68 protein-coding genes and 3 tRNA genes (1 of these 71 running past the window's edge) are annotated in these 53,690 nt (G+C 52.6%); 23 read left to right on the top strand and 48 right to left on the bottom strand.

Going from position 1 to position 53,690, the window contains the following annotated elements; genetic code table 11:
* The 25 genes from secY to ABCO64_RS08730 all read right to left on the bottom strand — a co-directional run.
* Positions 1-23, bottom strand: the beginning of a protein-coding gene (gene secY, locus ABCO64_RS08850; protein WP_253460172.1) for a preprotein translocase subunit SecY. It extends 1,411 nt beyond the left edge of the window; only the first 23 of its 1,434 coding nucleotides appear in the window; the start codon lies at positions 21-23; the stop codon falls past the left edge of the window.
* A gap of 17 nt (positions 24-40) precedes the next feature.
* Positions 41-463 carry an uL15m family ribosomal protein gene (locus ABCO64_RS08845; protein WP_253460170.1) on the bottom strand — a complete coding sequence of 141 codons (423 nt, stop codon included), beginning with the start codon at positions 461-463 and terminating at the stop codon, positions 41-43.
* 7 nt (positions 464-470) lie between these two features.
* On the bottom strand, positions 471-932 hold the full coding sequence (locus ABCO64_RS08840) for a 50S ribosomal protein L30 (protein WP_253460168.1): 462 nt from the start codon (positions 930-932) through the stop codon (positions 471-473).
* Positions 932-1,552 carry a 30S ribosomal protein S5 gene (locus ABCO64_RS08835; protein ID WP_253460166.1) on the bottom strand — a complete coding sequence of 207 codons (621 nt, stop codon included), beginning with the start codon at positions 1,550-1,552 and terminating at the stop codon, positions 932-934. The genes ABCO64_RS08840 and ABCO64_RS08835 overlap by 1 nt, the downstream gene beginning before the upstream one ends.
* Position 1,553: 1 nt before the next feature.
* On the bottom strand, positions 1,554-2,081 hold the full coding sequence (locus ABCO64_RS08830; protein ID WP_253460164.1) for a 50S ribosomal protein L18: 528 nt from the start codon (positions 2,079-2,081) through the stop codon (positions 1,554-1,556).
* Between the two features lies 1 nt (position 2,082).
* Entirely contained in the window at positions 2,083-2,535 is a 453-nt protein-coding gene (locus ABCO64_RS08825) for a 50S ribosomal protein L19e (RefSeq protein WP_253460162.1), read from the bottom strand.
* Entirely contained in the window at positions 2,528-3,034 is a 507-nt protein-coding gene (locus tag ABCO64_RS08820) for a 50S ribosomal protein L32e (protein ID WP_253460160.1), read from the bottom strand. Before ABCO64_RS08820 ends, ABCO64_RS08825 begins: the two co-directional genes overlap by 8 nt.
* A 5-nt stretch (positions 3,035-3,039) precedes the next feature.
* Positions 3,040-3,564, bottom strand: a complete 525-nt coding sequence (gene rpl6p, locus ABCO64_RS08815) for a 50S ribosomal protein L6 (protein ID WP_253460157.1) — start codon at positions 3,562-3,564, stop codon at positions 3,040-3,042.
* A 12-nt stretch (positions 3,565-3,576) separates the two neighbouring features.
* On the bottom strand, positions 3,577-3,969 hold the full coding sequence (locus ABCO64_RS08810; protein WP_253460154.1) for a 30S ribosomal protein S8: 393 nt from the start codon (positions 3,967-3,969) through the stop codon (positions 3,577-3,579).
* A gap of 11 nt (positions 3,970-3,980) precedes the next feature.
* Positions 3,981-4,145, bottom strand: a complete 165-nt coding sequence (locus ABCO64_RS08805) for a 30S ribosomal protein S14 (protein WP_253460151.1) — start codon at positions 4,143-4,145, stop codon at positions 3,981-3,983.
* Positions 4,145-4,657, bottom strand: coding sequence for a 50S ribosomal protein L5 (locus ABCO64_RS08800; RefSeq protein WP_253460148.1), 513 nt, complete (start codon positions 4,655-4,657; stop codon positions 4,145-4,147). The genes ABCO64_RS08805 and ABCO64_RS08800 overlap by 1 nt, the downstream gene beginning before the upstream one ends.
* Positions 4,654-5,382 (bottom strand): 30S ribosomal protein S4e, encoded by a 729-nt coding sequence (locus ABCO64_RS08795; protein ID WP_256472526.1) that lies wholly within the window; start codon positions 5,380-5,382, stop codon positions 4,654-4,656. The genes ABCO64_RS08800 and ABCO64_RS08795 overlap by 4 nt, the downstream gene beginning before the upstream one ends.
* Positions 5,382-5,747 (bottom strand): 50S ribosomal protein L24, encoded by a 366-nt coding sequence (gene rplX / locus ABCO64_RS08790; RefSeq protein ID WP_253460145.1) that lies wholly within the window; start codon positions 5,745-5,747, stop codon positions 5,382-5,384. Before rplX ends, ABCO64_RS08795 begins: the two co-directional genes overlap by 1 nt.
* Positions 5,748-5,755: 8 nt before the next feature.
* On the bottom strand, positions 5,756-6,154 hold the full coding sequence (locus ABCO64_RS08785) for a 50S ribosomal protein L14 (protein WP_253460142.1): 399 nt from the start codon (positions 6,152-6,154) through the stop codon (positions 5,756-5,758).
* On the bottom strand, positions 6,151-6,477 hold the full coding sequence (locus tag ABCO64_RS08780) for a 30S ribosomal protein S17 (RefSeq protein WP_253460139.1): 327 nt from the start codon (positions 6,475-6,477) through the stop codon (positions 6,151-6,153). Before ABCO64_RS08780 ends, ABCO64_RS08785 begins: the two co-directional genes overlap by 4 nt.
* Before the next feature lie 10 nt (positions 6,478-6,487).
* Positions 6,488-6,763, bottom strand: a complete 276-nt coding sequence (locus ABCO64_RS08775) for a ribonuclease P protein component 1 (RefSeq protein WP_253460136.1) — start codon at positions 6,761-6,763, stop codon at positions 6,488-6,490.
* Between the two features lie 2 nt (positions 6,764-6,765).
* Positions 6,766-6,963: a 50S ribosomal protein L29 gene (gene rpmC, locus ABCO64_RS08770; protein WP_253460133.1), complete on the bottom strand. Its 198-nt coding sequence runs from the start codon at positions 6,961-6,963 to the stop codon at positions 6,766-6,768.
* Between the two features lies 1 nt (position 6,964).
* Positions 6,965-7,684, bottom strand: a complete 720-nt coding sequence (locus ABCO64_RS08765) for a 30S ribosomal protein S3 (RefSeq protein WP_253460131.1) — start codon at positions 7,682-7,684, stop codon at positions 6,965-6,967.
* A complete protein-coding gene (locus ABCO64_RS08760) occupies positions 7,684-8,151 on the bottom strand; it encodes a 50S ribosomal protein L22 (protein WP_253460128.1) in 468 nt (155 codons plus the stop codon). Before ABCO64_RS08760 ends, ABCO64_RS08765 begins: the two co-directional genes overlap by 1 nt.
* 6 nt (positions 8,152-8,157) lie before the next feature.
* A complete protein-coding gene (locus ABCO64_RS08755) occupies positions 8,158-8,571 on the bottom strand; it encodes a 30S ribosomal protein S19 (protein ID WP_253460126.1) in 414 nt (137 codons plus the stop codon).
* 7 nt (positions 8,572-8,578) lie between these two features.
* Positions 8,579-9,292, bottom strand: a complete 714-nt coding sequence (locus ABCO64_RS08750) for a 50S ribosomal protein L2 (protein WP_253460123.1) — start codon at positions 9,290-9,292, stop codon at positions 8,579-8,581.
* A gap of 11 nt (positions 9,293-9,303) precedes the next feature.
* Positions 9,304-9,552, bottom strand: a complete 249-nt coding sequence (locus ABCO64_RS08745) for a 50S ribosomal protein L23 (RefSeq protein ID WP_253460119.1) — start codon at positions 9,550-9,552, stop codon at positions 9,304-9,306.
* 4 nt (positions 9,553-9,556) lie between these two features.
* A complete protein-coding gene (rpl4p, locus tag ABCO64_RS08740; RefSeq protein ID WP_253460116.1) occupies positions 9,557-10,306 on the bottom strand; it encodes a 50S ribosomal protein L4 in 750 nt (249 codons plus the stop codon).
* 7 nt (positions 10,307-10,313) lie between these two features.
* The gene (locus ABCO64_RS08735; RefSeq protein ID WP_253460113.1) at positions 10,314-11,327 is read right to left on the bottom strand and encodes a 50S ribosomal protein L3; all 1,014 of its coding nucleotides are present in this window, start codon (positions 11,325-11,327) and stop codon (positions 10,314-10,316) included.
* A gap of 523 nt (positions 11,328-11,850) precedes the next feature.
* On the bottom strand, positions 11,851-12,255 hold the full coding sequence (locus ABCO64_RS08730) for a Tfx family DNA-binding protein (RefSeq protein WP_253460109.1): 405 nt from the start codon (positions 12,253-12,255) through the stop codon (positions 11,851-11,853).
* 144 nt (positions 12,256-12,399) lie between these two features.
* On the opposite strand from ABCO64_RS08730, the gene ABCO64_RS08725 reads away from it, so the two are divergent.
* Positions 12,400-13,242: a F420-dependent methylenetetrahydromethanopterin dehydrogenase gene (locus ABCO64_RS08725; RefSeq protein WP_253460106.1), complete on the top strand. Its 843-nt coding sequence runs from the start codon at positions 12,400-12,402 to the stop codon at positions 13,240-13,242.
* A gap of 151 nt (positions 13,243-13,393) precedes the next feature.
* Here ABCO64_RS08725 and ABCO64_RS08720 read toward each other — a convergent pair whose 3' ends face one another.
* Complete coding sequence (locus ABCO64_RS08720; RefSeq protein ID WP_253460103.1) at positions 13,394-14,338, bottom strand: galactose-1-phosphate uridylyltransferase; 945 nt, start codon at positions 14,336-14,338, stop codon at positions 13,394-13,396.
* 101 nt (positions 14,339-14,439) lie between these two features.
* Positions 14,440-15,426, bottom strand: coding sequence for a 5,10-methylenetetrahydromethanopterin reductase (locus tag ABCO64_RS08715; protein WP_253460100.1), 987 nt, complete (start codon positions 15,424-15,426; stop codon positions 14,440-14,442).
* 231 nt (positions 15,427-15,657) lie between these two features.
* On the opposite strand from ABCO64_RS08715, the gene ABCO64_RS08710 reads away from it, so the two are divergent.
* Entirely contained in the window at positions 15,658-17,715 is a 2,058-nt protein-coding gene (locus ABCO64_RS08710; RefSeq protein WP_253460097.1) for a hypothetical protein, read from the top strand.
* Here the strand turns inward: ABCO64_RS08710 and ABCO64_RS08705 are convergent.
* Together ABCO64_RS08705 and ABCO64_RS08700 are read right to left on the bottom strand one after the other, a co-directional pair.
* Positions 17,712-18,671, bottom strand: coding sequence for a DUF128 domain-containing protein (locus ABCO64_RS08705; RefSeq protein WP_253460094.1), 960 nt, complete (start codon positions 18,669-18,671; stop codon positions 17,712-17,714). The genes ABCO64_RS08710 and ABCO64_RS08705 overlap by 4 nt on opposite strands.
* Positions 18,658-19,098, bottom strand: a complete 441-nt coding sequence (locus tag ABCO64_RS08700) for a dCTP deaminase (RefSeq protein ID WP_253460090.1) — start codon at positions 19,096-19,098, stop codon at positions 18,658-18,660. The genes ABCO64_RS08705 and ABCO64_RS08700 overlap by 14 nt, the downstream gene beginning before the upstream one ends.
* Positions 19,099-19,194: 96 nt before the next feature.
* Between ABCO64_RS08700 and ABCO64_RS08695 the strand changes: the two genes are divergently transcribed.
* A tRNA-Arg gene (locus tag ABCO64_RS08695) sits at positions 19,195-19,266 on the top strand.
* A 34-nt stretch (positions 19,267-19,300) separates the two neighbouring features.
* On the opposite strand, the gene ABCO64_RS08690 is transcribed toward ABCO64_RS08695, so the two are convergent.
* From ABCO64_RS08690 to ABCO64_RS08680, 3 genes are all read right to left on the bottom strand, one after another.
* A complete protein-coding gene (locus tag ABCO64_RS08690; protein ID WP_253460087.1) occupies positions 19,301-22,171 on the bottom strand; it encodes a VWA domain-containing protein in 2,871 nt (956 codons plus the stop codon).
* 82 nt (positions 22,172-22,253) lie between these two features.
* Entirely contained in the window at positions 22,254-23,645 is a 1,392-nt protein-coding gene (locus ABCO64_RS08685; protein WP_253460084.1) for a carboxypeptidase-like regulatory domain-containing protein, read from the bottom strand.
* 28 nt (positions 23,646-23,673) lie between these two features.
* Entirely contained in the window at positions 23,674-25,212 is a 1,539-nt protein-coding gene (locus ABCO64_RS08680) for an AMP phosphorylase (protein ID WP_343089323.1), read from the bottom strand.
* Between the two features lie 260 nt (positions 25,213-25,472).
* Between ABCO64_RS08680 and ABCO64_RS08675 the strand changes: the two genes are divergently transcribed.
* Together ABCO64_RS08675 and ABCO64_RS08670 are read left to right on the top strand one after the other, a co-directional pair.
* Complete coding sequence (locus tag ABCO64_RS08675) at positions 25,473-25,688, top strand: type II toxin-antitoxin system HicB family antitoxin (protein ID WP_253460078.1); 216 nt, start codon at positions 25,473-25,475, stop codon at positions 25,686-25,688.
* Positions 25,672-25,866: a type II toxin-antitoxin system HicA family toxin gene (locus ABCO64_RS08670; RefSeq protein WP_256472527.1), complete on the top strand. Its 195-nt coding sequence runs from the start codon at positions 25,672-25,674 to the stop codon at positions 25,864-25,866. The genes ABCO64_RS08675 and ABCO64_RS08670 overlap by 17 nt, the downstream gene beginning before the upstream one ends.
* 120 nt (positions 25,867-25,986) lie before the next feature.
* Here the strand turns inward: ABCO64_RS08670 and ABCO64_RS08665 are convergent, their stop codons facing one another.
* Together ABCO64_RS08665 and ABCO64_RS08660 are read right to left on the bottom strand one after the other, a co-directional pair.
* Complete coding sequence (locus tag ABCO64_RS08665) at positions 25,987-26,172, bottom strand: hypothetical protein (RefSeq protein ID WP_253460075.1); 186 nt, start codon at positions 26,170-26,172, stop codon at positions 25,987-25,989.
* Between the two features lie 131 nt (positions 26,173-26,303).
* Positions 26,304-28,751: an MEMAR_RS02690 family S-layer glycoprotein gene (locus ABCO64_RS08660; RefSeq protein WP_343089322.1), complete on the bottom strand. Its 2,448-nt coding sequence runs from the start codon at positions 28,749-28,751 to the stop codon at positions 26,304-26,306.
* A 199-nt stretch (positions 28,752-28,950) separates the two neighbouring features.
* Here ABCO64_RS08660 and ABCO64_RS08655 point away from each other — a divergent pair, with 199 nt between their 5' ends.
* The 4 genes from ABCO64_RS08655 to ABCO64_RS08640 all read left to right on the top strand — a co-directional run bounded on the left by ABCO64_RS08655 (position 28,951) and on the right by ABCO64_RS08640 (position 30,975).
* Entirely contained in the window at positions 28,951-29,223 is a 273-nt protein-coding gene (locus tag ABCO64_RS08655; RefSeq protein WP_253460069.1) for a hypothetical protein, read from the top strand.
* A 57-nt stretch (positions 29,224-29,280) separates the two neighbouring features.
* A complete protein-coding gene (locus tag ABCO64_RS08650; RefSeq protein WP_253460066.1) occupies positions 29,281-30,069 on the top strand; it encodes a thymidylate synthase in 789 nt (262 codons plus the stop codon).
* A gap of 257 nt (positions 30,070-30,326) precedes the next feature.
* Positions 30,327-30,399: transfer RNA gene (locus ABCO64_RS08645), tRNA-Gln, on the top strand.
* Between the two features lie 336 nt (positions 30,400-30,735).
* Positions 30,736-30,975 (top strand): hypothetical protein, encoded by a 240-nt coding sequence (locus tag ABCO64_RS08640; protein WP_253460063.1) that lies wholly within the window; start codon positions 30,736-30,738, stop codon positions 30,973-30,975.
* Positions 30,976-31,040: 65 nt separating this feature from the next.
* Here ABCO64_RS08640 and ABCO64_RS10975 read toward each other — a convergent pair whose 3' ends face one another.
* From ABCO64_RS10975 to ABCO64_RS08630, 3 genes are all read right to left on the bottom strand, one after another.
* A complete protein-coding gene (locus tag ABCO64_RS10975) occupies positions 31,041-31,304 on the bottom strand; it encodes a type II toxin-antitoxin system RelE family toxin (protein ID WP_367227086.1) in 264 nt (87 codons plus the stop codon).
* A gap of 6 nt (positions 31,305-31,310) precedes the next feature.
* A complete protein-coding gene (locus tag ABCO64_RS08635) occupies positions 31,311-31,550 on the bottom strand; it encodes a hypothetical protein (RefSeq protein WP_253460060.1) in 240 nt (79 codons plus the stop codon).
* A 105-nt stretch (positions 31,551-31,655) separates the two neighbouring features.
* A complete protein-coding gene (locus ABCO64_RS08630) occupies positions 31,656-32,381 on the bottom strand; it encodes a DUF1614 domain-containing protein (RefSeq protein ID WP_253460057.1) in 726 nt (241 codons plus the stop codon).
* Positions 32,382-33,185: 804 nt separating this feature from the next.
* On the opposite strand from ABCO64_RS08630, the gene ABCO64_RS08625 reads away from it, so the two are divergent.
* Positions 33,186-33,353, top strand: a complete 168-nt coding sequence (locus ABCO64_RS08625; RefSeq protein WP_253460054.1) for a hypothetical protein — start codon at positions 33,186-33,188, stop codon at positions 33,351-33,353.
* A 14-nt stretch (positions 33,354-33,367) separates the two neighbouring features.
* On the opposite strand, the gene ABCO64_RS08620 is transcribed toward ABCO64_RS08625, so the two are convergent.
* Both ABCO64_RS08620 and ABCO64_RS08615 read right to left on the bottom strand, forming a co-directional pair.
* Positions 33,368-34,033: a fibrillarin-like rRNA/tRNA 2'-O-methyltransferase gene (locus tag ABCO64_RS08620; RefSeq protein WP_253460051.1), complete on the bottom strand. Its 666-nt coding sequence runs from the start codon at positions 34,031-34,033 to the stop codon at positions 33,368-33,370.
* Positions 34,020-34,889 (bottom strand): NOP5/NOP56 family protein, encoded by an 870-nt coding sequence (locus tag ABCO64_RS08615; protein ID WP_253460048.1) that lies wholly within the window; start codon positions 34,887-34,889, stop codon positions 34,020-34,022. The genes ABCO64_RS08620 and ABCO64_RS08615 overlap by 14 nt, the downstream gene beginning before the upstream one ends.
* A gap of 57 nt (positions 34,890-34,946) precedes the next feature.
* Between ABCO64_RS08615 and ABCO64_RS08610 the strand changes: the two genes are divergently transcribed.
* Positions 34,947-35,873: a calcium/sodium antiporter gene (locus tag ABCO64_RS08610; protein WP_253460044.1), complete on the top strand. Its 927-nt coding sequence runs from the start codon at positions 34,947-34,949 to the stop codon at positions 35,871-35,873.
* A 48-nt stretch (positions 35,874-35,921) separates the two neighbouring features.
* Here the strand turns inward: ABCO64_RS08610 and ABCO64_RS08605 are convergent, their stop codons facing one another.
* Positions 35,922-37,172, bottom strand: coding sequence for a tripartite tricarboxylate transporter permease (locus ABCO64_RS08605; protein WP_343089321.1), 1,251 nt, complete (start codon positions 37,170-37,172; stop codon positions 35,922-35,924).
* Between the two features lie 35 nt (positions 37,173-37,207).
* On the opposite strand from ABCO64_RS08605, the gene ABCO64_RS08600 reads away from it, so the two are divergent.
* The 3 genes from ABCO64_RS08600 (at position 37,208) to ABCO64_RS08590 (ending at position 38,917) form a co-directional block, all read left to right on the top strand.
* Positions 37,208-37,894 (top strand): uroporphyrinogen-III synthase, encoded by a 687-nt coding sequence (locus ABCO64_RS08600; RefSeq protein WP_253460041.1) that lies wholly within the window; start codon positions 37,208-37,210, stop codon positions 37,892-37,894.
* Positions 37,891-38,802, top strand: coding sequence for an RNA-guided pseudouridylation complex pseudouridine synthase subunit Cbf5 (locus ABCO64_RS08595; protein ID WP_253460039.1), 912 nt, complete (start codon positions 37,891-37,893; stop codon positions 38,800-38,802). Before ABCO64_RS08600 ends, ABCO64_RS08595 begins: the two co-directional genes overlap by 4 nt.
* A 31-nt stretch (positions 38,803-38,833) precedes the next feature.
* Positions 38,834-38,917 (top strand) — tRNA-Ser (locus ABCO64_RS08590).
* Between the two features lie 375 nt (positions 38,918-39,292).
* Here the strand turns inward: ABCO64_RS08590 and ABCO64_RS08585 are convergent.
* A complete protein-coding gene (locus ABCO64_RS08585; protein WP_253460036.1) occupies positions 39,293-39,703 on the bottom strand; it encodes an ArsR/SmtB family transcription factor in 411 nt (136 codons plus the stop codon).
* 253 nt (positions 39,704-39,956) lie between these two features.
* Between ABCO64_RS08585 and ABCO64_RS08580 the strand changes: the two genes are divergently transcribed.
* The 9 genes from ABCO64_RS08580 (at position 39,957) to ABCO64_RS08540 (ending at position 45,278) form a co-directional block, all read left to right on the top strand.
* Complete coding sequence (locus ABCO64_RS08580; RefSeq protein ID WP_253460033.1) at positions 39,957-41,027, top strand: permease; 1,071 nt, start codon at positions 39,957-39,959, stop codon at positions 41,025-41,027.
* Positions 41,028-41,087: 60 nt separating this feature from the next.
* Positions 41,088-41,324, top strand: coding sequence for a thioredoxin family protein (locus tag ABCO64_RS08575; RefSeq protein ID WP_253460030.1), 237 nt, complete (start codon positions 41,088-41,090; stop codon positions 41,322-41,324).
* 40 nt (positions 41,325-41,364) lie between these two features.
* Positions 41,365-41,772 carry an arsenate reductase ArsC gene (locus ABCO64_RS08570; RefSeq protein ID WP_253460027.1) on the top strand — a complete coding sequence of 136 codons (408 nt, stop codon included), beginning with the start codon at positions 41,365-41,367 and terminating at the stop codon, positions 41,770-41,772.
* A gap of 243 nt (positions 41,773-42,015) precedes the next feature.
* Entirely contained in the window at positions 42,016-42,999 is a 984-nt protein-coding gene (gene cofG / locus ABCO64_RS08565) for a 7,8-didemethyl-8-hydroxy-5-deazariboflavin synthase CofG (RefSeq protein ID WP_253460025.1), read from the top strand.
* Entirely contained in the window at positions 42,996-43,712 is a 717-nt protein-coding gene (gene purC / locus ABCO64_RS08560) for a phosphoribosylaminoimidazolesuccinocarboxamide synthase (RefSeq protein WP_253460023.1), read from the top strand. Before cofG ends, purC begins: the two co-directional genes overlap by 4 nt.
* Positions 43,709-43,951: a phosphoribosylformylglycinamidine synthase subunit PurS gene (gene purS, locus ABCO64_RS08555; protein WP_253460021.1), complete on the top strand. Its 243-nt coding sequence runs from the start codon at positions 43,709-43,711 to the stop codon at positions 43,949-43,951. Before purC ends, purS begins: the two co-directional genes overlap by 4 nt.
* A complete protein-coding gene (gene purQ, locus ABCO64_RS08550) occupies positions 43,951-44,646 on the top strand; it encodes a phosphoribosylformylglycinamidine synthase I (protein WP_253460019.1) in 696 nt (231 codons plus the stop codon). Before purS ends, purQ begins: the two co-directional genes overlap by 1 nt.
* Before the next feature lie 17 nt (positions 44,647-44,663).
* Positions 44,664-44,939, top strand: coding sequence for a ferredoxin-thioredoxin reductase catalytic domain-containing protein (locus ABCO64_RS08545; RefSeq protein ID WP_253460017.1), 276 nt, complete (start codon positions 44,664-44,666; stop codon positions 44,937-44,939).
* A gap of 60 nt (positions 44,940-44,999) precedes the next feature.
* Positions 45,000-45,278, top strand: a complete 279-nt coding sequence (locus ABCO64_RS08540) for a ferredoxin-thioredoxin reductase catalytic domain-containing protein (RefSeq protein WP_253460015.1) — start codon at positions 45,000-45,002, stop codon at positions 45,276-45,278.
* A 1-nt stretch (position 45,279) separates the two neighbouring features.
* On the opposite strand, the gene ABCO64_RS08535 is transcribed toward ABCO64_RS08540, so the two are convergent.
* Genes ABCO64_RS08535 through ppsA form a run of 7 tightly spaced genes read right to left on the bottom strand, consistent with a single transcriptional unit; the run spans position 45,280 to position 53,574 of the window.
* A complete protein-coding gene (locus ABCO64_RS08535; RefSeq protein ID WP_253460012.1) occupies positions 45,280-46,938 on the bottom strand; it encodes an ABC1 kinase family protein in 1,659 nt (552 codons plus the stop codon).
* A gap of 37 nt (positions 46,939-46,975) precedes the next feature.
* The gene (locus ABCO64_RS08530) at positions 46,976-48,139 is read right to left on the bottom strand and encodes an MFS transporter (RefSeq protein WP_253460010.1); all 1,164 of its coding nucleotides are present in this window, start codon (positions 48,137-48,139) and stop codon (positions 46,976-46,978) included.
* A 2-nt stretch (positions 48,140-48,141) separates the two neighbouring features.
* Complete coding sequence (locus ABCO64_RS08525) at positions 48,142-48,738, bottom strand: METTL5 family protein (protein WP_253460008.1); 597 nt, start codon at positions 48,736-48,738, stop codon at positions 48,142-48,144.
* On the bottom strand, positions 48,735-49,700 hold the full coding sequence (gene dph2, locus ABCO64_RS08520; RefSeq protein WP_292615447.1) for a diphthamide biosynthesis enzyme Dph2: 966 nt from the start codon (positions 49,698-49,700) through the stop codon (positions 48,735-48,737). The genes ABCO64_RS08525 and dph2 overlap by 4 nt, the downstream gene beginning before the upstream one ends.
* Entirely contained in the window at positions 49,663-50,214 is a 552-nt protein-coding gene (hpt, locus tag ABCO64_RS08515) for a hypoxanthine/guanine phosphoribosyltransferase (protein ID WP_253460004.1), read from the bottom strand. The genes dph2 and hpt overlap by 38 nt, the downstream gene beginning before the upstream one ends.
* Positions 50,214-51,305, bottom strand: coding sequence for a tyrosine decarboxylase MfnA (gene mfnA, locus ABCO64_RS08510; RefSeq protein ID WP_253460002.1), 1,092 nt, complete (start codon positions 51,303-51,305; stop codon positions 50,214-50,216). The genes hpt and mfnA overlap by 1 nt, the downstream gene beginning before the upstream one ends.
* Positions 51,283-53,574, bottom strand: coding sequence for a phosphoenolpyruvate synthase (gene ppsA / locus ABCO64_RS08505; protein ID WP_253460000.1), 2,292 nt, complete (start codon positions 53,572-53,574; stop codon positions 51,283-51,285). Before ppsA ends, mfnA begins: the two co-directional genes overlap by 23 nt.
* Positions 53,575-53,690 lie beyond the last annotated feature (116 nt).

The raw sequence follows: 53,690 nt of genomic DNA, 5'->3' as shown, positions 1-53,690 counted from the left end.
ATTCGATCCAGCAGCTCTCCCATAGGTCACCAAAAAATTATCAGAGGGCCAGTGCCTGGCCACCAAGCTCTTCGATCTTTACTTTTGCCCGATCAGAGAAGAAACGTGCTGTAATCTGCATCTTGTGATGCACCTTCCCTCCTCCGAGGACTTTCCCGATACCGAGATCGCGTGCGTCAAGGACGATTGTTCCATCCTCATCGCGGGCAATCCCCTGCACAACCAGCATGGGAATCATCTGGTCGATCTCACCGATATCAAGAACCGTCACATCAACGGAGGTGGGTGAGACAAACCCGTACTTTCCTTCACGCTTGCCAAGAAGGTGGAACCTGGTGAAGTTGTGGTCACGCCATCCGGCTGCACCACGGCCTCCGCGATTACCGGCTCCCCGGCGGTTCTTGTGTGTACCGCCGCCGCAGGTTCTCGATCCACGGTATTTTGATCTCTTATTTACTGGCATCGGATACTCACCTCATCTTATACAGGAGAGCGTTAATCTCCCGCCCATAATAACCAAGCGCTCCACCCTGGTTAAAGGTCCGTTTGATGGTCTTATATCCCTTTCTTGGCGGATGCATCCTGAGCACCGGTTTGAGCTCGGGGATATCCTTCAGCTTCACTTTGCCTTCGGCGAGAGCCCCTGCAAGTTCGCTGACGCTTCCATAGTCTGAAGCGCTCTTCAGGTACTCGTCTGTGAGAGGTTTGTTGCCAAGGAGGCGGCCGCGTGTCCTGAGAATCGTCTCAAGCGTTTCGGCATCAACCTCACCATAGGCGACGAAATCCTTCACTTTCCGGATCATCCCGAGGTACTCGGGCGTCTCCGGGACGAGGACACAGTGGTTGATGTGGTGAAGACGGAGCATCTTCAGTGTTTCCTTGATCTCACGGCGGGTATTGACGACGCCGCGCACCTGCACGACTGCGTACATCAGTGTCGCCCTCCTCCGATACGAACCATGTTCGTCGCCTTCAGTGCCTCATAGGTGGCTTTGGCATAATTGATGGTAGTCCTGGTATGGCCTTTGGTCATTACCCAGACATCCTTCATACCTGCCAGATCAAGCACTTTCTTTCCAATCTCACCGGTCACAAGACCGATACCCTGTGGTGCGGGTTTCATGGTGACACGGACACTGCCGGCTTTTCCTTCCACCTGCATTGGTAATGAGTGCGGGTTTCCGCATCCACATTCCCAGCTTCCACAGCCTCTCCGTACCTTGATAATATTCAGTTTGGCCTGGGCGATCGCTTTTCTGATTGCTGTTCCAACCTGAACATCCTTCCCCTGGCCGTAGCCGATATACCCGTCACGGTTTCCGACAACAACAACAGCACGGAATTTAATCCTCCTGCCGGAGTCGGTCATCCTCTGCATCATATCGATGGCGAGCACCTCATCGCTGAGATCGGGGAGGAACGCATCTACAATCCCCGCCTCTTTGATGGGGCGGCCGCTTGCGAGCACCTCTTCCAGGGTGGCGAATTCACCTGCTGCAACCGCTTTTCCAAGGCCGGTGACAGGGATCCACTCTTCATGTTCTATTGCCATGTCACTCAAGCTCCTTCATAATGGCATCTGCCACTTCATCCACATTCGCAACGAGTCCGCCTGCCCTCTCCGGAGCATACGCGGCGATATGTTCGCCTTTGACCCGTTCATCATCCGGGAGAATCTCCTCACCGTATGGAATATCAAACCCGGCTTCGACTGCTCCCTTCAGGGCTGCAAAAACACGTGCACCCTTTGATGCCCGGTTCAGACCAATATCGAGAATCCCGCCTTCATGTCCGGCCTTCTGGGCACGAACCGCACAGAGCATGCCTGTGAGGTATGCTGCAGGAGTATTTCCGGTGTATCCGGTGTACCCGAAGTTCCTGAGCTCGCTGCTTGTTGCAGAAACAAGTGTCCGATCACCGGTCATCTCAGCGACAACGAGCTGGACGATGATCTGGCGGGATGTCTTCCTGACGACAAAACGTGGCCTTCTCGAAATGATCAGGCGCATCCGCTGATAGTAGTCAGTTCTTCCTTCTTTTCGTCTCCTGAACGGGACGAAGTATCGCGCACCTGTCGCCATATCAGTTCACCTTCCCTGTCTGCTGCTCGATATTCTGTTTCAGGTGCGATACATTCCTGAACTGACCACCTGCTGCACGCCGGTACATCTTCCGGTATACCGAGCGTTCAATGGCACCGGAGTCGCGCATCTCGCGAAGGACAGTGCGCTGTGCCCGGATCTTTTTGATCCATACCCTTTTGGAGGGTGTGCGGGCGCCTTGTGCACCTTTTCTCCGCCCATGCCCTTTGCAGTGGCCGTATGCACGCTTTGCTATCCTGAGACGGGCACGGCCGCGGCTGACACCTTTCTTCTGGTGTGCCGTGATCACGCCATCTTCAATTAATCCACGAATATCGTCACGGGAGATGGCATTGGCTATCTCGGTGATCTGTTCGGGATCGAACCAGACACGGTTTTCTCCACATTTGAGGATTGCTGCTGCAATACGCCTCTGGCTTCCGAGATTACTCATCGTCTTTCACCTCGTCGTCATCGGCCTCATCAGAAGAGGAATCATCATCCTCTTCATCAAGATCCTCATCTTCCCGGGTTTCTTCATCCAGATCCTCTTCAGGAGAGTCAGCAGGTTCGTCTTCCGGGATAACCTTTGGATTCAGAACCTTGAAGCCACCGATGACTGCTTTTTCCTGGATTTCCAGGCGTTTTTTCATCCCGACAGTACCACCGATTCTGATTGCGGTAGTTGCCGGATCAAGGGATTCAAGAGCCGCAACAGTCATGACGAGCGTCTCTTTCATTCCGCAGGGGTGGTATCCCCTGACGGCGGCAGGTCCGGCAAACCCGGGCGTTGGGTGCGCACCCTTTGCTTTCTTGTGTCTGCGCTGCTTGCTCTGGCCGCCACGGGGTCTCCGCCAGACATCGTCCAGTTTGGCTTTGGCAGTATAGCACTGGCGCTTGAAACTGCCTCTCTTTGCCCGACGGTCCGCAATAAGTTTCTTTATACCAGCCATCAGGATCACACCCTCTCAACTCTGTAAATGCCGTCCTGGAAGACACGCGGATCACGCTTTCTGATCTTTGTCGCCTTCTCGATATTGGCTGCGGCATTACCTACCTTCTCCTTGTCAATCCCTTTCAGGGAGAGTTCGTCAGATCCGACCTTTACCTCGACACCGTCTGGAATTTTTGCATTCCTGACCATCTTCTCGCCAAGGAAATTGCCGATCTCAAGTAATCCCGGGTGGAGCTTGAGCTGGATCGGGAAGTGGCTGTAGACGACCTTCATCGAGAGTTCGTATCCCTCGGTCACACCTGTGCACATGTTGCGCACGTGTGAGGCAAAGGTTCCGGCCATCGCATAGACGGCTTTCCGGGTGGATAATGTGCTGATCTGGAGAGAGTCATCCTGGATTTCGATTATGATGTTTGGATAAAGCATCATACGCTCAAGTTCTCCAAGCGGGCCTTTCACCTTCAGCAGATCATCAGTCATTGAGACCTGCACCGTTTCTGGTATAGGTATTGTTACAGTGTATACCATCTCTGATGCTCCTCAATAGACATACCCGATCAGCAGTCCGCCGATGCCGGCTGTTCGTGCCTGTTCATGCGACATGACACCCTGTGAGGTGGTAAGCATAAGAATGCCAAACCCCTTTGCAGGGAGGTACCGTGTCTCCCACGATTCCATGTCTTCCATCTTTACCGCGAACCGTGGCGATATTGATCCACATTTATTAATCCGGCCTGTCAGCTGGATTGTGAACTGACCGCCCCGGCCGTCATCGATATATTCAAAGCCGGCGATATACCCGTTTTCCTGCATGATGCCAAGCATCGCTCCGAAGAGACGGGATGCGGGTTCTACCGTCACCTCAAGCCTGCCTGCATCGCCTGCATTCTTGATGGCACTCATCGCATCGGCAATAATATTCTGTCGTGTCATTCTCCGGCCACCTAGTTCATCTTTTTAAAGCCCATCGTGGGAGCCCATGTACGGAAGCACTGGCGGCAGAACAGGATATTGTATCTGCGCACAAGGCCCTGCTTGCGCCCGCACATCTGGCACTTGTTGCTGCCGTATGCGACCTTCTTCTTCTGGTCGCTTCCTTTCTCCGCCATTATTCAACCACCTCGACATTGAAGTGCTCTTCCACAAACGAAACAGCCTCATCCTTTTTGACGTGCTGTTTTGATGGGAGTTTCTTCTGCTGCGCCGCTCTTCGTGCGATCCTGATACCTTTCTTCTCGATGACGACATTGACATCCATACCATAGATACCAATCTGTGGATCATACGACTGGCCCGGGAAATCGGTGTGTTCCTCGATGCCAAAAGCGAAGTTGCCATTCTCATCGAACCGGTGTGAATCGATTTTCCGTTCGACGATGTCAAGGGCAGTCCTGAGGAACTGCTCTGCCTTATCACCGCGGAGCGTGAGTTTGCACCCGAGAGCCTGGCCTTTCCGCAGGCCAAATGCCGGGACGGTTCTTTTGGCGATGGTTCTGACCGAGGTTGCACCGCCGCAGATCTCCTGCATCAGCGTCTCTCCCTTGATCAGCTTCTCTCCGGCTTCACCAACACTCATGTGGACAACCACTTTGTCGACGTAGAGTTCCTGCATGCCGGTCATACCGTAATCCCCCAGATTTCAAGAGCCGGCTCTTCTTTTCCAACCATGAAGATGTAGGGTTCAATCGTCTCAAAGATCTCTTTGGTTGCGAGATCCTCAAGGCTGACACGGTTTGGAACACTCCCCTGCACAGGAATAACCTCAATGATCCTGGCAACCCTGCCTGAATGCTGTCCGCCGACGACCATTGCGGTGTTACCGACAGCATAGGGGAAATGATCCCTGATACCAAACCGCTCGTCGCCATCGACACCGAGTGTCAGGACAATCGAATCTTTTGGCCGGTATGTGTTATCGCCGATAACGTTTGCTCCAAAGAGGAGGTTTAACTGGACAATGCCTCGTGGAAGCGTGGTCTTGTTCCTGATCTTTGCCAGCCGGAGCTTTGCCCCGTCGCCATCGATCTCTCTCGCTGTAAACCTGCCTGTTTTGTCAAGAAGCATGATATAGTGCTTATCAAGCCGCGGGAAGGAGATGATATCAAAGACTCCAAGGCCGATATGCGGATCAGTGCAGACTTTTCCGTTCACCACAACCTGCCGGTCCCGGAGGATCTGCTTGATCTCCTTCATATTCCTGGCAAGTCCCTGGTGGTCACGCATCCAGACTGCAATTGGAAGAGCACCTGCGTTATGCGGACCTGGCCGTGTGGCAGTGACAAACTTGCTGGCCTTGCGTCCGATACTCCAGGACTTTGGGGCGACTATACGTTTTACATGTGCCATTATTCCTTCACCCCGATACGCTCCACGCGCTTTGGATCTTTCAGGTTCAGTTTTGTGATCATCACCTTGGAGGGATCAAGTGGTCGGGCAACCTCTGTTCCATCCGCTTTCTTGACGGTGGCGCCGTGAACATGGATGGCAAGGCGCTTCAGATCAACACCATCAACAGCACCGGTATGGCCGGTGTGCTCACCCCTCAGGACTTTGACGGTATCTCCTGTGACAACCCTGACGCGCCTGGATCCGTACTTTTCACGGAGCTCAGGCGAGAGCATTGCATGGAGAAACGAGCCCTTTTGATGAATCGGTGCATTATACCGAATTTTTCGCTGCTTTCTTGGCTGACTGCTTGCTATTCGCACCATAGGACACCTCAGATGATGATCGTCGCCATGGACGCGATCTTGGGGTACCGTGCAGCAACTTCACGCGCAACCGGACCTTTAATCTCTGTCCCGCGGGGATCGCCGTTTTCATTGACGAGAACCATTGCGTTCTCCTCAAACGATACACGAAGACCGCCTGGCCTCCTGAATTCTTTCTTCTGCCGTACAACAACTGCTTTGACGAGTTTTTTGCGCATATCGGGAGTGCCTTTCTTGACAGATACCGTTGCCATATCGCCCAGACCAAGCTTTGGCTGACGCCTCCTGACACCGTGATACCGGTCAACCGAGACAATCTCGACGACACGCGCACCAGTGTTATCCGCACAGATCATTCTTGATCCGGTCTGAAGTGCGCGGGGAATCTTTGAACCCAGGGCCTTCATGCGGATTTCACCTCAACAACGACAAAATGTGTCGTTTTGTTCAGGGGTCTGCACTCCGCGACCTTCACCTCGTCACCGACCTTCACCTGAAGGCAGGGAGAGATATGGGCGTGGAGCTTTGAGGAGCGCTTCTCGTACCGGTCATACTTCTTGATGAAGTGCAGGTATTCACGCTGAACTACCACAGTCCCCCTCATTTTCTCGCTCACGACCTTGCCGGTAATCACCTGGCCGCGCACCGGCAAAGTGCCATGAAACGGGCAATCATCTTCGTTGCATTCCTGTTTGGGAGGTGCAACATTTAACCCAATATTTCGTGCCATTATGTAACCCTCATTTTTTGATGCGCATGGTGATCCGCTTCTCGGGCCGCCCGATGATCGTCGACCCGGATAGCTCCACCTGCACCCTGTCCGGGAGGGTAACCCGGAATATACTATGTTTCTTCGGAACATGCTTTAATCCAACGGGTGTCTGGATCGTGATCATGTTCCTGGTCTCATCGGTGATGAGACCGGTTATTCCCTCCTGGGCAGGGTTTGTGGCATGCACTACCAGAACGTTCAGCCCGATCAGTTCGTGACGGAGAACGTTTTCTGGCGTGATCATCACTATTTTCTCTTATTCTGCTCGGTTTTGATCCGGGCGATCGTTCGTCGGAGTTCGCGGATCTGCCCCGGATTGTCCGGGGCGCCACCTGCACTGACTTTTCCATACTGCTGGATAAGTTCGGTTCGGAGCTTGCTCTCCTGTTCCATCAGTTCGACATCCGAGAACTGTGCAACTTCACGGGCGCGAAAGATTGCCATGTCAGATATCCTCCCTCTCATAATCATCTTCAGGAGATGATTCAGCCTGGAGTTCACGGTCGATATCGTCTCCGATATCCTCTTCGATCTCCTCGACCACAATCTCCTGAGGTTCGAGCGGTTTCTCCGGAGCAACGATATCAAACTGGTCAGGAAGCCGTGCGCCTGGCGGGATGATCTTCACCTGCACACCAATTGTGCCAAGCTTCTTGATTGCAACTGCATATCCGGTCTCAACAAGACTGATCGCCGGTTCGCCGGAGTGCTTGATATAGCCCTCAACGAACTTCTGGACACGGGATCGTGATCCGGTCAGTTTACCGGCAATGATCACTTCACACCCAAGTGCACCAGACTCCATGACGCGCCTGATGACGCTTGATCCGGCTTTCCTGAAGTACCAGCCCCGTTCAAGGGCGTTTGCAAGCCTTTCTGCAAGGATCTGGGCGTTCAGGTTCGGATTCTCGACCTGCTGGACTTCAACCTGCGGTGATTCGATACCATAGATGTTTGCAAGATCGGTCGTTATCTGTCGGACCAGTTTCCCACCTTTTCCGATGACAATTCCGGGTTTCTCAGCATATATGGCCACCTGGGTGCCAATCGGGGTTCTGAAGATGTCCATGCCCCCGTATCCGGCTCTCTTCAATTCCTTTGTTAGGAACGCTTCGACACGGACTTTCCGGACACCCTCTGAAACGAACTTCTTCTCAGATGACATTATTCCTCAACCTCCCGGACGATGACCTCGATGGTAACGGTTTCACGGGCTTTTGGTGTTGCGCGTCCCATTGCGCGGGGGAAGATGCCTTTCATGCTTCTCCCCCTGTTGGCTGCGGCATGGACGATCTCAAGGTTGTCTGTTGCAAGCCCGGCATACTCCGCATTCTTCTTCACGGAGTTGAGGAGGCGGACATACTCTTTTGAGGCTTTCACCGGGAATCGTCCCTGGCAGACCGGCCCTTTCAGGGTCTTCTGATGAGCAACCTTCCTCCGGAACCTGCCAAAGGGTATTGCTTTCTTCTTCAGAATGACGTCGTTTAAGTAGTCGATTGCGAAATCAACATCCTTGTGCCTGATGAAACTGGCAATCTCGATTGCATGTTTTGGCGAGCAGTTCAGCTCGTTTGCCTTGGCTTTCGCGATGTTCTCGCCTTCGATCTTCATGATATAATCTGTTCGTGCCATTTGAGATCACTTCAGGGGAACATACTTACTCGACCGTGTTGCACCGATACCGGCACTGCCATGCGAGATTCGCCGCCTGGTCTGGGCAAATTCTCCAAGATAATGGAAGACGCCCTCGACTGGGATTTCGACACGCTGGAACTCTTTTCCATTGTGGATCTCGATTGTTTTTCCAACCATCTCGGGAAGGATGACCATGGCACGGCTGTGCGTCCGGATCTTTTCATCGCCAGCGCGAACCTTCTCAAGGAGATTCTCTTCATCCCTGGTCATTCCACGCTGTATCTTCCTGCGGGCGCGGCTCGGCATGATCGGGATAAGATCCGAGATCGACATTGCCTGAAGCTCGGGGATGGTATACCCGTGATAGGTGAATTCCTCACGGCGCCTGGGTATTCGTTTGGTCTGTTTCTTTGCCATATCTGATTCACCTCTTTGCTCCGGTTCTCCTCGGGGCAATATGCCCGACCTTCCGCCCTGGTGGCGTTCCACGCGATACCGTCTTTGGCCTGCCTGTATGCTGGTGGTTTCCACCTCCAAACGGATGGTCAATGACGTTCATTGCAACACCACGGACACGCGGCCACTTTGTTGCCTGCGATTTTATCTTATGGAAGGCCTTTCCGGCTTTGACAAGAGGCTTCTCTCCGCGGCCTCCACCGGCGACGATACCGATTGTGGCGCGGCAGTGGCTGTTGAACCATTTGATGACGCCGCTTGGCATTCTGACGCCGACCCTGTCTTCGGATTTTCCGATGACAAGTGCCTGCACCCCGCTTGAACGGACAAATTTCCCGCCGTCGTCTGGTCTTGCCTCGATGTTGCAGACCGCAGCACCGGTCGGGATGTCCTTCAGAAGGAGGGTGTTTCCATTTCGTACTGCTGCACCCAGCCCCCATTCCAGCACATCGCCGATGCCCATACCTTCGGTGACGAGGTGGTGGGCTTTCTCGCCGTTCTCATGCCTGACAAGGGCGATCGGTGCGTGGCGTGCGGGATCATGAGTGATATCGATGATCGTTGCACTCACCCTCAGATTGCCTTTGCCAGGGTGGCGGAGGTCTGATTTGTATTTATGTGATGGAGCGCGGTATGACGGACCGCCTTTTCCACGCGCCTGACTACTGATTCGATGTCCCATCTCAACTTCACCTACACGATTCCAAGGCGGCTCAGGATCTCTTCTGCGGCTTTATCGTCCTCGAAGCTGATAGTCGCCTTTTTATCCCCTTTGTTCGTCATCTGTGTGCGTACACTGGTGACGTCTTTTCCAAAGGTGTTCTCGACGTCTCGCCGGATCATCTCCTTACTGGCTTCTTTTCTGACAATGAAGACGAGTTTGTTCTCGCGTTCAAGTGTCGCCATTGATTTTTCCGTAACTGATGGATGATGAAGAACCATGATCTCAGTTCACCTCCGAGAGCCGCTTTATTGCAGATTCTGTCCAGAGCGTAAGACGGCCTGCGTGCGTGCCCGGTGCAAGGAGTTCTGCACTCAGTTCACGAACACTAACCGCGTCCACGCCGGGCAGGTTTGATGCTGCACGGAGAGGAGTGTCTGATGTAACGATCAGGATGCTCTTCCTCTGCTTGTGGCCTCTTCCCCTGAGGGTTGCCCTGCCGGGTTTTCTGTTCCTGCTCAGCTTTGACCTGGTTACATCGTTCATGACACCAAGCGCTTCAAGAACAGAGATGACATCAGACGTGCGTCCAAGTGTCTCAAAGGTGTCTTCAACAATGCTGACTACATCCTGCTCAAAGAGGTGGCCCCTTCCCCTGACGATTTCGGGGTTTGCAGTTGCTGCAATGGCTGAGCGGATCGCAAGAACTTTCTCTTTCTTGTTAATCTTCTCAACAAGTTTTTTTGCTGCCATCGGTGGGTGGCATGCACGTCCACCGCGTGCGTTTGGAACACGGGCTGCACGGGATCCGTTTTTGATACGCGGAATCTTGGCTGCGCCCCTGCCTGATCCCCAGCCGGTAGCAGATGTCCGCATTCCTGCAAGCGGATCTGTGCCATGGGGCTGGTAGCGCCTGCTCTGTTGTGCCAGCACCGCCCGCTTGATGACATCGGGGCGGTATGGTGTCAGAAAAGCGTCCGGAAGCTCGATCTCCCTCAGGGAAGAGCCTTCAAGTGATTTTACCTCTGCTTTCATCTCTCATTCACCCCTGTTTGCTCTCCAGGCTGACATATTCGACAGCCGGAACCCTGACTTTGTGTTCTCCCTGCCGGATCGCCGGGCGGAACCTGATAATACGCTTTGAGGGCCCGGGGATGGATCCTTTGATCAGCACATAGTTGTTCCGGACAAGACCATAGTGGAGGAATCCGCCTTCGGGATTTATCTCGTCTGTCTCTGAACCGATCTTGATGATGCGCTTGTTGTATTCGGTTCTCTGCTGGTATCCCATCTGGCCGACATTTGGAACCTGCCAGCGGACATGGTGAGGTGTCCATGGACCAAGTGTCCCGATATGGCGTTTCTTCCCACCCCGGGAATGTTTCCGCTTCCGGATACTGATACCCCAGCGTTTTACCGCGCCCTGGGTTCCTTTCCCGGTGGTGATAGCGGTGATATCCGCATACGCTCCCTCAGCAAGGACAGACGCAAAGTCAACGTCTTGTCCAAGGAGAGATTGTGCATACTCAAGCCGCTCGGCGACTGTGCCGCCGGCAACACGGATTTCCATGAGATCGGGGATTTTCTTTGGAATCCCCGAGATGATCTCAGGCGTGGTGTGCATCAGAAGCATGATCTCTTCGACACTGTCTGCTGCTACAGCATCAGAGATTACCTGTGCTGCCCGGGTGCGGTCATGGTTCTTTGGTACCGTAATCCGCTCGGAGAGACCGTCTTCGAGCTTCTCTGCCCAGATTTCGGTCATCGGGTGTTTTCCATAGGTGTCCTTCCGGTACGCGCGGATAGCAGCGACCTTCATGGCCGGGACCTCGACAACCGTCACGGGGATCATGATATCCTTCCCCTCACTTGGGCTGCTCTTGTGATCGTCGATCATGATGACATGGGTCATGCCAACCTTATATCCCGCAAATCCCTGCAGTACCGGTGTGCCATTGTATTTTGGCCAGGATTTGTACTTAGGAACTTCACTCCTGGCTCGTTTCCTGGGGCTGAATGCAAGTGAACCATAACGTGGCCTGTGAATTCTCGGCATGTATTCTTCAATCCTTCAAATCTTGATATTTGATGTCTTTTCTCTGAAAAGACCGTTCTACACCGCAGCTGCCATACCTTGACGGCATACAGGCGGGAGTCGTTGGCCGGAGGATAAGAGGATCTCTGGATCAGACCAGCTCGATTTTTCCAGAACGGAGGCCCTGTTGTATTATTCAAGAGCACGTCCTTTCAAGAACTGTCATTTTTTATCCCACAAACGGGATTCCCAGTCTCTCTTAAGAGTTCCTGACCCTAAGCGCGCTTCCCGGATACCGGAAAATGGGCTCGACAGTGCGTTGGCCCGGCGCGTCAATCAGACCTGCTAATGGTCGTCAGCCTGCGAATAATTCGCACGCATGTACCGGTTACTATCCTGAAAACAGCAGAGCCGGTTGATCTCTTCGCGCAGAATGAATCGGCATAAACCTGGTTCATTCTGTGACAGCCTGATCTGGCTTCCTAATATATTGACAGGAAGAGCTTATAAAAGTGATTGGGTTTTGGGAGTGGTGTTGCCAGGGCTATTCAAAAAAGAGGTCGCCTTTCTCATTGATATAGACCTGGATTGAATCCTGGATATACCGGGCATGGATCTTCTCTGGGTTTGCTGCTTTTACCCGATTAATAAGAGTCACCGTATCATACCGCACCTTGATGCCAAAGCGCTCGGCTTCCTCATATATGGTATTGACTGCATCAAGCAGGTCTTCTTCAGCCGTAATCGTGCAGAGTTCTTTTGCATCCAGGGTGTTCACAAACTCAAGCGTCTCCCGTGCCCGCCTGATATTTTCTGTTGCAGATTTTTCTATCGTGCAGACATTTGCTTTTGAGGTCCTGATGAGATCGGCTATCTGCTGCTGGGTCATCCCCTGTCTTCGATACCTGAGGACTTCCTTCTGCCTCTCGGTAAGGAGATCTTCTTTCATAAAGTATTATATTTCACTTCAAAGTTTAAACATTTTACCTAACAGGAACTTTTTTTTGGCAGGTATGAAAAGCAGTTTCAAAATGTTTATATGCCCTTTTATCAAAAAAGAAGTGTTCTCAAATATTTGAGAGGTGTTAGTTCTATGGTAGTAAAAGTAGGCATAGCAAAACTCGGCAATATCGCCTCAGGTGTCATGGCTGAGCTGCTCCTTGACGAGCGTGCAGACCGTGAAGACATGGAAAGCTTCATGGCAACCTCCGGAACAAAGATGCAGACCGATGATATCGACCGTGTCGTCTCCAACATGAAGGCATGGGGACCTGACTTCTGTGTTGTTGTCTCACCAAACGGCATACTCCCCGGACCAACAAGCGCACGTGAGGAACTTGCAAAGGCAGGCATCCCGGTTGTTGTGATCACTGATGACATAACCTCAAAGAAGGAGAAGTTCGAGGGCCTGAAAGCCAGCAACTTCGGCTACATCATCATGAAGGCTGACGCCATGATCGGTGCCCGCCGTGAGTTCCTTGACCCCGTCGAGATGGCAGACTTCAACGGTAACCTTGTGAAGGTTCTTTCCCTCACCGGTGCATTCACCAAACTCCAGCTGGCACTTGACGAGGTCATCGACCAGGTGAAGGCAGGCAAGAAGGGTGCAGACCTCGTTCTTCCAAAGCTTGTTGTCACCAGCGACAGGGCAGTCGACGGCGAGTTTGTCAACCCCTATGCACTTTCAAAAGCACGTGCAGCACACGAGATTGCACAGGCTGTCGCAGACGTCAATGTCAAGGGCTGCTTCATGACCAAAGAGTGGGAGAAGTACATCCCGATCGTTTCATCTGCACACGAGATGATGCGGGTTGCTGCTATCCTCTGTGAAGAGGCACGTGAGCTTGAGAAGGCCGGAGACTCGGTCATCCGGAAGCCCCACAAGAAAGACGGCGTCCGCGTCTCAAAGACGAAGCTGATCACCAAGCCTGAGTAAACCAGACTTTCTTTCTTTTTTTTCAGTTGTTTACTTCAACGAGCCTGCTGCTTTCAGCAGCGTTCTGTGCATACCTCCTTCTGACGAGGAGGGGGGGAATCCGGACTGCCTGCCCGGAATTTTTGCAACCTGATTTCTTTTGCGGTTGCTTTCAGGGATTAAGATATCCGGGAATATCTTCTGGGAGTGTCATGACAATTGGTTCTCCCGATATACGCTCCATAAAAGCCGAGTCACTGATTGCATCCGGGTTTGGATTGATTCGTGCAATTATCGAAGAGAATGCATGCATCCCTCTCTCACCAGACGATCCGGTCTTCTGGAAGAAGATACCCATATTCAGGGCATAGAATCCAAGCCCCCGGTACAGGCTGATGATTCTTTCGAGATCAGTTGCAAACCTGTCTGTTATCGAGAGAAACTCTGCGATTGTCCTGACCGGGAGGATGCCCCGGATCTCACATTCGCCAATTGGCACAGGTGAGGCAAACCAGACTGGTTCTTCTCCAAGCAACTCCCCAAAGAGATGCCTGCTTCCATGGAGTTCTTCTTCACAGAAGAGTTCCCAGTAATCCCCGTCTGCTGTGTGTGCAGATGCCTCAAGATAGCGCATGCAGAGTGCGGTGGGCATTGGATCAGCAATACCCTGGAGATGCGGGTGGAGCAGGCTTGCGCCGGAAGAGGGTAGGAAGTTCCAGTTGATGGATGGGTAGCCCGGATAGTCTACAAGAGATGTGGCTGAACCAGCAAGAGCATCTGAGAGCTGGCGGGCAGAAAATGATGGCGCCATATGCGCTTCGGTGATGATAGTGACGGTATGCAGGTCGGCATACGGGTAACGGTTTGGGAGCGTGACGCTCTCTCCCCGGGTTATCCACTCTCCATCTGAAAAGGGTTCTGTTGCCTCAAAGATCTGTGATCTGCAGAAAGGGCAGCCAGCTGCCTCATACTGGTATGCGAGTGAGTCAATGTGTGCGTTTATCCCCCTGACACCCCTATACGGGCTTATGCGGCAGCAGAGACCGGTTGCATACTCCCTCCGGTACTGGATGGGCGAGGGTGCGGAGTGGATCTCAATACAGGAGAAGAGGGACACACTACACCATTATCAGATAACGCTTTAAAGATTTTTGAAAAAAAAATGTGAGAGATGTATGAATTTTCCTGACGATCAGGAAGATTATACAAATGACCTGCTTATACAACGTACTTGCCGAGGAGACGGATCGATTTGACCATGTCAGGTCCAAGTGGAGATCCGAAGATGACCTGTGTGACACCGGATGCAACCAGGTCGTCACATTTCTGTTTGACGTCATCCGGAGTTCCTGCAATGGTGAATGCATCAATTTCTGCATCGCCAACGAGGCCTCCAACGGTCTTAAAGTCGAATTTTGAAAGTGCAGCTTTGATCTTTTCAACATTGCCCATGTCAAGGTTGTGGCGCTCAAGGATTGCCGGTGGCGATCCTGCTGCAATGAAGGCAGCAACGATCTTGGCTGCATTGCGCGCTTTCTTTACGTCATCATCAACTGAGATGGCGGTGTAGGCACCAATGTCGAATTTCTTCTTGCCGACCTTTTCGCATGCTGCGTTGATGATCGGGATTGCTGCTTCGAAGTCTTTTGGGTTTGATGCGTTGATAAGCGCGCCATCACCCATTTCTCCTGCAAGTTCGAGGACTTTTGGCCCCTGGGCACCGATGTAGATCGGGATTCCCTTCTTGCCGGGGAGCTGGACACCGGTGAGTTTTGCACCGTCATAGTCGAAGAACTCAAGACCCTGTTTATTAACCTCCTCTCCGGCACAGAGTGCGCGGATCTGAATGACAGCCTCTTTGAGTTTGCTGACGGGTTTTGAGGGGTCAATTGCGAGTTTTGGGAGTGTGGACAGGTCACCCGGACCGATACCAAGGATTGCACGTCCATCTGAAATCTCGTTTAATGTACAGGAGAACGAGGCCATTGCCGCTGGTGTGTCGGTAAAGGCGTTCATGATGCCAGGTCCCATCTTTATCTCGTCAGTTGCCTGCGCAATGGCAGCAAGAATCGGGTAACAGTGACGATTGTTGTAGTGGTTGGTGATCCAGGCATAGTCGATGTCTTTCGTCTCTGCAAGTTTGCAGTAGTTTACTACCTGCTTGACAGAGAGGTTTCCAGGCACGAATTCAATTCCATAGCTCAAGGTAATTTCACCTCAGTGTGTATTTTCACACACATGCTTATAATCATTATCATTTACTTTTGGGGCAGTGGTTCCAGGTAGAAAATAAGTTCCTGGAAATGAGGAAGAAACTGAAAATCTGGCTAAAGGATCAGGAAGGAAGAACTGAAAGGCTTTATGTTCTGGGGATAATACTATTTGTACCATGCAGAATAGTATCCGGGTTTTTTCTGCAGAGGTGGATTGTCCCGTATGAAAGCGCTCATCATCGGACTTGGCGGAGCAGGATCGCGGATCGCCGACACCCTCCATGAACATGACACACGAAGCGGAACGCATAGTGTCTGGACATTAGCAATAGATACTGATATATCAAGTATCAGGGAGCTCCGGCATATTCCCCATTCCGAGCGGATCGTCCTTCCTTCTTTTCATGAAGATGACATGGCAGCTGATGGCGAGATCCTGGATATTGCCGAGATGATCCAGCATATTCAGCAGAGCACAACCATCGAGATTGATGCTGTAATTATCTGTACCGGGCTTGGAGGACGGCATGCTGACGCGGTTCCGCTCATTGTCCAAAAGATACGTGATTCATTCTATGAGCCGGTGATTACTATCCTCACCCTTCCCCTCAGAAATGAAGGGAAACGGATCTCGGCACGGGCAGCTGATCAGATAGATGTGATCGAGCCGGTTGTCGACGGCTGTATTCTCTTTGATAACGAGACCTGGTACCGGAAGATTGCGACCGAGATGCTCAGGCTTGAGCGGATTCAGAATGACGGTTTTGATGATGAGACAGATGATCCGGAACAGGATGATGAGGCAGTTCTGGAACAAAATCCGGATACGGCTTCATTGAACCCCCGCGAAGCAAACCGGCTTTTAAATGAGAGGCTTGCCCGGCGCTTCGGGCTTCTTCTCAGGGCTGGTGAGTTTGTTGAGGGGGGAAAACCGGTTGCTGAAGTCGTTCTTGATGCGGGTGAGGTGATCAATACCATCGCCGGAATGGGGATGGTTGCCATCGGGTATTCGACAGAGATCATCTCAAGGCCAAAGTTTTGTTTTCTCAATAAATTCCGGAGAAATCATTCATCTTTTGAAGAAGGGCACATGCGTGCATCACGGGTTGTTGAACTTGCCAAACGGGCGATATACCAGGAGATCTCGGTTCCATGCGATCTGACGAGCGCTGAGAAGGCACTTGTCCTGATTGCAGGGCCAACAGATGAGCTCTCGATGAAGGGATTCCAGAACGTGCGGAAATGGATCGACAGAAATATCACCGGCCTTGAGATGCGGGCTGGCGATTATCCCGTGATAAACACGAAATATGTCGGCGTGATCATCGTGCTGGCAGGGATCAAAAATATTCCCCGTATCAACGAGCTCAGAGAGATCCGGCAAGCCCATCTCGAAGAGATGGAGGAAGAGATGATCCGCCATGAGGAGAGCAGGCGGGAGAAGGAGGAGATACTCCAGAAGAGGGAAGAGCTGGAGCGGAAAGCAAGAGAACGGGCTGAGCGGGCTGCGCTCCTGCAGCAGGAGAATGTCTGGGAAGCAGAAGATCAGGACGATCGGGTTGAGTTTGTGCAGGATACTGGTGTAGCCCCGACCCCGGTGGCAGATGAAGGTTCGCCGGTCTATCATCCCGTGGAAGACGATGGTGTTTTTGCGGGTGGTGAGGTTTCACTTCCCGAAAGAGAGGATAGTGCTCCCGCCAGAAAGATAACACTTCCCGGCAGGCAGGCAACAGAAGTTGCAGATATATCACGCCAGACAGCTGTGGGTGGCGGGATCCGGCCACGTGACGGGACAATGGATCCACAGGCGATCCGTATTGGGCAGACACCTGTTGAGAAGGGCAGGATGCCCCCTGACACAACTGATGGGCCGTTCTCACTCCCCGAGAACATCAGGGCAAGGGATGATACGTTTGAGGCAAAGGCAATAGCCCTGAAGTCACACTTCTCCCGCCCCGATGATCGGGCTTTTGATGGGGAAGCCATCACTATCCATAGAAGAGCATCCCGTCCGCGTGACGATGTCCTGATGGGAAAGGGTGTTGCACCAGATTCTGCGAAACGACCCAGTGATTCTGCATACGCAGGAGGAGGGGGTGCACACCTGCGTATTGGCGGCCACCCCACCCCAAAGGACAGTGTGGGAGGGGATCGGACACCTCACAGCCATCCACGCCCCCGGGATGGGATAAAAGGCAGATCCAAGTTTGTTGTTATCGGTGAGCGATCCGGATCAGAGAACGAGCCGGAAGAGGGCGATGGCGGGATCACCTGGATCTAGCCAGACAGAATACGTGCTATCGGCAGTGTTCCTGCGCCTATCTCGGTTTTGATCCTGATACCTGATTCATATGCCCGGCCGACCAGGTTCATGCCGCTGTAGATGATGATAGACGACTGGTAGGGTTCATGGGGAATGCCAAGTATCCCTGATCCGACTGCAGCTGGCAGGTGGAAGCCGTTCTTCCGCATGGAAGCCATGATCTCCTCAGCTGACTGAACCGCGCCTTGGGGGATGTTCCTGATATTGGCAAGGCAGACACCGTTTTTCGTCTGCATGTACTCGCCTATTGAGGGCATGCCGGCAGATATGAACAGCTGAAGAGGATCAAGGGTTGTGCCCCGGTAGCCGATCAGGTGGAGAAAGCGGGCTGGGGTCCCGCCTGTATGATTGAGACACCCGCCGTATGCCATCCTGACAGGTATGCCATGATGCTGGAAGATTCCATCCATTGTGATGCTGCAGACCGTGATGATGCCGGTATGGTCTTTTGGGATACGGGGGTCATTTTCGGATTCGGCATAGGTGTTGAAGAAGCCGAGTTTTGATGAGATGACCTCGTCAAAAGACTGGCGAACCCTGTCCAGGTCGTCGTTTCTGACAAAGGAGAGGTTATACGCGACATCGCCTGTACAGGTGTCGGGGTTGAATGTGCTCCTGAAGGCCAAACGCTCAAGTTTGGCGATGACAAAACCTATCCGGTCTCCAACAAGTGCGCTTTCACTCTCTGCCATGCCGAGTTTTGTGAGCACCCGTCCGCGGTTTCCAATCTTTTTGGTAAAACCAACCTCATCCAGGTGATGGAGATAATACTGGACAGCACGGTCAGAGAGGATAAAGCCCTGTTCTGCCATCCGCTCTGAGAGGTGTTTTGCCCCCATCGGTTCACGCGATTCGCCCAGTATACGAAGAATTTCCAGGCATTTCCGCTCGGTTCCGGGATCACTCTCTCGCATGGACAACCCCGCTGCTATCCTGGTACCTGCCAGTGTAGACTTCGTCTCCTCCATCGACTGCATGGAAGATCATCTGGACGATCCGATCTCCTTCTGCAACAAGAATGTCATCTGTACCCATGTTGGTGCAGCAGAGGGTGAGCTGTCCGCGGAACCCGGGATCCACATATCCTGCGCCAAGGAGAATGCCGCGCCGCCCAAAGGATGATCTGGTGCGTAGTGTGGCGGCGATGTCTGAGGGGAGCTCCACCCATTCAAGGGTTGGGACAAGATTACACTGCCCCCGGATGAGCAGAGCCTCGTCAGCAACTCTCAGATCATAACTGGCGGGCTGGAGGCAGGATTGTCCGAATGGGCGGATCACGAGATCGCCGTTTCTGCTGTCATCGGCAAGCCTGCTTTTGATCACTGCCGCAGATAAGATCATGATCAGTAATGGGTGGATGAGAAGAAAAAGAATGCCGGAAGAGACCGTGCGGCACAGTGCTATATAATATACAGTCACATCTGTATACACAAGCGTGGATCTATGGGGTAGAGGATATCCTCTTGGGCTTCGAACCCAAGGACCCGGGTTCGATTCCCGGTGGATCCGCTTTCACTCTTTTTCATATTGATTATGCCCTTTTTTATTCAATTTTAATGAATGACTCAGCTGATGCCCGGCCGACCGGAACGTGCATCCATGCGGTATCGTCAGGTGTGCCGGGTGCTGATGCCCGGATGCGGATGAGGCAGACGCCGTGGCGATCAGCCACATTGATATCGCGGGTCATCTTCTGCCCAACTACCGGACCCGGTGTCGTGAGGGTTGTTGCCGTCTGCCAGTCATATGGGCCGGCATAGTTGAATCTCTGAAATACGATCGGATCAACGATTGTATACTGGATATGCTGGGTGGCATCATCGTCACCACCATAGGTGATCTCCCAGGTTATCGGAAGAATATCGGTTACCGACTGGCTTGCTGTTGATCTGAGGTTGTTGATCCTAAGCGGGAGATCCTGCAGTTTAATCTCCTCTATCCCGGGAAGTGCATTGATATAGACCGTCTGGAGCTGCTGGCCATCTTCAGGCGCATCTTCAAATGAGACCGCTGACCGTGGATCGAATAGCTCAATTGTTCCCTCCTGTAAGACCCTGAGCTGATACCGTGCCTCCCAAACCTGACCAAGATAAATTGTTCCGATATCAAAGAAGAGGCTGTGTGCAGGGGCATTCGCTGCCGGAGGAGTGATTCCCCTCCAGTCATCGGTCTGATCAAGCTCTGTTCTGGTGACAGTTCCATTGTAGTACCGGTTTGTAATCACAGTCTGCGGGACATATTCAAAGACATCGCCTCCCGGGTGGTCTGCCTGGTTGACCTTCACGTTTTCATGGGAGAGATCGATTGTCGTGTTGACCCCTGCTTCATAGGAGAGCTCCTCTGTTATCTGCAGGTAGGCTTCCATCAGATCCATGTAGTTCTGGGCGTTAAATGCCCTGCCACCGGTTGCTTCAGAGAAGTTCGCAGACAACTGGTAGGTATTTGATGATTCGTCTGCTGCGAGCATAACCGTATAGATCCGGACATCATGCTCGTTTGCATAGGCGAGGAGGTTATCAAAGTGATATTCATCTCCAAGATGGTTGCCTTTGGGATTCCAGCTGTTCATATCTCCAAGCAGGATGACTGCTTTCACCACGCCCGGGCGGCTGGTGAACTCCAGATGATGAATTGCCTGGTAGCAGCCTGCCCGCATGAGTCTGCCGCTCCCACCTGATGATAAGCGCTCAATTGCCTGGTTTATCAGGGTCTTCTCATAGGTGAGTTCCTGTTCGAGGGTGATGGTGTTGGCAGATGAAAAGATCGCAACACGGTTCCCGGCAAGGTCCATGATCATGTCAGCAAACTCATGTGTGACCGATTGTGCTGCATCCAACCGATTAGGCTCGATGTCACCCGCACTCATGCTGCCTGAAGAGTCGATTACCTGGACAACATCCACCCTGCTCCCGGACTGGAGAAACCAGCCATCTCCGGATATCTGCATCGTCACGTTAATGGTTTCATTAACCCTGACCGTCTCGGGTTCGATCATGGTGCTGATACTGAGGAAAGGATAGTTCTTCCAGATTATGGTGACCTCGTCCTCCTTGTCCATCCATTCTGCATGGATGGTCGCTTCTCCGGCAGCTCTTGGGTTGAAGGAGTCACATGTCCAGTCCTGTGTGAAGTCACCTGGATAGAAGCTGGCGGTTGCAAAGCCGTATTCGTTTGTTACTGCATTGACAACATGCAGTTTTGGATCATGGAGATAGCCTTCTGTTGCACCCGGGAGTACTGTAAAAGTCACCTCTTCACCAGCAACCGGATGGCCGCGTTTATCGATGACTTTTGCCCTGATATCTGCCCTGGTATCAGGTTTTGCGTCACGGCTTGCAATCATCAGCGGGTTTGCGGTGAGAAGCATAGCAACAGGTTCACTGCTATGGAATGTCAGGGGGAGGGTCTTTTGGAGAGCCGGGTTGTCTGCCGGAGAGCAGGTGATCTCATATGTCCCTGTTGTCAGTACGGGGCCATAGGTCAGTACAATCTCACCAAGGGAGCTTGTCGTGAAGGTGTCTTCCTGTGTCTCTGCAGGTCCTGTGATACGGTAGTTGATCGCCTGCGCACCAGCAGGATTCCCATATTCATCTGTGAAGTAGTAGCGGATGGTAAACATGGCCTCCCCGTCTGCAGGGGCTGTTCCGGTGACCGGAGTGACGACATAGCTCAGATCATGCGGCACGGCATCTGCAATCGCATTGATGGTGATCCACCTGGTTGCGATACCGTCCGGCGAGGGGTCGATACTGATGATGTGATCGCCCGGGTAGGTATCGAGCTGGAGGGAGGCGGTGATGGCGCCCCTGTCATCCACAGGGACAGTAATTGTGGTCTTGTTGCCCTCAGGTGTCAGGAAGCCTGCGTTTCCTCCGGCAGAGGTGACCGTGAGAGCTATACTCTCCGGAGAGATGCCAAGGGCTGCTTCCCGCCGGTTATCAACAGGGTTTCCATAGGCATCCCTCATCCCGACTGAGATCTCAGCACGAGACCCGACAGTCGCCTCGTGCTGGTACACGGGATCGGTTATGTTTGCAGGTTCGGCATGATCGATCTTCTGGAGTATTGCGGACTCTTTGGAATCATATCCGGCAGAGACCCTGATGACGGCATCGCCGCTCTGGGTTGCCGGGGTAAACCTCACAGTTGCCTTTCCTTCACCAGTTGTTGATGTCGAGGCGCTACTGAGTGATCCCATTGTGGGATCATCAAGAGAGAAGGTGACCGGGATTGCCGGGAGTGGGGTCGTGCCGTTGCTGATGGTCGCGGTTATGGTTGCATATGCTGATGACCCGGCGGTGAGCCACTCCGTATCTGACTGAAGATGGATGGTGTCAGGAATGGCAGCGGCCGGGCTCACAAGGAAGAGGAGTGCCAGCAGTGCAATGAGAAGGTGGATTGGCGTCGGCGCCATTGAGTATACTCAAACCTTATTATTTATATAGCTTTGGAAAGTCTGAAAACGATAAATTGAGAGATTTTAGATTTTTTACAACCTACCATTGCTTATATCGCTTTGAAGACCCTGATTTCGGCGTCCTGGTTTTGATCCTGCCTTTCATGAAGTAGAGACCAAAGGCAAGCAGGATGACTGCCCCGGCAGCACCCCCTATTACCAGGAAATTGATTGATCGTTTCAGCGTGATGGTCACAGAATCCTGTTTGCCGCCCACCGGAACGGTGTGGGAGATCGTTGCCTGGTGATACCCGTCCTTGTCTGCGGCAATCGAATAGTCCCTGCCCGGGTTCAAGGAGATGAAGAGAAGCCCGCTCTCGTCAGTTGTCCCCTTATTCTCTTCATTGACAGTTATTGTTGCTCCCGGTATGACTGCATGTGATGAATCCTGAACATGCACCCGGATTGGAACTGCAGAATATGCAAGGTTTGCGATGAAATCCATTGAATCTTCAGAAACAGTGATCTCTTCGCTATAATCTTCAAATCCGGCTTTTCTGATCTCAAGATGATAGGTGCCGGTTGTGAGTTTGCCAAGTGATGCACGGCCGTAACTGTCAGTCTTTCTGAGCAGGGTACCGTCCATAAAGACATCTGCGCCTTCAACAACCCGTTTATCGGTGTCAAAGACTGATACAAATGATGTATGATACGCTTTTTGGAGAGGTATGGTCAGAACCTGCTGATCACCGGTGATGTACTGGCGCATCGAATAGGCCTCGTATTCCGGCTTTTTTACGGTGATCAGATATTCATATCCTTTCCTGAGGTTGTAGGAGAGAACGCCGTCGTCACGGGTTGTGCCCCTTGATCGCCCATCAACAAGAACCTCTGCGCCGCTCACCGGATCCTGTGTCTCATCGTCTATGACACGGAACGCAAACCGGTCACCCCGCTCCATGACAACCGAGATCTCACGGTTTGACCCTGAGAGTTGAACAGAGGTTTCTGTATCCCGGTAATCAAGCGAGGTGATGTATACCTCGTAGGTACTCCCATCGGGAAGGGAGAATACGGCTTTTCCGTCGGAGCCCGTATCTTCTGTCTTTTCAGATGACGGGCCGACAACCCGGACGATGGCATCCTTCAGAGGTGCAATATTCTCGTCATAGACGAGCACCGTCAGGATAACCGAGCTCTGTTCGAGCATGACTGTCCGGGTTGTCTCGGATCTCTGGACGGTTACGGAACGGCTCTCATAGCCGCTTTTGGCAACCCGAAGGCGGAAACTGGATGTGCCGGAGTGCGTATAGGAGATCCAGCCCTCAGAACTGGTGGAGCCGATATAGCTATCACCCACATAGACGGCGGCATCATGAACCGGGTCACCACGGGCATCCTCCACATAGATGTTGAGAGTGACAACAGCCTGTGCTGCTGCCACCATCGACAGAAACAGGATAAGAGCAACAACTATCCGAAGTGAATGCATATACAGGTTACTTTTCTTTTCTTGCCTATTAGTTCATCGGTTGCCGCCAGTGTTGTGAAGGTATCCGATCGATCAGCATGCCTTCCACGGCAACAGGCATGAGACGCCTGCCTTCTTCCAGCGCCTTCTGGAGGCGCCAGCTCCGGTCTGCATGGATGGTAAAGATGGGATCACCCCGCTTCACGTGCTGGCCCTGTTTTTTGTGGAAGAGGATACCTGCACCGTGGTCGTGGGGGGCGCCTGCTGCGCGCGCGATGGTGATCAGCGCCCGGTTGTCCATCTCGATAACGTAGCCGGTATCCGGGGCATTGACAGTGAATGCATGATCGCCCGGCGGGAGATCATCTGCGGTGACGCCGGGGTCGCCGCCCTGCACCTCGATTATCTTCTGCATCATCGCGTCTGCTTTGCCGTTCCTGAGGAGATCGAGTGCGGCGTCAGTGCCGGTTCCTGCCTGCACCTTGCCCGCCATCTCAAGTGCGATGCCAGCGATTGCCGCACTCTTCTGGATGAGCGAGTCCGGGGTATCCAATCCTTTCAGGATCGAGAGTGCTTCTGCAACTTCCAGATTGACACCGATAGATCTGCCGATTGGTGTTTCGCCATAGGTGAGGGCGCATTCAACCTTCATGCCAAGCCGGTCTCCAAGTTCCATGAAGTCGCGGGCAAGTTTTCTGCCTTCGTCAATGGAAGCGACCTTGGCGTCACGGCCGACCGGGATATCGATGACGACAAGGTCTGCGCCGACAGCGAATTTCTTTGCCATCACGGAGGCGAGCATCTGGCCGTGCGGATCGATCTTGAGGGGGTACTCGTAGAGGATAATCTTGTCGTCTGCGGGAGCGATGTTGGTTGCGCCGCCCCAGACGATTGCGCCGCCTGCTTTCTCAGTCATTGCCTGGAGTTCGCTTGCGGTGAAGGTGACAGGAGCGATTGCTTCCATGAGGTCTGCTGTTCCTCCTGCACCGGTGATCGCTCGTGAGCTGGTTTTTGGGCATTTCAGACCTGCTGCCATGATCATCGGAACGACAAGAAGGGTGATCTTGTTGCCGGGGACGCCGCCGATTGAGTGCTTGTCGACTATCGGGCGGGACGCAAACGAGAGCTGGTCCCCGGTTGCAACAGTTGCACGGGTGAGATACTCGATCTCGTCCATGTCAAGGCCGTTGATGTAGGTGCCGACGATGTAGGCGCTGACTTCACCGGGGGAGAGGGTGTCATCAACGATCTCGCGGACGATTGACCGCGTCTCTTCCATGGTGAGTCTGCCGCCGTCCATCTTCTTCTTGATGAAGTCGATTGATGCCGGTCTGCCGACAGCCCGGATCTCGATCTGTTCACTGCCTTCGAGTTCCAGGCGCCGGTTTGTCACCTGGTAGACGCCTGCTGTTCCCTGCGGCAGCATGGTTGCGGTTGTCGTGACAAATGCCTGGGCAGCAGTTTTCTTCTCTTCATTGACCAGTTCAACACGATCGCCGTCCAGGACGCCGATGGTGCGGGCATCTTCCCGGTTGAGGAGGACGCCCCGGTATTCGATATCAAGCACTTTTCCTGTGAGTCTGACCATCTCTATAGATACCCCCGGTGTTTCCGGTGTTTGGTTCCGGTATATGGTTCCGGTGTGAGTTTCCGGTATATGATACAGGATCTGGTTGCCGGGAGGGATAAGGGTTGCCGGGAAAGTCACTGGTTTTTTACTTGGTTGGTTGAGGAGGAGAGACGTGGGAATTATTGGAAGAGGGAGAGGCGGAGTAATACTCAGGCTTTGCCATAATGGCTTTAATAGTGCTGGATGCAATGATTCAACACGGAGAGTTGGACGTTCGTATGCCAGAGACACATCTTCGCTATACCGTACTCATGGAAAAGAATGAAGACGGAGGATATACAGTTTCAGTACCCCTCCTTCCGGGATGCATTAGTGAGGGATCAACCTGGGAAGAGGCATTACGTCATATCGAAGAGGCAATAGCAGGCTACATTGAAGTTGCCGGGAAGCTTGGCAGACCAATTCCTGTTGAAGTAACTGTTCCTATATCTTAAAATAGATGGGTATGAACTCGTTGGCATCCGGGGAAGCCATCATTATCTCCATCATGAAAAACGTGGAATTCTGATCACAGTCCCGGTTCACTCCGGAAAGATTCTTGCACCAAAGACACTTCAGACAATATTGTCTCAGGCCGGTATTTCCAGGGAACAGTTTCAGCAACTACTCTGAAAAAGGATACATCGTGATAGTTGTTCGTTATTTGAGTTTGTCAGTTATGAGATGTCTGGGTTTTTCCGGCAGAGCTTGGAAAGCATCCAACGCTGCTTCACCTGAGCCAACCCGGGTACTTCAACAGAATAGTTCCACGAGATCTTCTGTATGCTGTATTTGTCTGATATCTTCAACAAGACGCCGTTTCTTTTCGTTCTCAACCATCTCTTCAATACATTCTGAAAACGTCATCTCACGTTTGAGTATACAGAAGAGATATTCCACGACATCTCCTTTGAGAGGCATCAGTTTTGGAGCTTTCATGAGAATACCGCAGTTTATTGAGAAAACTGGTTCATTTAATCGGGACTTTTGCTTCTGAAAGGATAGCAGACGCTTTTGCGTCCCTGATTTGCTGTTTTGTAAAGAAAAAGAAAAGTTAGGTTTGGGTTGGTTTAGTCCCTGCGAAGAACGAGGAACGCTACCGCACCAAGACCAGCAATCGCAACAAGTGCTCCAAATCCTGGGGCTTCAGGTGTTGGCACCGGGGTTGGCTCAACCGGGGTTGGCTCCGGTGTCGGTGTTGGGTCTACCGGCTCCGGTGTCGGTGTTGCCGGAACGCCCTCAAGGACGTTGAAGTTTGCGGTTGTGGTTGTGTCTGCTTCAATGGATTCAACGATGACGATGTACTCATCAGGCTTGAATGCGGTTGCATCGACTTCGAATGACCAGGTGTTGTAGCCTGCGTCACCCTCGACGACCTTGATGGTACCAGCGTCTCCGTAGAATTCACCGGTTACAGCCTTGTCGGCTGGCTCGAACGCAGATGACTTAATGTCAACAAGCAGTTCGTGGTCAACACCGAGGTTGGTTGTTCCGGTGATGGTGAACGTGCTGCCGACATACTTGTCGCTGATTGCGTCAACTCTGATCCAGGGTTCCTGAACCAGGAAGGTCAGCCTGTTGTAGGTGTCATCGACATTCTGGTTGTTCAGGAGGTCAATGAGTGCCTGGGCAGCGTGTGGTCCCTGGAGACGGTCTGTTCCAAGTACCTTGAAGACATTTGTTCCAGTCAGTTCTTCTGTACCTCTGATACGGACATGCTCACCATCAACCCAATCTTCAACTGTTGGAGCAGCAGCCTGAGTTCGGACAACATCCAGTTTGTTATTGCCCATTGGGTGCTGGACAACCACGAAGTACTGGCCTGCAGCGAGATCCTTTGTAGAGTCACTCTTCAGTTCATACTCAAAGGATGCATCATCTTCAACAGTTTCTCTTTCGCTCTTTATCATGTTTGGACCGATGATCCAGACAGCAACCTCACTTGGGTTGCCCTGGGCAGTTCCGCGGATAAAGAGTGAGTCACCCTTTGCAACAGTTGACTGTGATACACTGGATGAGAGGAAGCCCTGACGGACAACGACAGATACGGTATCGTACTTCACATTGGAGAGTCCTGCCCGGGTTTCCTTTTCAGTCAGTGCATAGAAGGTGTATGTTCCAGCATCGACATTGAACCGCTGAGTGTCAAATTTCCACTCCCAGGTATCATCAGCTTCAACATCTACTTCCTTAAAAGTACCTGGATCAGATTTATCAACCGACTCAGTCACCTCGTACGGATAGGCACCATCCCTGTTTAGGTTGGGTCCGGTTACAAAGAGCCAGACTTTATTAGTATCTGTGTTTGTTCCAGAGAACGTAATCTCTTCACCAAGGTAGAAGGTTCGGTCACCGTCTGCTGTGATGGTGATGTCACCCTCTTCAACCCTTACTTTGACGGTGTCATACTTACCAGGGTCTTCAGCATCGACAACACGGATAGTGTAAGTCTTGGCGTCTGTTGATCCGGTTGTGTTGAATTCAGCAGTGCGTGTTCCAGCAGCGCTTGTTTCAAGGATTGCACCAGTGCCAGATACATTCTTGAAGTTAGTCAGTTTTGGATCAGTATAGTCATCCATCTGAGTTAAGGCCGCTTGACTGGAGTTCACTTTAGGCTGATCTGGACGGAACATTGGGTTCTTTGCAGTCTGATCAGCTGGATTCTCGATGTAAACATAGTAGTCTTTCAGTGACTCGCCAGTGATTGTCACGGCAAAATTGTTGTTTCGGATAACAGAGTCACGATTTGACGTTATGGATACTACCTTGGTAGTGAGTGTGAACGTCATTGTGTTTGAGTTGGGTGCGTAGTTGTCAAAGCTCGTTGGCACATCATCCCATTTCACAACAGCAGTGTATGTACCTGCACTCTCAGCCGAAGGAACGACGAAATCAGTGAAAACCTGTGATTTGTTCACATGAATGCCCTCAAATAGTTTACCACCAAATCTTGTGGTTATACCATCGGCAGGTGTTGTAAACTCAATTTTTGCGGTTGCATTCTGAGTGTCATCATTGTTTTTGTATAATGGACCAACTAGTGGCGCATCAATTCTGAACGTAATATTAGAAGTTCTTGCAATTGTAGCACCATCTATAGAACTTGTTACAGACTCAGTTAAAACCGCATCCGCAGTCATTACGGGCTTGCGGATTCTGATGGTTTCTGAATAAGCGGCTGGACCAGTACCACCCACACGCGTCTCTACATAGTAAACGCCATAATGCCCATCTACAAGTGATTCAAGAACATCGAAACCATCTGGTTCATCTACAGGGATTTCATGGACAAGTGCTTTGGATGTGTCATCATCAACATATTTGTTGAGCGATGTTACTACTCCTCCAGTTTTATTAATGGGAGTCAGATTGAGATCTTCTTCCCAAACAAAGATGGTGGCGCCATCCGAAATATTTCTGATTTCATCCCCACGTGCCGCTGTTGCCGGGAGAACCAGCAGTGAAGCGGCAAGCAGGAGTGCCATGGCAACAACCATCAACTTCGTTGTGTTTTTCATGTGTTTCCTCCATACATTACTTACAATCAACATGCGATTCAGGAGTTCGACATTTGCCGAATCCCCGTTCTGCAAGGATTATACTCCGATCAACGGAATATACTCCTATTTTAGACGAGCAGTTAATATAGCCTTTGTGGTTGAACCCGGTGCAGTTCTCCTGATGTATTCATGGAAAACACGAAAAAGTCGCCGGACAATGCAATATGGAATCATGATCCCAGGTGAACGCAGACTTCTCGAACGATTGTTGCGAATCCGGCATAACAGCAGTGCAGTGGAGAAGCGCACCCCCCGCACCCAGGATTACCCTGCTTTCGCGCTTGTCATGCCGCGTCCGGCGGGCAAAACGAATGCAAAAAGGATGCAGAATCAGGACGTAAAACGAGGGATGATGCAGGACGGATTCAAGCGGCGGATGCGACAGATCCTGATGACAGATCCTGATGGAAGCAGCAGAATCCATATATGACGCATCAATCAATCAGATCCCACATTATCATTAGCCTCGGATACATACAATTCATTCATGAAGATAATCCGTGCGGCAACCCTTGGCCGTGCACACGAACTCGTAATCGCCCACATCCTTGAGAAAGGGCGGGAGCGGCTGACCGAGAACGGTGAAGCAACACTTGAGACAGACGAGATCGCGCTCCGGGTGGAGAACCCGTTTGCAGAGCCGATGGCAAGTGAGAAGTCGCGGTTTCGGAGATCGTTTCTGGACTGCTATGCTGATGACCTGATCAAAGGATCTGATGCCGTCTTTGAATACGACTACCATTCCCGCCTCTTTGACTGGGGCCAGGGCCTCACCCGTGCAGCAGGGAATGGAGCGGAGGAAGAGAGCCAGACAGAGTCACATACAGAGATTAATGCAGCCATCCACACAGACCAGATACACTATATTATAGAGAAGCTGAAGCAGGAACCGGCAAGCAGGCGGGCAGTCGCCGTCACCTGGAATCCCCCGGTGGATGAAATATTGGATGACTGCCCCTGCCTTCAGCTCGTTCAGTGCGTGATGCGGGATGGGGAGGGCGGCCCAGTCCTTGATATGAAGGTCGTCTTCCGGTCAAACGATATGCTCAGTGCTGCGGGTGCAAATATGTACGCACTCGCACGGCTCCAGCAGTATATTGCAGACGCAGTCGGCGTTAAACCGGGTGCCTATACGCACATCTCGCTTGTCCCGCATATCTACTACCGCCGGGACGTAGCTGATATTTTGCCTTTCTGCGGGGAAGGAGCACACTTTAAACCACGTGAGATCGTCTGTTCTGCATGCAGGGGATGCAGCCTTGCCAGGCGGAACTGAACCTGAACCTGGACCTGAACCTGCCGGGCTCGGCCCCTAAAATCAGGAGATCATGAGAGATACATGAGAAGAGTATGAGATGAATATGTGGAGAATATAAGAGGAGCATGAGAGGATCAAGGAAACTTTATGAGACCGTCATGGGCTCTTTGGCCAGTATGCGGGATCTGGCGATCAGGATCCACAAACGGCACTCGGCGGGGCTATGGTTTCCGTCAGGTTCATTAGTTATCAGGAATCACCTATAATGGCACAATAGTCCGGTAGTGTAGCGGTCAATCATGGGGGACTCTGGATCCCCCGACAGCAGTTCGAATCTGCTCCGGACTACTTCTTCTTACTTTTTCTTTTTCACCATTAAAATCTTTAAAATACATTTTAAACTGCAAAATAGCGTTTCTTTAATAAGATTTACCAACCGGAGAGGCATTACCCTTGCACCCAGCATAAACCATATGTGAGTTTATGAAGAGATGATAACAAAAGAAGAGAGAGGAGACGATACAAGGAAAACACAAGAGTTATAGAAAGTCGAAAGGGCCTTCAGAGCCAGATGAAGGATCACAGGATGTTTCTCTGCGTTTGATTATTAGCCGAATACCATCTCAACCAATCTTAGAACTGGCAACAAAACTATAACGATGTCCTCACTATCAATGATAAGGTATGGCGTCTGATAGCACCAGGACAACACTATCAATAAGCCTTGAGACCAGAATGAAGCTCTCAAAATTGCGCAAGAGTAACCAGACATACGATTCCCTTATTTCTGAGATGGCAGATCAGGCACTCCAGGTATCTGAAGATGATGAAAACTGGGATGTTGAGAAAGTACTGAATCATTTGAAGGCAGTTGATAAGCGGGGCAGATATCACTCAATTGACGAGGCTTTTCCCGATGTATGAGATTGTATTCAGTGATGAAGCACTGAAATACATCTCAACCGTTACAAAGAAAGAAAGAGCACAGATTAATGATTACTATAGACATTTCGCCTATGAGCTAGCTTCAATGCTAATATTACACATTGATCATGACTGATTGACAAAATCACCCGATATACACCAACCCTGAGAGAATACAATGGAGAGTCAGTCAGACGTTTCACAAACAATTCCGGCCTTTCCTCTTCTGAAAGATCTTCAAGAGCCCCCACTATTCGCCGGGCATCCGTTGCAGACAAATTTTTAATAGCCTTTTGAGCTTTTTTCGAATAGCGAAGAGTAAAAATCACACTGAATCACTCAAACCCCAGATCGCGCTTCAGTTCCTCATGTGTAACATACTCACCTCTTTCGATCTCTTCGAGAGATTCCCGGATCTCGGCAATCTCCTCACCTGTAAGAGGTTCAGTATCCTCCGCCACTTCAAGAAGACGGTGAATAACCAGACGATAGGGTTCTTTTGGATAGCGACGGAGTTTATCGAGCTTCATTTTATCAGATCGTGAGATCTCTATGGTAGTCATCCCTTGTGCCATAATGATTTATAAGAGTCCATAATACATTAAGGTTATACATAACAATTTGTAAAAAACGAAGCTAAATAAATCCAAATTTATCAAGCAATAATCTCTTGCAAAACATCACGCCAGAAACGCCGCGATAATCCCTGACAAAAAGATCCCATCAAACGTCCCTGCACCCCCGATGGATACAACAGGTGCTCCAAGTGATCCAATCTTCCTGAGATTCAGCAGATCTGCTCCAAGGAGCGTCCCGAGTGTGCCGCTTGTATAGGCGATGATGGCAGCAGAGAGCCCAAAGCCCCCTGCAAGCAGGATACCACAGGCAAGAGCTGCAAGCGGCGGCAGGAAGAAGGGTGTCCCTATTCCGACACCGGGGATCAGGCGGGCATACCGGTGCACGATGATTGTAACCACCAGCACCCCGATGACAGAACGGATAGCAAGACCCAGATCTCCAATGCCAAAAAGGGCATAGAAGAGCAGGTATGCCGATAACAGAACCGGGATCACCGCACCGCCAAGATTCACCGCAATCTGGGTAACCCGTGCAGGTGGCTGCACCCGGTACATGTTCTCATAGAGAGATGGTGCAAACTGGCGGCCCTCGGGGCGTTTTACAGGTTCACCGGCCGCCTCACGGATGGTTGTCACCGGGACATTCACCAGGCTGCCTATCAGAATCAGGATGAGAAGCCCGATTGCCTGGAGCCAGGAAAGCCCAAGATTTGTCAGGGCTCCCCCGACAATCCCGAGGAAGAGAAACGGTATCAGGATGATGAGGGCAGCAAAGAGGATGATCACCATCAGAATGGAGAATGGGTTGAAGAAGACATAACGCGACATGGACAGACAAATCCTTTTTATTTTTATTTTTATCTTTATTGTATGCTTTTTTCTTTATCCTTGATCCTTTACTCTTGATTCTTGATCATTGATCATTGATCCGCATACTCTCGTCATCCATTCTCTTGCATCACCCCCATTATTAGGTTATCGATGGGCGAATACACGCGGCGGGAAAAGAGAGGAGAGGAGAGAATGGAGATAGGGAAGGGAAGGACGGTAGGAAAGGGAAGGGAAGGGAAGGGCTGATTGGAGAAGAAAAGAGAGAGCACCAGGACGAAGAACGGAAGCAAAACCGGGGCAACAGCAATTCAAGGCAAGTACAGCGCAGGGGAAACGTGCAAAAAAGAAGGATACGACAGGGCAGGGCGGGGCAGGACACGGCAGGCGAAGAGCACAGAAGAAAGAAGAACAAAGAAAGAACCTGCAAGCCGCAGATGCCAGACAGTCAGCAATTAAGGTTTGAATAGAATGGGACGACATCCGGTTCTCCGATTGCATCATAAACCTACATATAGTTTATAGACACATTTACAGCCCTTAGCCAGCCCATGCGATTAAGAGTACCTTTAAGCCGGAAACCCTTAATTAAAGCCAAAATAAAGCAAAAAACAGATAAATCCCATCAGGGACTTGTGGGAGATTGAGGGGAAAAAAACCACAGCCACAACAACAGCAGCCAGAAGAGGCAACCAGAAGAGTATTGAGCACACCAAGGAGAATACCAGTCATGTATTCACAGAACTACTTCTGAATGATACCACAAAGACCTGACAATTACAGATACTATCAATGAACCCGGACATGAAATCCAGAATCACAATCCACAGGGAAGGAAAATGCTACGTTGCTATTGATCACCTCACGCATGTCGCGGATCAGGGAACCACAAAAGAGCAGGCAATTCTAAACCTCAAAGCCGGACTTGAGGAGCACCTCAGGCTCAAAAAGGAGCTCCTGCAACAAAAATAATGGTTGGGGTGCGGTCACCGATCCCCGATACCACACACAATTGCCGCATGATCATGGTGGTAGGGCTCAAGCCAGCAGGTCTTGTGGATCAATAACCCCGCCTCCCTCAGACGCTCAACCGTCCCGGAGAAGACCTCCTCGGGCGTCATCCTGATATCAACCGACCGCGTCTTCAGCATCAGGATCGCTGTTGGCCCGCCAGCTCCCCCGGACACCTGCTCTGGTCCGGAAACCTCATCCGGCCCGGACGTGGCCCGCTTCAGAAACGGCAAATGCTTTATCAGAATCCCTGCCTGATCGGGCTGGGCAACATCCTGGTACAGGAGATCAACCTCCTCCAGGAACGGCGCATACCGGTCAGGACGGGTCGCATCACCTGCAATAGGGACGATATTTTCCCGCTTTTCGGCAACCACAAGCAGATCACGCAGGGGCCTTGGAGCAAACTCAACTGCATACACCACCTCCACATAATCAGCAACATGCGATACCGTTGTTCCGTTTGCAGCACCAAGATAGAGCACCCGCATGGAAGGCGTCAGGTCAATTGTCTCATCCAGCATGCAGAGAGCCGCCAGTTTCGACCGGAACGGGTCCCAGACCCGGTAGCCTTTCACCATCCGCTCATTATACACACCACCAGCACCCGGCGAGACGAGCTGCCCGTCAATTCTGATCATGGCTACCTCCGGCTGCCAGATCGATTCTGCCGTTTGCATCCCTCAGAAACGCCTCGTCCGGCTCACCCCTGAAAAAATCAATCCGGGCCGCAATTGCAATCTTTGCCGCAAGCAGCCGTGCCACCCGGCCCCGTACTCCTTTTTGAGCATTATGTACCCGGCGGTGCTGGAAGATGATCCCATGCTTGGGAGACGGGGACCCGATTCTGATATGGGAGAAGAGTGCTGCTTCTGCCCCGATCACCTGCACCGAACTCCCCGGCATCGAAGCCAGTTTCCGCAAGCCCCCGGCACGCGCCATGATCCGGGCAGCGACCAGCCCTCCGACAAGCTCACTCGTGTTTGGGATCACCCGCCCAGCCAGCCGCGAGACATCAGCTGCAAGTGCAGTCCGGGCAGCGGCGAGCCCTTCAAGCTGATCTGCCATACCCCTGAGTGGCCGGGATCTGGTCCGCCGAATCCTTGGGAGTACACGTTTGATCGAACCTTTTCTTCCTTTCTGGGAGAACGAAGGATTTGTCACCAGGTACCATTCGATAACCCGCTCAGAGAGGAGATTGATCGCCTCATCCATCTGGTCAAGCGTCCTGACCATCTGGAGAAGTTCTGCATCCCTGCCAGACACCGCATCCGCAAGAACCAGGGCGGCATGGTGAAACATCACCTCCCTCAGCCTCCTGATATACTCCTTTCTGTCAGGGAATACCCCCGACTGCATAATCAGGTCCTCTGTCAGGGGTGAAAACGCCTGCATATCGGTTTCTGTCGATTGCACTGCCAACAGCAGTTCATGAGGTGTTCCTTCCCGGGGCCGGAAGACCCCCTCACTATCGACACTCCCACACCAGTACTCCATAGTACTGAAGTGATGAAACCTCAGCACCTATATATCCGGCGACCGGATCTTCTTCATATGTTTCTTGAGGCGGCTCTCTTCATAACCGGCCTTGCGCTTCTCGTCAAGGGTGCGGACTTCTTCGTCGGCGGAGGGAGCGGGCTTGCCTCGCGGTTTGGGGTCACCCCCTCACTCATCGGGTTTACGGTTGTGGCATTTGGGACATCGCTGCCGGAGTTTGTGGTCAGCGCAAACGCAAGCCTCACCGGAAACCCCGGTATCGCAACAGGAAACATCCTCGGGAGCAACATCGCCAATATCGCGCTTGTGCTTGCAGTCTGCGGGATACTCAAACCATCAATCCTCAATCCACACGGATCAGCCAACAGGGGTATCCGCATACAGGCCCTCCTGATGCTTGCGGCAACTGCCCTCTTCCTGCTGGTGGCATGGCAGGGAACGCTCTCTGCGCCTGCGGGAGTCATCCTTCTCATTGCGTTTGTGATCATACTCAGGATTCTCTGGAAGAACTGCAGGGACGACGGGGACGGGAGACGGGAGCCAAAAGGTGCGCTTGACATTCTCATGACCGCAGGCGGACTTGCCGCCGTCATAATCGGATCCCAGCTCGTCGTCACCTCGGCAGTTGGCATCGCAGACAGCCTTGGTGTTTCAGCCTTTCTCATCGGGCTGACGATCGTTGCAATCGGAACATCACTGCCCGAGCTTGCCACCTCTGTTGCTGCAATCAAAAGCGGGGAGAGCGGGATCTCAGTCGGCAACCTGCTTGGAAGCAACATCTTCAACCTCCTCTTTGTCCTTGGGATCATCGCCCTCATAACAGAGCTCCCGATACAGGAACAGGCTGACCTCCTGGTAATGGCAGCCTTCACACTTGCAGTCATCCCGATCATCCTTGCAGGAGAGCGGCTCACCCGGTTCGTCTCGTTTGCGGTGCTGATCGGATACTGCACCTATATCGCCCACCTTGCAGGACTCCTCTGATCCGGGCAGGGCACGTGAAACCCCCCTTTTCCCGCTAGAACTTTCCCACTAGAAGATCGGCACACCCAGGATCGACCAGCAGATAATCGGAACCATTATCGCTCCCATGCAGAAGACCCGCTGGACAGAGACAAGCGGCGGGACAGATCCGATCGCGGTTGCCAGACCAAGAATCAGCAGGCCAAACGGCCCGGTGACAAAAGCAGTCAGGAGAAGAAGGAAGACGATAACCGTCAGGTTCAGCCGCCTGATATTGAGCCGTGCCAGCACCTGTGAGCCTTTCGATGAAAGCACGGTGAGCGGGTATGCAACAACTGCCGCAAGGCACGCAGCAGCCATGATCCCAAAGAGCGGCGGGAGTTCATCGGTTGCTATCGCCGCCATCGCGCCGTTCCGGACGCGGGAGAGGGCATAGAGGGCGGCGATCCCAAGGAACGCATTTGCCGTGTTGGCCGCACTTGTCGCAAGAATATAGCCGCGTTCCTGCCGGGTATACGAGATGAATGAAGCAAGGACTGCATTTGCCGTTGCATTTGAGAACCCCGGCATCCAACCGACAATCGCCCCTGCAACGGTTCCGGCTGCCGCAGCACCTGCAATCTCCTTTTTCTCCATCCGGATCCCGCTATACCGCTGCTCAGGTACTGTACCTTCTGCTCCTTTCAACAGGACCGGGAGGCCAAAGAGCCCGGTGAGGAGTGGAAGTAGCAGCGGACTGCCGCCCGGGAGCACCTGCCAGGAGAGGTAGGAGTATCCCATCGAGAACAAGCCAAGAATACCTGAGGCAATGAAGACAGCAGCTGCCCATTCGGGAGCAGCAGACCGGACAATAAGTATTCCGGCAACAGTAATGAGCAGAATCCCGATCCACCAGTCCAGGTACGGCTGAAGCGGCGCAAGCAGGAGAAAGAAGAGCGGAAAGAGGATCAGGCCAAATCCCGCACCTGCCGCAGATCCAAGAGCAGCTATCCTGACCGCCTCTTCACCAAGGCCCTTCATGCAGAGTGCGTGGGCAGGTAGAACAGCGATTGCAGTATCGGGATCAGGCACACCAAGAAACGTGGAGGGGACGGCATCAAGGAACGTATGGGTCACAAGAGTTGCGGTAACCGATGCGGCAAAGACTGCCGGCCCGAAGAGAACAAGAAGTGCGGGATGCACCCCAAGGAGGATACCGGCCATCGTGTTTGAATGGATGCCGGGTGTGCATCCGCTGATGGTGCCAAGCACCACCCCGATTGCCGTTCCTATCAGGATGCCTCCGATCATGCGGGTGAAGAGATCAGCATGAGAAGACAAGAATATCATACATCCGTTCCTAATAGAAGAGAATAATGATCATCGCGGTAACCAGGCTTCCGGAAAAAGCAGGCAAGGATCGGGCAACCTGTGCAGAATATGGCCATACCTGCCGGATCGTCTCGCCCATGGCAGCAGAGATCTATGACAACCAGGTACAGGCTTTTGTGCTTGAGGCAAACACCGAAGCCTTTGACTGCATCTTCTTCACAAGCGCACTTCCTGCAGAACGGATAGCCCCGCTCCTCAAAACAGACGCCCGGATCATCGCAATCGGGCCGCAGACTGCCCGTATACTCAAAGAAGGAGGATTGGCTCCGGAGATGCTTCCAACCTTCTACTCCCGCGACTTTGCGCCCTACCTCGGCGACTGGCTGAATGGCAGGACAGTTGGCATCCCCCGTGCAGATGTCCCAAACCCGGCGCTGATAAAGGCAATCGAAGATGCCGGAGGAATTGCGCTTGAGTTCCGGTGCTATGGTCTTGTGCCAACAAACATACCCCTTGATCTTGCTGATGCCGATGCAATACTCTTCACAAGCGCAAATTCATTTGCAATGGCAATCTGGGATCCAAAACCCTCCATCATGCCAATTGCAATAGGCGACATTACCGCAGATGCGATGCGCAACGGTGGCGTTGAGCCCGTTGTTGTTGGGGACGGATCGCTTGCCGGAACACTGGCAGCACTGAACCAGTACCTGGATACCACACAGCCATGAAGACCGGAAACCACGCCTCAGGGATTCCCCATGGGATCATCGTCATCGACAAGCCGCCTGGACCCACCAGCCACGAGGTTGCCGCATGGGTCCGTGATATCCTCGGCGTCAGAACCGGGCAGGCAGGCACCCTCGATCCCGCCGTCTCCGGTATCCTGATCGTGATGCTTGGAAAAGCCGCAAAAATTGCAGAACACCTCCTTGCCCATGAAAAAGAGTATATCTGCCTGCTGAAACTGCATGGCAATGCACCGGAAGATGAGATCAGGCGTGTTGTCAGCAGCTTCTGCGGCAGGATCTACCAGCGCCCCCCGCGCCGGAGTGCGGTGAAACGGGCGCTCCGGATACGGACCATCCACGAGATTCAGATCCTTGATATCAAGGAGAGACTTGTCCTCTTCAGGGTCAGGTGTGAAGCAGGAACCTACATCCGTACACTCTGTGTCCATATCGGGCTTGCACTCGGGGTGCGCGGGCAGATGATCGAACTCCGGCGGACAGAGTCAGGCGGGTTCACCACTGCTCTCGCTCACACGCTTCATGAGCTTGCGGACGCAAAAGCAGCAGCAGATGATGGGGATCCAGAAGCCCTTGAGAAGATGATCCTCCCGGTTGAACGGGCAGTTGCCGATCTCCCGTCAATTACCCTTCGCGACACCGCAGTCGATGCAGTCTGCAGGGGTGCTCAGCTTGCAGGCGTTGGGATCGTCTCCTGCGGAACTTTTCAAAAAGGCGATACCGTCACATTCCTGACTGTATCCGGGGAATGTATCGGGCTTGGGACTGCCCGCGTCAGTTCGGAGAAATGTGTTCCGGGAAGACACGGCCTTGTCGCCAGGCCAAAAGCAATCCTGATGGAACCGGGAACGTACCCCCGTGGATGGAGAGAGAAGAGCAGGATTAAGTAATACCAAAACCTACACGAATACTGCATCTTCTGCTGAGGTAGTCTAGCGGTAAGGCGCGAGGCTGGAAACCTCGTGAGGCGTTTGTCTCTCGGGAGTTCAAATCTCCCCCTCAGCGTTCTAAAACACTTTTCTAAAACAACTCCGATCATGTATCTATTATTCAGCCCGTTATTCAGCCCGCTCTACTTTTTTCCCTACGTCAACCAATTATACCTTAGGAGAGGAGTGTGCCAGCTACGTCAAGGTAGCTTGACTTCCATGGCTTTGTGGCATGTACGTCATGCCTGGTTGCGTTAGAGAGATCGGTAGTCGTCTACGTCACCATAGGTTGACGTACAGGATAATCGAGGAAGGAACACAGATATAGCTCCTTTGGAAAGCACTATCCTCCATACATAATTTAATCCGGATCGGTACATTTTCTGCCTGAATCCGGAGAAAAAGCCTTTGCAGATCTGAAATCCATACGTATCCTGACATGCAGAGCCATCTATTCTTCTCCCCACGCCACCAGCCCCTTCACCCGCTCTCCCTCTTCAGTCAGCCGGTAGATGATCCAGGTGCCGGATTGATCTCCTGCAATGAAGCCTGCCTTCTTCAATATTGAGAGATGGTACGAGAGGCGGGAATCAGAGATACCAAGGATTAAGCGGATCACGCAGACACAGAGGGGCTGGACAGCAAGCAGGGCGAGAATCTTCAGCCTGAATGGATCGGCCAGTGCACGGAAGAGAGATGCGGCAGCCAGAGCTTCCGCATCTTCCGGCAGGTGCGCAAGAAGCCCCTGAAGCCCCTGAAGCCCCCCTGAGGCAGCAAGGGATGCTTCGACATCCGGCGGGATAGCACAGTTCTTTCCAAGCAGAGCCTTTCCACTGAGTTCATCGTCCGGTGCACCAGCCATACTTCAAATTTATATGAAATATCTATCAGATAAGAATATCGGGCAGATACAGAGTTGGGGGAGCGTGGATGCCGCACATATTTCAACATATGTTGAAATAGAAGCATATTTATTCCAGAACCACAGACATTATTTCAAGAGGTTTTGAAATAGCGTTTGCCCCATTGCCATACCGGCCGGGTGCGGCAGATCACAGGCCTCCCAAAGAGAGGAAAGCCATGCAGCAGACGATGCACACAGTCAGGAGAGGTCGATGATCGAGATCCTTTCGGGCTCCCTGATGATGGGATGGACAACACTCGCAGAATACCTCGCTGAGCATGTCGTCACCTGCCTCATCCCGGCATTCTTCATAGCCGGTGCTATTGCCGCTTTCATCAGGAAAGACACCATATTGAAGTACTTCAGCCCGGATGCAAAGAAAAGCAGCGCCTATGGAATTGCCTCTGTTTCCGGCACCGTTCTCGCTGTCTGCTCCTGCACCATTCTCCCGATCTTCGCAGGGCTCTTCAGGCGGGGAAGCGGGATCGGCCCTGCCATCACTTTTGTCTATGCCGGACCAGCCATAAACATCCTGGCACTTGCATACACTGCACAGGTCCTCGGCTTTGAGATCGGCCTTGCACGTGCAGTCTTTGCCATCATCCTGGCAATTGTAATCGGCATGATCATGGCAGCGCTCTTCAGATCAGATGACGAGGCAGCACGGAAAAAGATGGCGTCGATGCCGCAGCAACCAGCAGGCCGCGAGAACCGCCCCTGGTGGATTGTACCACTCTTCTTCATCCTCTTAATCGGGATCCTGATCACCGGCACAGCAGAGATCAGCTTCATGATCACGTTCCCAATCATCTATGCCCTTACGATAGGAGTGGCAATTCTTTTGATTTATTTCTTCGAGCGAAGCGAGGTGACCGAATGGGGATGGGAGACCTGGGATCTGACGAAGAAGATCGCCCCGATCCTCCTCATCGGCACATTTGCCCTTGGGATGCTCGCCTACTTCCTCCCGCCTGAGACCTTTACCCCGTACTTTGGAGCAGACACGCTGCAGGCAAACCTTCTTGCCTCACTCGTCGGCACGATCCTCTACATGCCGACACTCCTTGAAGTGCCGGTGATCGGAACCACATTCGGATACACATCAGGAGTTATGGCAGGCGGCCCGGCACTCGCCCTCCTTCTTTCAGGCCCCACCGTGAGCCTCCCCTCACTCCTTGTCATCTCAAGGATTATGGGTGTCTGGAAAACAATTGTCTATGCAATACTGGTCATACTCTTCTCTGCACTTGCAGGGTTTACCTATGGAATAATTATTGTCTGAAGAGGAAAACAAGCGTTACTGAAGCAGAAAGTGAGAAAAGCAATAGTCTGGTGAATGGAGATGAAGATAGAAGTACTTGGAACCGGATGCATGAAATGCAGACGCCTTGCACAGAATGTTGAAAAAGCAGTCTCTGAACTCGGTATCAAAGCCGATATCGTGAAGGTTGAGGATATCACCGCCATCATGGAGCGGGATGTCATGCTGACACCCGCACTTATGATCGATGGCGAACTGAAGGTGACGGGGCGGGTTGCTGAAGTCGCTGAACTGATGGAACTCTTTGAAAAAGTATAAGCAAATCCTCTGAAAAAGTTAGGCATGTAAGGGATTTCCAATGAAGAAGATACTCTTTATCTGTACACATAACGCGGGCCGCTCCCAGATTGCCGAAGGCTACCTGAACTCCCGCTACAATGACAGCTATCAGGCCTTCTCTGCCGGATCAGAGCCGGCAAGCCAGGTAAATCCCCTTGTTATCAGGGCGATGCAGGAGATCGGAATCGACCTGCAGGACACAAGGCCGAAACTGATCGATGAATTTGACGGAGTTGAGATGGATATCCTGGTCACCCTCTGTGATTCCGGAACCTGCCCGCTCTTCCCCTGGGCAAAGGAGACGATCCACCAGACATTCCCGGATCCCAAAGCGATCACCGGAACCGATGAGGAGATCCTCGCAGGCATCCGGACGATACGGGATGGGATCACCGACTGGATCGACAAGACATTCGGCCATGTTTAAATGCAACAGATACCAGAACAGCTCAGTCCCACCATACTCCCGCTTTTCCACGTGCCAGGATGAGCAGAACCAGGAACAATTCCTTAATGCGATCTCAGAACAGAAGAGATTATCCAATGTGGGATCTTCGGATTAGCCAGCCGGGAGAGCCGGATTGCAGCATGGAATATGGACATCCGGCAGCCATTCATATCCATGAAGACGAAATAATTCAGGCACATTCATAAGAAAGGGAGAGAGGCTATGCAGCAAAAAACGATCACCTATTCAAAAAACGTCTTCCTTCCGCTTACAACCGTCTGCAGGAACAGGTGCGGGTACTGTTCATACAGGACACAAGTACAGGACGGGTGCCTGATGCCGCCCGACGTTGTCTGCGACACCCTCAGGCGGGGGGCGGCAAGCGGCTGTACCGAGGCACTCTTCACGTTTGGAGAGCGGCCCGGTGAGGAAGAGGGCTTTGATCGCCACCTGGAGGCGATCGGGTACACCGACATCCTGGATTACTGCTATGACCTCTGTCTCGAGGCAATTGATCTGGGGCTGCTCCCCCATACAAACGCGGGGGTCTTGACCTATGATGAGCTTGCCCGCTTCAGGGCTGTCAACGCGAGCATGGGACTGATGCTTGAGACAACAGCGGATATACCCGCACATACACAGTCTCCAGGAAAAGATCCAGGCGTCCGGATCCAGATGATCGAAGATGCCGGACGCCTGAAGATCCCATTCACAACCGGCCTCCTGGTTGGGATCGGGGAGACGGCAGCAGATCGTGAAGAGTCTCTTGAGACAATAGCAGCCATCCACAGGCAGTATCACCACATCCAGGAAGTCATTATCCAGAATTTCTGCCCAAAACCCGGAACCCCGATGGGCGAGGATGGAACCGTCACACGGGAAGAGTTCGCAGAGACGATCCGCTCAGCCCGCGCGATCCTGCCGGAGGATGTTGCCGTCCAGATCCCGCCAAACCTCGCAGAAGCCCGCTTTTTCCTTGAATACGGGGTAGACGACCTCGGCGGCGTCTCACCGGTAACAGTCGATTACATCAATCCGGAACATGCATGGCCGGAGATCGACAAACTCAAGGGAATTACGAGAGGATACGCGCTCCGTGAACGCCTCTGCATTCACCCGCAATATATCAGGAGAGGATGGTTTGATCCGGGACTCGCACCACTTATCATGAAGCTTGACAAACAGATACAGGAGCAGAACCTATGAACCAGGGCGACGTTCTCATTAGCGGGAAGGCAAAAACCGTCTTCCTATCGGAAAAGCCAGACGAACTTATTGTATCATTTCGGGATGATATCACTGCTTTTGATGGCGGCAAAAAAGATGAGCTGCAAGGCAAGGGTGCCTCAAATGCCGAAGTCTCAGCATTTCTCTTCAGGCTCCTTGAGGAGGCTGGCATACCCACGCATTTTATCCGGATGGACGATCCGACCACGATGCGTGTCAAAAAACTCTCGATGATCCCGCTTGAGGTGATCGTCAGAAACCGTGCCGCAGGATCACTTGTCAGGACTTTTCCATTCACCGAAGGCCAGGTCTTTGAAAAACCGATCGTTGTGACCGACTACAAGGACGATTCGAGGAATGATCCCGCAATCCAGGATGATATCATCATCGCACTTGGGCTTTTGACCGCAGACGAGCTACAGCATGTCAAAGAGCTTGCAGTCAGGGTAAACGATGTTTTGAAGTCATTTTTTGAGAGTATCGGCCTCGATCTGGTGGATTTCAAACTTGAATTTGGAAAGGGCAACGGAGCCATACTCCTTGGCGACGAGATCAGCATGGATTCGATGCGGCTCTGGGAGAAAGGCACGATGAAGTCCATGGACAAGGATGTCTACCGCTTTGAAAAGGGAGATGTCATGGAGGCCTACCGTGCAGTATCGGCGAGAATCACCGGGAGCAGAAAAGAATGAAATTTGATCTCATCATCACCATCCGGTTGAAGGAAGGGATGCTGAATCCGGAAGCAGAAGCGATCCGGCATGCGATCGCGCACCTCGGCTTTCCAACAGAGAAACTTGTTACTGCAGACCAGTTTACAATCACCATTGAAGCGGAGAACAAAGCAGCAGCAGAGGAGATTGGGATCTCCCTCTGCGAGAAACTCCTTGCAAACCCTGTTATCCACACCTATGAGATCGAGGTCCGCTGATGCGATCAGCAGTCATCAGGTTTGGCGGAAGCAACTGTGATCAGGATGTCGCCTATGTCGTCGGAGAGGTATGCGGGGCCGATGTGGATCTGGTCTGGTATAAAGACGGGCTCAGGCGCAGCTATGACGCTATTATCCTCCCGGGAGGCTTCAGCTATGGCGACTACCTCAGAGCCGGAGCAATAGCCGCACGGACACCGGTTATGAAGGATATCATCCGGGCGGCAGCAAACGGGGCGCTTATTCTCGGCATCTGCAATGGCGCCCAGATCGCAGCAGAGAGCGGGCTTGTCCCCGGCATCTTCACAACAAATGCCTATCCGAAGTTCCTCTGCAGGCCGGCTCTCCTCAGGGTTGAGAACACCACCTCACCCTTCACCCGCCTCTACCGGCAAGGCGAGATTGTCAGCATCCCGATAGCACATAAGGAAGGACGCTATATTGCCCCTCCTGGTGACATCAGCCGTCTTGAAGCAGACAACAGGATTGCGTTTCGTTTCTGTGACGAGAATGGAGATGTCAATACGAACGTAAATCTTAACGGCTCTTCCGGTAACATTACAGGTATCCTCTCAGAACAGGAGAATGTGCTCGTTATGATGCCCCATCCCGAGCGGGCAGCAGAAGAGATACTTGGATCAACGGATGGGAAGAAGATCTTCGATTCGATGATTGCATATACTGAAGAGTCGTAAAGGAGAGTGAGAGACAGATGGATGAACTTGAAGCTGCCCGGCTTATCCGCGACTGGGCAGAACGGTATGCTGCAGAGATGGGGTGGCTCCTAAACCCCGATAAAAAGCAGCTTGACGCCGTCATCAGGGGGCTGGCACGCAAGATGATCCGGCAGGGAGAACGGTACTGCCCGTGCAGGATCATGAGCGGGGACCCCGATGTTGATGAAAAGATCATCTGTCCGTGTATCTATCATAAGGACGAGGTTGAAAACGATGGCCACTGCCACTGCAACCTCTTCTTCAGAACGTGACCAAAGCCCTCCATCTGTCAGAACCAGATCTTTTTTCTCCTCAGATGATAACAGGATGGTATGAAAACCCGGAGTGCCGAGATTCTCGTATGGGCAGAAGCATATGCCGAAGAGAACGGATGGGTGCTCAACCCCGATACCACCCAGCTCAAAGCCGTGATCCGTGGGCTCGCCAGAAACCAGATCCAGAAAGGCGAACGGTACTGCCCATGCAGGATCCAAAAAGGAGATCCTGAAGCTGACAGAGCAATCATCTGCCCGTGTTCCCATCACAGAACTGAGATCGCAGATGACGGACACTGCCATTGCAATCTCTTCTTCAGGAATAACGGGTGGTAGATCACCTGCGCCGAAACGGTGCTTTTCTGGCAACCCTGAGTGCATGGGTAACTGCATAAATCCCGACACAGACCGCTGCGCCATATCCGATGAAAGCGACATAATTCCCATAGGGTATCACAGCATCCGGAGCAAGCAGGAGAAGCGAAGATCCGATGACAACCGAGGAGGTGATCAACCCGACCATGAGCCGGTCGGTTGAGCGGTCAACCGTCTCCTGGAGCCGCTGGACATCGCCTGCAACAACATCAATCCTGACTCTCCCCTCACTCACCCTCTGGAATGCAGCATTCATCTGTTCGGGCATCCTGAGAAGGGCACGGAGAGAACTGACACCGGCAGTGATCTCCGTTTTGATTGCATCTGTTGAAAAGTACTGCTCTGTAATCAGATCAGCAACATAAGGTCGGGCCTTTGTACTGAAACGAAACGTCGGATCAAGCACTAGAGCAATATCTCCGACCATGCCTATCACCTTTAAAAGCCGCATCATCTCTCCGGGAACACGAACCTGGTATTTCCTGAGTATCTCGGAGAGTTCGATCGTCATCCTGGAGAAATCATACTGCCTCACCTCATAGTCGGCATAGTCGAGGAGCAGCAGGTAGAGATCGTCCCTGAAATACTCCCTATCCTCATGTGGGATCGATATTCCAAGACCATAGAACGCCTCAAGGCAGACATCCACATCAGTCTCGACAAGACCATAGAGCAGCTGGATGAAGGTTTTTCGCCGCTCAGGCCTCAGCACCATGCAGATCCCAAAGTCAAGAAACGCCAGATCCCCGTTTCCCATCACAAGAAGGTTGCCGGGATGGGGATCGCCATGGAAGAAGCCGTCAACCATGATCTGTTTGAGATACGCCCGAAATCCCCGGTCGGCTATCTCCTGGGGAATATGACCCATTGCACGCAAAGCCTCGACATTATCGATCCGGACACCTTCGATAAACTCCATGGTCAGCACCCGGCGTGAACTGGCTTCCCAATAGATCTTCGGCACCCGGACACCATCAAGTTCGGCCATATTGGACCTGATGCGTTCGGCATTCTTCCCATCACGTGTAAAGTCAAGCTCTTTTCGTATCTGGCCGGAAAAGCTTTTGACAAGTTCGGCAGGGTTGTAGACACGGAGATCGGGAAAGACAACCTCAAGCCGTTCCGCTAGCGACCTGAGAATCAGGAGATCAGTCTCGATCACCTCTTCAATACCAGGACGCATGATCTTGACGGCAACAACAGTTCCATCTGCCAATACCCCCCGGTGCACCTGGGAGATTGATGCTGCGGCAACAGGCACCGGATCGATACGCTGAAAAAGTACCTCCCATCCGGGGACAGTCTCATCAAGCGCAGATCTGACCTCCGGAAAGGGGAGAGGAGGCACCCGGTCCTGGAGTTTATGGAGTTCGTCGATCAGCTCAGGCGGAAAGAGCTCGCGCCGGGTGCTCATGATCTGGCCGAACTTGATGAATGTTGGTCCAAGTTCTTCTATTGCAAGGCGGATCCGCTCATATGCCGAGAGATCAGTCTCCGCCTCTTTCCTCTTGAAGAGAACACGTGACGGAAGACCGGGGAAGAGTTCATCTACCGCAATACCAAAGCCATGTTTCACCAGGATATCCGCAATCTGGCCGTACCGTTTCATTCCTGAAAGCATTGGATCAGGATGGAATTGTCACATGAGTTAAAAGGTGTTATGGCTGGTTTACCCCAGGTGCAGAAGCCTGGCGCGGCAGTGCAAGTGAGAGGATGGCTGCTGCGATGAGGGGTATCGTTAGTGCAAAGAGTGCTGTTGGAAGGGTCATCAGGTCAGCTGCAATACCAACAATAGAGACACCAAGACCACCTGCACCAATCGAGAAGCCAAGAAGCAGCCCTGATGCGAGCCCGACCCTGCCGGGGAGATACTCCTGTGCCATCGTCACCGTGACGGAGAAGGTCGACCAGGTCAGGTACCCGATGAGCACCATCAGGATGAGGACAATCCACCCCGATGTCATGAAGAAGAGCATGTACGGGATAATGCAGGCAAAGAGACCCAGGATCGTCACTTCACGCCTGCCATACCGATCAGAGAGGAAGCCGCCGGTGACCTGGCCGACAACACCTGCAAGGAGCATCACGGTCAGCATAAAGTTGGCAAAAACAAGTGATGACCCTGTTGTCAGGATCAGGTATGCCGGGAAGAATGCAACAGAAGCCATAATCACCCATGAGCGGAGAGCCGCTATTGTCACAATCAGGCTGACCGGGCCAAGCGGGATCCGCGGAGACGCCACCTCAGCGCTCACTGGTTTTGGAAGAGGAGCTCTCCTCCGTGTGAGAGAGTAGAGGAATGCCGCCATCAGAAGACCGGGGATTGCAATCAGGGTGAGCGCGGGAAGCCCCCCAAACCCGATGAGAATACCCACGATGACCGGGCCTATCGCAAACCCGAGATTCCCCCCGGTCACAAAGATGGAGGTGAGGGTTCCCCTGTTATGGACTGTTGTCTCCCCGTGGACCTGGAGGAGCGCAGCAGGATGAAATAAGGCATGCGAGATGCCCGCTCCTGCGGCAAAGAGGAGGAGCAGATAATAATTCTGCACCACCCCGTAGAGGCCGATGCAGAGGGCGCTCGTCAGGATGCAGAGCCAGATCGGTGCTGACCATCCAGACTGGTCCGAGAGCCACCCGACGACCGGCTGGAAGAGTGAGGAGGTCACCTGGAAGACCGAGACGAGCAGTCCTGCCAGGAAGTACCCGATCCCTGGCTGGAGGATCAACAGTGGGATGAGTGCCGGGATCACCGGGCTGTAGAGATCGATGACGATATGGCCTGAGGTATAGCCAAGGATGCTGCGGGGAACTTTTATCATTTTCAGATCCGCCTCATGCAGACGATCTCAACCGGGATATCCAGAACCGCTCTCTTATGAAACGAAAATGAGCGTTTTATCGGAAAGCGGGCAGCAACCATACCCACAATCGCTGCCCGCCCTGTGATGTAGGATGAGAGAAACGGGATCGAGTCTTTATTAAAGATCCCATAGACCACCGGTGCTATCCTGAGAGCTGCATCGATAAAGGGGCGATCTGCATGCCGCTTCTGTGCGCCAAAGGGGGGGTTCATAACCACTGTATCGCACGAAACCTGAAAGTCACTCAGCTCACCGGGAACAAATGTACAGTCTACGGAGAGCAGTTTTGCATTCTCCTGTGCAACTGCCACCAGGCGTTCGTCTCTTTCAATCCCATACACCTGTTCTGCACCAAGAAGGGCAGCACCAATCGCCAGGATGCCGGTCCCGGATCCGGGATCACAGACCACACACCCGCTGATATCCCCGGCAAGATATGCATCATAGAGAAGCCGGGCAGCAAGGGGCGCGGGCGTCATGTACTGCTCCATTGCGGGATCGGGATCCGGGATCCCTGCCACTTTTTCGAGCTGTATCTCAAGATGCCTCAGTTTCATGCAACAATCTCATCTATCTCATATGCTTCCCAGTCACGTATCCCGCAGAGGATCTCAAACTCGGCAGGGGAGAGTACCGGGACGGGAAACCGGATCTGGTCATCAAGAGCAAGTCTTGGGCAGGCAGTATTGACATAACAGGGATAACCGAGATTCAGGAGCTGATCAGGAGTCACCTCCCTGAGAAGAATGACATCTGCACGAGGGTGATGGTTCATGAGTTCTTCAGCAAGCCTCATGCGGTTCTGCCCGGATTTTGTCGAGACAATAATCCCGAACCGATCTGCAAGACGGGCTTTCTCAATAACACCAAACCTCTTTCTGAGAAGCCGATCTGCCTCAACAATCCCTGCATCCCCGGTGAAGGGATCAAGCGTGACAACCCGTCTGCCGGTTGCAATCCCAGCACCAATCGGGTGAAAGACACCTGATCCAAAGTAGAGCAGTTCATCGGCTCCGGCACATCGTGCTGCTGCATAGGTGCAGCCGAGAACCTGCCCCGGCAGGGGGGTGCGGGGCGAGGGATCGCTGATCACAGCAGCAATCCCATGCTTCTGCAGTTCGTCTGCGAGGCGGGGGAGGGCGGCGGCATGCTGGGCTGTGGAGATGAGTCCGATTGTATCGGTTGTGATGAGCTGCAGGACGGAATCAAGCGGCGGAAGAGGCAGATCCAGAACAACCGGCTCAAAGAGGATTCGATCGTCGTCCTGGATCGGCGTGTGTCCGAGATGGACAAGGATATCGGCGTATGCAAGAGTTTCAAGTGCCGGATCGCATGCACCATAACAGGGATCACCGGAGATGACAACCAGATAGCCTTCGTCCCGGAGCGCGTCGGCAACTGCTGCCAGCTCCCGTTTCAACCCCTCAGGCGCCTGGAGCGCCACGGTCCGGACAGGGAGAGGGCGGATCCTGTCAAGGATCTCAGAAATACGAATCAATGACATGGACGCCGTCTTCATCAACATCGATGGTGACAAGGGACTTATACGGTCTCCCGATATCGGGGTTGCCACGGTTGATGACAAAACAGAGGTCGGTTATGATCGCCCCTGTGGATTCGATTGCGGGCAGAACTGCACGGATCGTTCCGCCGGTGCTGATAACATCATCAACAACCACCACCCGGTCACCCTCAAAGACACTGTTGAGATAGAGCGTACCTTTTGAATAGCCGGTTGTCTGGCCGATCACCACCTCGCCGGGGAGGTTGTATTCGCGTTTCCGGATGATAGTATAGGGAATATCGGTCATCAGGGAGAGGACAGTGCCGATATGAATACCCATTGCCTCGGTGACGATGATCTTGTCGACATTTGAAAAATCAAGCGCCTTGAAGAGCGAGCAGGCAACATCCCGCAGAAGCGCGGGCTCAACGAGCGGGACACCGTCGGTGATGGGGTGGATAAAATATGTATATTCACCCCGCTTCACGATCGGGCAGGTATGGAGTGTTTTTTTCAGTACTTCAAGCATCAGGATTCACCAATTGTCTCTAGAAATGCTTCAACCACATCCCTGGTCACATGAGGCATCAGGACGGTGCGCATATGACCCTGCCGTGTTCGGGAGACGCGCCACCCGGCAGGTGTAAGCGGACAGTCGAAGGTGGCGACATTCACATCAGGCGTGACTGCACGCGGATACCCAAATGCCTCCATCCCTTCGATGAGACGCCAGGTATTCTCCATGCACCCGGAGACAATCGCAGAGAGGCCCTCACGCCCAAGATACCGGAGGACGGCATACGCACCTGCCACAGGCGCACCGGGCCGTGTTCCTGCAAGGGTACATTCCTTCTTGACGGTCAGGTACGGCGTATCAACATTGAGGCAACCAAATGCTTTAGGATCACGGAGAAGGAGGGCGCCGCAGGGGATCGTGCTCATCCCCATCTTATGGGGATCAACTGAGACGCTTGAGACCCCGGAAAGAGAAAAGTCCCATGGATCACTATCAGGGAGGAATGGTGCAACAAGACCCCCAAACGCGGCATCGACGTGGAAGAAGAGATCCGCTTCCTCTGCAATTGCGCAGATCTCTCCAATTGCATCGATCATCCCGTATTCTGTGGTTCCGACAACAGCAACAATACCGACGGTATTTCTGTCTATGCAGTCAGGAATTGCAGACGTATCCATCCGGTACCCGGAGTCAAGGGGAACAGTCCGCATCTCAAGCCCGAGCATATCACACGCCTTGTCAAAGGAGAAATGGGCAGATGCAGGTATGATGACATTTGGGGATTCAACCGGCTTCTGCTTCTGGGCTATCCGGAGCGCCTGGATATTTGATTCTGTACCCCCGGACGTGGCATAGCCGCCAGCTTCAGGGCAGTGGAGGAGATCACCAAGGAGCCTGATCAGTTCATCCTCAAGCCGCATCGTACCCGGAAAAAGACCAGGATCGCCAAGGTTTGTCTCAATGAACTGCATATGGGCAGCAATAGCAACCTTGTGCGGCCTTGTGCACATTGAGGAGAGGATGCGATCGTAGGGTTCGTCTTCGTCCCTGACAGAAGAGAGGTAGGAGAAGACCTCCTCTTCAGAAGAGCCGGTATTCTTCATTGCCACCCTTCGAATACGCAAGGTCAAGGACCATCCGCTGCTCGGTTCTGGCTGCAGCTTCACGGATCTTCTGTACTGCATCGATGTTTGCCGAGACGCTCCTGATTCCATGTTCGACAAGCCAGGATACCATTGCCGGGTCTGATCCTGCCTGGCCGCAGATTGAGCATTCAACACCCGCAGATCGGCACCGCTGGATCGCATAGTCGATCAGTTTCAGCACCGCCGGGTGGGTTGGTTCATACATCGAGGCGACATGTTCGTTGTTCCTGTCCACAGCAAGGGTATACTGGACGAGATCGTTTGTGCCAAACGATGCAAAATTGATGCCCGCCCTGATGAAGTCGTCTATCAGGATGGCAGATGACGGAACCTCCACCATGATACCGAGGGTGACTGCGTCAACAGCAACTCCCCATTCCCTGAGCAGGGCTTTTGCCTGGATAAATTCCCGTGGATGGTTCACAAGCGGGAGCATCAGGCCAAGATTATCGTATCCATCTTTCCAGAGTCGTTTGAATGCCTCCACCTGGAGCCGGAACTGTTCAGGAACCGAGAGATCGCGCCGGATTCCACGCCATCCAAGCATCGGGTTGTGCTCAACCGGCTCGTCCTCTCCACCCTCCATATTCCTGAACTCATCAGTCGGGGCATCAAGTGTCCGCACCCAGACGGGCTTGCCGGGGAAGGCGTCAAGAATCGTTTTAATACCTTCATAGAGTTCGTCGATGAACTCATCCTCACGCTTCTGTTCAATGAACCACTGTGGGGTCCTGTTCATCCCAAGGATGAGATGCTCAATCCTGAGGAGCCCGACACCGTCTGCACCGGTGGCGGCAGCCCGCTTTGCGGCTTCGGGAAGTGAGACATTCACCTTGATCAGGGTTGCAGTGACCAGCGGTGCTGCGGCTGCCTGTACAGGCGCATCATCTTTCTCCCTGGCTGCCCGGACCTCGCCTTCGTATACAACACCTTTATCACCGTCGATTGTCACAATCTGGCCGTTCTTCAGGGTTGTTGTCGCCTTCTTGGTCCCGACAACAGCAGGGGTGCCGAGTTCGCGGCTGACAATCGCAGCGTGACAGGTCATACCGCCTTCATCGGTGATGATGCCGGATACCCGACGCATGGCAGGCACCATATCGGGATTTGTCATCTTTGCAACGAGAATATCTCCTTCCTGAACAGAGCCTGAATCCTTGATCTGCTTGATGATCGCAACCCGTCCGGTAACCGTTCCGGGGGATGCGCCCTGGCCTTCAAGGAGGACTGTCTGCTGACCGGTTGGAGCTGCTGCCTTTGTCTGGGTCTGTGCCTTGATCGTTGTAACCGGCCTTGACTGAAGAATATAGATTTCTTCTCCCACAATTCCCCATTCGATATCCTGGGGAACACCATAGTGATCCTCAGAGAGTTTGCCAAGGGAGGCGAGGCGTGCAACCTCATCATCTGAGAGCACGGGTTTTGTGCGCCGGTCTTCGGGAACAGGGACTTCCTTTGTCCCTTTTGTACCATCAGGAATGATCTCGGTCTCTTTGCTGGCAATGATCCGGTCGACAATCTTCTGTTTCGACTGGTCGAAGACAAAGTTATCAGGAGATACCGAGCCTGATACAACGGCCTCACCAAGCCCCCATGACCCTTCGATGATCGAGAGGGGCTCTCCTGTTACCGGATGGGATGTGAAGAGAACACCGGCTTTCTCCGAGAAGATCAGTTCCTGGACAACTACCGCGATATTGACACTCCGGTCATCAAAGCCCTGTTTTGACCGGTAGTATATGGCACGCGCTCCATAGAGCGATGCCCAGCACATCTGGACTGCTTCAATGACATCATCTCCACCGATGATGTTGAGGAACGTCTCCTGCTGCCCTGCAAAACTTGCATCAGGGAGATCTTCTGCAGTCGCGCTTGACCTGACTGCGACAACGGTCTTGTGACCGATCCTGTCATAGGCTGACCGGATCTCGTCCACCATATAGTCAGGAATCGGGACAGACATGATGAGATCCTTTGCCTTACCCGCAGCAGACTCAAGCGCATTATTCTCATCGACATCCAGACCCTCAAGGATGGAATAGAGTGATTCTTCAAGCCCGGTCTCGACAAGGAAGCGCCGGAATGCCTGTGCGGTAACAACAAATGCCTGGGGTACAGGAAGCCCGATAGAGGCCATTTCACCAAGCGATGCGCCTTTGCCACCCACAGAGGGCAGATCACCCTTCCTGATCTCCTCAAGCCAGAGAATGTTTGGAGCGTCCTTCATAGATATCTCAGGTATGAATCAACCCACTGATACATAAAATGGGGTGAAGAAAGCTCACGTGGAGCCCATCAAACCAGAGATCTGACTTATAAAACCTCCTCTATTTTCCGGCATTC

Origin of the sequence: Methanocalculus natronophilus (assembly GCF_038751955.1) — an archaeon.
Classification (GTDB): Archaea; Halobacteriota; Methanomicrobia; order Methanomicrobiales; family Methanocorpusculaceae; genus Methanocalculus; species Methanocalculus natronophilus.
This window is presented reverse-complemented; position numbering and strand designations above follow the sequence as displayed.

Coding starts and splice junctions, on each gene's coding strand:
- ABCO64_RS08765 (WP_253460131.1), bottom strand. CDS start 7,684: ATGTCATCTGAGAAGAAGTTCGTTTCAGAGGGTGTCCGGAAAGTCCGT.
- ABCO64_RS08780 (WP_253460139.1), bottom strand. CDS start 6,477: ATGGCACGAAATATTGGGTTAAATGTTGCACCTCCCAAACAGGAATGC.
- ABCO64_RS08585 (WP_253460036.1), bottom strand. CDS start 39,703: ATGGCTGGTGCACCGGACGATGAACTCAGTGGAAAGGCTCTGCTTGGA.
- ABCO64_RS08785 (WP_253460142.1), bottom strand. CDS start 6,154: ATGAAGGCCCTGGGTTCAAAGATTCCCCGCGCACTTCAGACCGGATCA.
- ABCO64_RS08655 (WP_253460069.1), top strand. CDS start 28,951: ATGCAATATGGAATCATGATCCCAGGTGAACGCAGACTTCTCGAACGA.
- ABCO64_RS08760 (WP_253460128.1), bottom strand. CDS start 8,151: ATGGCACGAACAGATTATATCATGAAGATCGAAGGCGAGAACATCGCG.
- dph2 (WP_292615447.1), bottom strand. CDS start 49,700: ATGAAGACGGCGTCCATGTCATTGATTCGTATTTCTGAGATCCTTGAC.
- ABCO64_RS08800 (WP_253460148.1), bottom strand. CDS start 4,657: ATGACCGGCATGCAGGAACTCTACGTCGACAAAGTGGTTGTCCACATG.
- rpl6p (WP_253460157.1), bottom strand. CDS start 3,564: ATGGTATACACTGTAACAATACCTATACCAGAAACGGTGCAGGTCTCA.
- ABCO64_RS08700 (WP_253460090.1), bottom strand. CDS start 19,098: ATGATCTTATCTGCGGCAGTGATCAAAAGCAGGCTTGCCGATGACAGC.
- ABCO64_RS08725 (WP_253460106.1), top strand. CDS start 12,400: ATGGTAGTAAAAGTAGGCATAGCAAAACTCGGCAATATCGCCTCAGGT.
- ABCO64_RS08775 (WP_253460136.1), bottom strand. CDS start 6,763: ATGATCACGCCAGAAAACGTTCTCCGTCACGAACTGATCGGGCTGAAC.
- ABCO64_RS08745 (WP_253460119.1), bottom strand. CDS start 9,552: ATGGTTCTTCATCATCCATCAGTTACGGAAAAATCAATGGCGACACTT.
- purC (WP_253460023.1), top strand. CDS start 42,996: ATGAACCAGGGCGACGTTCTCATTAGCGGGAAGGCAAAAACCGTCTTC.
- ABCO64_RS08540 (WP_253460015.1), top strand. CDS start 45,000: ATGAAAACCCGGAGTGCCGAGATTCTCGTATGGGCAGAAGCATATGCC.
- ABCO64_RS08610 (WP_253460044.1), top strand. CDS start 34,947: ATGTTTCTTGAGGCGGCTCTCTTCATAACCGGCCTTGCGCTTCTCGTC.
- purQ (WP_253460019.1), top strand. CDS start 43,951: ATGCGATCAGCAGTCATCAGGTTTGGCGGAAGCAACTGTGATCAGGAT.
- mfnA (WP_253460002.1), bottom strand. CDS start 51,305: ATGAAGAATACCGGCTCTTCTGAAGAGGAGGTCTTCTCCTACCTCTCT.
- ABCO64_RS08750 (WP_253460123.1), bottom strand. CDS start 9,292: ATGGGACATCGAATCAGTAGTCAGGCGCGTGGAAAAGGCGGTCCGTCA.
- ABCO64_RS08805 (WP_253460151.1), bottom strand. CDS start 4,145: ATGGCGGAGAAAGGAAGCGACCAGAAGAAGAAGGTCGCATACGGCAGC.
- ABCO64_RS08660 (WP_343089322.1), bottom strand. CDS start 28,751: ATGAAAAACACAACGAAGTTGATGGTTGTTGCCATGGCACTCCTGCTT.
- ABCO64_RS08535 (WP_253460012.1), bottom strand. CDS start 46,938: ATGCTTTCAGGAATGAAACGGTACGGCCAGATTGCGGATATCCTGGTG.
- ABCO64_RS08820 (WP_253460160.1), bottom strand. CDS start 3,034: ATGGCTGGTATAAAGAAACTTATTGCGGACCGTCGGGCAAAGAGAGGC.
- cofG (WP_253460025.1), top strand. CDS start 42,016: ATGCAGCAAAAAACGATCACCTATTCAAAAAACGTCTTCCTTCCGCTT.
- ABCO64_RS08795 (WP_256472526.1), bottom strand. CDS start 5,382: ATGGCACATGTAAAACGTATAGTCGCCCCAAAGTCCTGGAGTATCGGA.
- ABCO64_RS08675 (WP_253460078.1), top strand. CDS start 25,473: ATGCCAGAGACACATCTTCGCTATACCGTACTCATGGAAAAGAATGAA.
- purS (WP_253460021.1), top strand. CDS start 43,709: ATGAAATTTGATCTCATCATCACCATCCGGTTGAAGGAAGGGATGCTG.
- ABCO64_RS08530 (WP_253460010.1), bottom strand. CDS start 48,139: ATGATAAAAGTTCCCCGCAGCATCCTTGGCTATACCTCAGGCCATATC.
- rpmC (WP_253460133.1), bottom strand. CDS start 6,963: ATGGCAATCTTTCGCGCCCGTGAAGTTGCACAGTTCTCGGATGTCGAA.
- ABCO64_RS08525 (WP_253460008.1), bottom strand. CDS start 48,738: ATGAAACTGAGGCATCTTGAGATACAGCTCGAAAAAGTGGCAGGGATC.
- ABCO64_RS08705 (WP_253460094.1), bottom strand. CDS start 18,671: ATGCGAGAGAGTGATCCCGGAACCGAGCGGAAATGCCTGGAAATTCTT.
- ABCO64_RS08570 (WP_253460027.1), top strand. CDS start 41,365: ATGAAGAAGATACTCTTTATCTGTACACATAACGCGGGCCGCTCCCAG.
- ABCO64_RS08580 (WP_253460033.1), top strand. CDS start 39,957: ATGATCGAGATCCTTTCGGGCTCCCTGATGATGGGATGGACAACACTC.
- ABCO64_RS08630 (WP_253460057.1), bottom strand. CDS start 32,381: ATGTCGCGTTATGTCTTCTTCAACCCATTCTCCATTCTGATGGTGATC.
- ABCO64_RS08620 (WP_253460051.1), bottom strand. CDS start 34,033: ATGATCAGAATTGACGGGCAGCTCGTCTCGCCGGGTGCTGGTGGTGTG.
- ABCO64_RS08690 (WP_253460087.1), bottom strand. CDS start 22,171: ATGGCGCCGACGCCAATCCACCTTCTCATTGCACTGCTGGCACTCCTC.
- ABCO64_RS08640 (WP_253460063.1), top strand. CDS start 30,736: ATGGCGTCTGATAGCACCAGGACAACACTATCAATAAGCCTTGAGACC.
- ABCO64_RS08845 (WP_253460170.1), bottom strand. CDS start 463: ATGCCAGTAAATAAGAGATCAAAATACCGTGGATCGAGAACCTGCGGC.
- ABCO64_RS08665 (WP_253460075.1), bottom strand. CDS start 26,172: ATGAAAGCTCCAAAACTGATGCCTCTCAAAGGAGATGTCGTGGAATAT.
- ABCO64_RS08680 (WP_343089323.1), bottom strand. CDS start 25,212: ATGGTCAGACTCACAGGAAAAGTGCTTGATATCGAATACCGGGGCGTC.
- ABCO64_RS08575 (WP_253460030.1), top strand. CDS start 41,088: ATGAAGATAGAAGTACTTGGAACCGGATGCATGAAATGCAGACGCCTT.
- ABCO64_RS08825 (WP_253460162.1), bottom strand. CDS start 2,535: ATGAGTAATCTCGGAAGCCAGAGGCGTATTGCAGCAGCAATCCTCAAA.
- hpt (WP_253460004.1), bottom strand. CDS start 50,214: ATGCTTGAAGTACTGAAAAAAACACTCCATACCTGCCCGATCGTGAAG.
- rplX (WP_253460145.1), bottom strand. CDS start 5,747: ATGGTGCGAATAGCAAGCAGTCAGCCAAGAAAGCAGCGAAAAATTCGG.
- ABCO64_RS08545 (WP_253460017.1), top strand. CDS start 44,664: ATGGATGAACTTGAAGCTGCCCGGCTTATCCGCGACTGGGCAGAACGG.
- ABCO64_RS08625 (WP_253460054.1), top strand. CDS start 33,186: ATGAAATCCAGAATCACAATCCACAGGGAAGGAAAATGCTACGTTGCT.
- ABCO64_RS08730 (WP_253460109.1), bottom strand. CDS start 12,255: ATGAAAGAAGATCTCCTTACCGAGAGGCAGAAGGAAGTCCTCAGGTAT.
- ABCO64_RS08650 (WP_253460066.1), top strand. CDS start 29,281: ATGAAGATAATCCGTGCGGCAACCCTTGGCCGTGCACACGAACTCGTA.
- ABCO64_RS08595 (WP_253460039.1), top strand. CDS start 37,891: ATGAAGACCGGAAACCACGCCTCAGGGATTCCCCATGGGATCATCGTC.
- ABCO64_RS08735 (WP_253460113.1), bottom strand. CDS start 11,327: ATGCCGAGAATTCACAGGCCACGTTATGGTTCACTTGCATTCAGCCCC.
- ABCO64_RS08710 (WP_253460097.1), top strand. CDS start 15,658: ATGAAAGCGCTCATCATCGGACTTGGCGGAGCAGGATCGCGGATCGCC.
- ABCO64_RS08685 (WP_253460084.1), bottom strand. CDS start 23,645: ATGCATTCACTTCGGATAGTTGTTGCTCTTATCCTGTTTCTGTCGATG.
- rpl4p (WP_253460116.1), bottom strand. CDS start 10,306: ATGAAAGCAGAGGTAAAATCACTTGAAGGCTCTTCCCTGAGGGAGATC.
- ABCO64_RS08635 (WP_253460060.1), bottom strand. CDS start 31,550: ATGGCACAAGGGATGACTACCATAGAGATCTCACGATCTGATAAAATG.
- ABCO64_RS08840 (WP_253460168.1), bottom strand. CDS start 932: ATGTACGCAGTCGTGCAGGTGCGCGGCGTCGTCAATACCCGCCGTGAG.
- ppsA (WP_253460000.1), bottom strand. CDS start 53,574: ATGAAGGACGCTCCAAACATTCTCTGGCTTGAGGAGATCAGGAAGGGT.
- ABCO64_RS08615 (WP_253460048.1), bottom strand. CDS start 34,889: ATGGAGTACTGGTGTGGGAGTGTCGATAGTGAGGGGGTCTTCCGGCCC.
- ABCO64_RS08830 (WP_253460164.1), bottom strand. CDS start 2,081: ATGGCGACAGGTGCGCGATACTTCGTCCCGTTCAGGAGACGAAAAGAA.
- ABCO64_RS08600 (WP_253460041.1), top strand. CDS start 37,208: ATGATCATCGCGGTAACCAGGCTTCCGGAAAAAGCAGGCAAGGATCGG.
- ABCO64_RS08835 (WP_253460166.1), bottom strand. CDS start 1,552: ATGGCAATAGAACATGAAGAGTGGATCCCTGTCACCGGCCTTGGAAAA.
- ABCO64_RS08755 (WP_253460126.1), bottom strand. CDS start 8,571: ATGGCAAAGAAACAGACCAAACGAATACCCAGGCGCCGTGAGGAATTC.
- ABCO64_RS08810 (WP_253460154.1), bottom strand. CDS start 3,969: ATGACACGACAGAATATTATTGCCGATGCGATGAGTGCCATCAAGAAT.